The following is a 55,386-nucleotide window of genomic DNA, read 5'->3' as shown; positions in this document are numbered from 1 at the left end:
AAGCTTTAGCTCAGAGAATGAGTGGGACGATAACGATTCGGACGGCTGATTGTTATCAAATTAAGACAAAATAAGAACCTGAAAAAAAAGACCGCAAAAGCGGTCTTTTTATTATTGAATTTATTAGCCTGTATGGTCTAAACGAGTGCCTAGCGTTTCTAGGTGCGTTGGAAAAACTTGTTTTTTACGATCTTCAAAATAATGTTTGAGTGTGTGTTCGACACTCGGGAAAGCTAGCTCTCCCCATGGAATTTCATGCTCTTCAAACAGGCGACTTTCTATACTTTCTTCACCTGCACCAAAAACTCCATCTTTTAACTGCGCTTTAAAAAGTACATAAATTTGCCCAATACGAGGAATATTGTACATACAATAGAGTTGTTCTATTTCAATCTCCGCTTCTGCTTCTTCACGTGTTTCACGTGCCGCACCTTGTTCCATAGTTTCGAACAGTTCCATATAGCCAGCAGGCAATGTCCATAAACCATAACGAGGTTCGATAGCTCGACGACAGAGTAGTACTTTGTCTTCCCATAACGCTAAGGCACCGCAGATTACTTTGGGGTTTTCATAGTGAATATTGCCACAATGAGTACAAACACGGCGTACTTTATGATCACCTAAAGGAATTTTTTGTTCGGTTTTATGCCCACACGCTACACAGAAACTCATAATTATCATCGAGTATAGAGATGACTCAGCATAACTGAATTTTTAGACTTACGCATCAACTCTATTCCCTAAGTTTTATTTTCAGATATGATGAAAAGAGAGACAGAATAATAGGTGAAAGGTATGGAAGAGCACTTGCTAACACAAAAGTTACAGCAAAGATTGCGCTTTTCCACCCGCATACAAGAAGCACAAGCTGCAGTACTAATTGCGATTACAAATGAAAATAATCCTAAGGTACTGCTTACACGTCGTTCAATACATATGAACAACCATGCGGGGGAGGTTTCTTTTCCGGGTGGAAAGCGTGACCCCAGTGATACCAGTAATATTGTTGTAGCGCTAAGAGAAGCTCAAGAAGAGACAGCTTTAAACCCGTTTGATGTACAGTTGTTAGGTGATTTGCCAATGCAGCGCGCAAGAAGTGGTTTGTCTGTAAAGCCAATTGTTGGGCTTATTCCACCAGAGGTTCACTTAATACCTCAGCCTACTGAAATTGATCGAATTTTCTTTGTGCCATTACAGCAACTTATAGAGACGCGTCCGACACCCTATGAAGTTCGATATGCCCATCAGTCTTTGTATTTTCCAAGCTTACAGATTGATAATGAAATTATCTGGGGCTTAACTGCGCGTATGTTGGTAGCTCTATTTAAATATGGTTTAGGCTATCAAAAGGAATGGCCATTTTTACTCAACTCACCAACGTTTGGAATGCCAAAATTTTCTCATAAAAAATAAAGATCAGGATTGATAAATTATGATGTATAGCTATCAAGGACAGCACCCAAAAGCATTACATGAACCATGGGATGGCTGGGTTGCTCCAACAGCAACGCTCATTGGACAAGTGGAATTAGGTCGTCAGGTCAGTATTTGGTTTGGTGCGGTAGTACGTGCTGATAACTGTGTTGTTCGGATTGGTAATTTTTCTAATATTCAAGAAAACTCGGTATTACATACCGATGCAGGTCTTGAGTTGAACATTGGTGAATATGTCACAGTCGGTCATAAAGTCATGCTGCATGGTTGTACGATTGGTGATAATAGCCTGATTGGTATGAACGCTGTCATTTTAAATCGAGCTGTAATTGGTAAAAACTGTATTATTGGTGCTAATGCTTTAATTCCTGAAGGGAAGGTGATTCCAGATAATTCAGTGGTGATGGGCTCACCTGGTAAAATTGTCAAAACTCTAGATGAAGAAGGCGCTGCAAAAATACGCTTAAGTGCACTACATTATGCTGAGCACTTTAAAAGCTATACAGATTTAAAAGAATTTCACTTTTAAATTTTCAGTAAGATATTTTCAATGCCAAGCACTCGCTTGGCGTTTTTATTTAGATAGGAACAACTCGCCTATCAGGGCCGAGTGGGGTATCATAACTTCCGTTTTTAAACTAATTGAATACTAAGGTTGTGCATGAAACTGCTGGCGTTGGAAACTGCAAATGAGCAATGTTCCATTTCATTAATTGATGAAACCCAAGAACTCTTTTTCCAACTCGATACGCGAGCGAAAGCACAAACCCAGACTATTTTGCCAATGATTGAGCAGGGCTTACAGCAAACTGCACTAGAAATTGCTGGTTTAGATGCAATTGCCTTTAGCCGGGGGCCGGGTTCTTTTAGTGGTGTTCGAATTAATGCTGCTGTTGCTCAGGCTTTAGCGTGGTCACAAGATTTACCTGTGGTTCCTGTTTCTACCTTGCAAGCTCTCGCGCAAGCGGCTTATCGCCTTGAAGGCTTAGAGCAGGTGACTGCAGTACTCGATGCCCGTATGAATGAAGTTTACATTGCAAGTTTTGTTCTAAACGAACAAGGCATCATGCAGTGTATTGATGAAGAAAAATTAATGAGCTACGAGCAAGCCGCTGCTTATGCAAAGCATTGCTTAATCGGTTCAGGTGCTAAGCTTCTTCAAGCCGATGCAGAGCATCAAACTATCACTGCTACTGCACAAGACATTGCTTCGATTGCACGTGTCTATGCTGCTCAAAAACAGTGGGTTGATGCAGAACATGCTTTACCGGTTTACTTGCGTGATGATGCATGGAAAAAAATAGCGGATCAGGGTAAAGCAAAGTAAAGGCAGTACTCATGCATATATATTTTGAAGTAGATTTTCAAGAGCAAGCACAGCACTACCAAGCTGTGCTTTGTTCTAGAGGCGTGACTACCGACTTACAACCCATTGAAAAGCTCAATGCTCGTTTTTTACGTTTAAACCCGGACTTAGCACTTTGTGTAGATCAAAACGGACTTTGGTTATCTGCAAATGGCATGAAAATGCAGCCTGACTGGAAAGCGGAAATTCCGCGTTTAAAACGTGCCAGTCTTAAATCAGAAATGATTGCTCGAGCTTGTCAGCTGGGTGAAAAACCAATACTTGTAGACGCAACAGCAGGTTTAGGTCACGACAGCTTACTCATGGCGTATTTAGGTGCTCAAATTCAGCTTGTTGAACGCCATCCGATTTTATTTACTTTACTTGAAGATTCAAAAGCTCAAGCACAGCGTGATCCATTTTTAAATCAGTTTATAGATCGTATTCAACTGGTGTTTGCTGACTCTGCAAGCTATTTACAGCAATTAGATCAAGAAGCAAAAACGGTTGATGTGGTTTATTTAGACCCGATGTTTCCACAGCGTGACCAGAACCAACAAGCGATTAAAAAACAAGCCCAAGTCAAAAAGCAGATGCAGCTTTTGCATTTACTTTTACCAGAAGATGGTGAAATGGATTTAGGTGATAATTTGCTTGAGTTAGCCAAGAAAGTTGCCAAGCGTGTGATTGTGAAACGGCCACGACATGCGATTTTTTTAGCAAATCAAGAGCCAGCCCATCAGTGGCAGGGAGATGCTTGTCGTTTTGATGCTTACTTTCAGTAAGCTTATGTAAGGTTAAGTTTTATTGCTTGAATAATGCACAAATATATGTGATATAGTTCAAAAGCATGATTGCTAAAATTCTTAGCAGGCATACACTTATGGTGCCTGACAAAAACGAAATTTTTGAAACCTTTTTATGATTGATCTCAAACCTTCCATTAACTTTTGGCATGATTTTAAAAGTAACCAGCTTGCCGGAATGTGGTTATTTTTGGGGTCAAGACGTTCCTTACAGATTGTACATCCTTCTATTCTTCAACTTATTGTTTGGGGAATATTAGGTGGATGTACCAACTCACTTTATAGCTGGCTTGTTGCTGGTCAAACGGGTGATTTCAACTCGCAAGGTTTAATTGGGTACGCACTTTGGCCTTTTATCGCGCTTATTGTTGGTATTTTTCTATCACAGCGTATTAATCAGCCGCGTTTGATGTTAGTTCCAGCTTTGCTCTGGCTGGTTTTAGATACCAATATTTTATTAATTCAATGTTTAATTCAATATTTGGGTTCTAACGGTTATCTAAACTTTATTCCCGATGCCATTTATAACGGTATTCTACCAAGCCTATTTGTGGCACTTTTTGTGTGGCAAAGTTTAGCTGTCATTTGGGTTTTCTCACGTGAGTTGAAATGGCCTTGGTGGGAGCGGGCGTTGGTAATGGTTGCGACTATTGCGACCATGGTGGTCTGGCAACTTTCAGTAAAAGATCAGCCTATTTGGAAAGTAGAAGACTCCCCACCGACGTTTGCCGAAGATGCTTTTTATGCACAAAGTAAGTTACTTCATGATGCTTTAGAACAAGTCCAATATGGTGAGATAGCTAAAAGTCATTGGTATTTCTTGGGTGTTGCGGGCGATAGTTACCAAGACGTTTTTAAATCGGAAGTAGTTCGTATTAAAGAACAATTCGATACGCGTTTTGGTACAGTTGGGCGTTCAATGATGCTGGTCAATAACCCAGATACCCGAACCGAAATCCCGATTGCATCTAAAACCAGTATAGAGTTGGCTCTACGCCGTATGGGCCAACAAATGAACCGTGATAGTGATGTGCTGTTCTTATACATGACATCGCATGGTGAGCAAAACCATTTTGAAATTGAAAATGCTCCTCTAGATTTGGGACAGGTCGATCCGAAATGGTTACGTGAAACGCTCGATAAAGCTGGTATTCGTTGGCGCGTGATTGTCATTTCTGCTTGTTATTCAGGAAGTTTCATTCCCGCTTTGCAGTCACCAGATACTTTAATTATTACGGCATCTGCGGCAGACAAAACTTCTTTTGGTTGTAATAACGAAGCTGATTACACCTATTTTGGACGAGCTTTCTTTGACTTGGCGATGCGAGAGCAGTCTTCTATGAAAGATTCGTTTAATGCTGCCAAGCAAACCGTGACCAAATGGGAAGTGGCTCAAGGTGTAGACCCTTCAGAACCGCAATGGGTGATTGGTAAGAATATGGAACTTATGCTACCTCAGTTGGAAAAATATCTTTTCCCACAGCAAAGTACAGGTAGTGTAAATATTGCTCAAACACAAACAGAGGCTAAAAACGATGCAACTCCTGCAAAAAAACCGTTGCTTTGAGGGTGAGCAGCGCATTTACCAGTTTGATTCTCAATTATTAAAAGGCTCTACTAAGTTTGGTGTTTATTTACCACCAGCAGCTTTGGAAGGGAAAGCCTGTTCAACTTTGTTTTATCTCGCTGGGTTAACGTGTACTGAGGAAACCTTTGCCATTAAAGCACATGCGCAGCATATGGCAGCCCATCTTAGTCTGATATTGATTACGCCTGATACTTCACCTCGTGGCGAACAAGTCGCAGTAGGTGACAATTGGGATATAGGACAAGGTGCGGGCTTTTATATTAATGCCACACAAGCACCTTGGTCTGAACATTATCAGATGGAAAGTTATTTAATTGATGAGTTATATCCACTCATTTTGAAAAGTTTTCCAGTAAATGCTCAACAAGTTGGTATCTTTGGGCATTCTATGGGTGGCCACGGCGCATTAACTTTGGCTTTTAAATATCCTGAAAAGTTTAAGTCAGTTTCTGCTTTTGCACCGATCTGTGCACCAAGCGAATGTGCATGGGGCGAAAAAGCATTTAACCATTATTTAGGCGCAGATCGTGAGAGCTGGTTGGACCATGATGCCACAGCTTTAGTCTCAAAAAATGGTGCAGTTTTTAGCGAAATTTTGGTTGATCAGGGATTAGATGATCAATTTTATGAACAACTTCACCCTGAAAAATTTAAGCAAGCATGTTTAAAAGTAGGACAGCCTTTAACTTTAAGACAACATACTGGCTATGATCATGGTTATTACTTTATCCAGACCTTTATGGATGAGCACTTACAGTTCCATGCGATCCAATTAGAAAAGGTCGCTGGCTAATTAGTGTTGCCATTCTACCTCAAATTCTTGTTGAGCCATGCGGTTTAGATGATCAAGGACAACTTTTTCCAAGTGGTCATGGTCATCTAACTGACTATCAATAGCAACATTTAACTGCTCTGTTTGAGGTGCAAGTGTAATGGTTGCTGTAGGCATTAAGATTTTAAAGTCTTGCTCAGTTTCTTGTACTTCAAACTTATGTTTCCAATGGTTAACGAGACGTTTTGCAATGCGTTTTCCATCATTTGTTAATAGATGAGTCGTACTTTTCATTATCAATCCTCACATTGGTTTAATGTACCTTAACAAATTCGTATGGCACTTGGCATTCTATAATAGCAACGTTACGTTGCATGCTTGAAATGTTGTGATTTAGGCAAGGAAGAGCGGGTCAAGGAGGTTCTTTTTTGTTATAATTTTCAGCCTCTCCTTAAATTTCTAGCCAGGTCATCCACCTATGTCCAAGCCTTATTTGATTGCTCCTTCTATTTTATCTGCCGATTTTGCTCGTTTAGGCGAAGATGTAGACAAAGTGTTAGCTGCAGGTGCAGATGTAGTGCATTTTGACGTGATGGATAATCACTACGTTCCAAACTTAACTTTTGGTGCTGGTGTATGTAAGGCTCTAAAAAACTATGGTGTTAAAGCTCCAATTGATGTGCATTTAATGGTGTCTCCAGTTGACCGTATTATTGGTGATTTCCTAGAAGCTGGTGCAGATATCATTACGTTTCATCCAGAAGCATCTGACCATATTGATCGTTCATTACAACTGATTAAGTCTGGTGGTGCTAAAGCAGGTTTAGTCTTTAACCCAGCAACGTCGTTACACCATTTAGATTATGTGCTTGATAAAGTAGATCAAATTTTAATAATGAGTGTAAACCCTGGCTTTGGCGGACAAAAGTTCATTCCAATGACTTTAGAAAAATTACGTGCAGCGCGCAAAATTATCGATGCAAGTGGCCGTGATATCCGTTTAGAAGTAGATGGTGGTGTGGGCCCAGCAAATATTCGTGAAATTGCAGAAGCGGGTGCAGATATGTTTGTTGCTGGTTCAGCAATTTTTGGTCAACCAGATTATAAAGTCGTGATTGATCAAATGCGTGCAGAGCTTGCTAAAGTAGGTAGTGTAGACGCTTAAAGACAAGTGTTAGCTTATAGAGTTGGCTTGTGGATAACTTTGTTTATAACTGTATGGATAACTGTGTTGATAACCGTATGGATAAGATGTTGGTAAAATAAACAAAATTAGATCAACCGTTTATTCTCTAGACAAAAGCTATGAAAAAAGAACGTTTTGGCGTTCTTTTTTTACGCATATTGAATATTTTATTACCTGATTTTTTATTGAGCTTTACTAAAAAATAATCTGTGCAAAAAACGAGATAGAGCTGTGTAAAGCTTTTAAAACATAATAGATAGAAAACTGTAAAAGTGTCATGAAAAGTAAAGCTAAATTTGCTTTAATAAGTTTTTAGTAAGAGATCTTGATAATTAATGTCGGTAAAAATTTTAGCGGTAGATATGGATGGGACTTTTCTTAATTCTAAGAAGCAGTACAACAAAGCACGTTTTTTAAAACAGTATGAACAACTAAAACAAAATAATATTCATTTTGTGGTGGCCAGCGGTAACCAACTTGCAAAGCTTGTGACCTATTTTCCAGAAATTAATCATGAAATTGCTTTCATTGCAGAAAATGGGGCACATGTTGTCGATGCAGGGCAAGAAATTGCTTTTGCCCATTTAAGTAAAGAACAGTTTGGTAAGATTCTAAAAGCGATTGACTCTGTGTATACCTCGACTATGGTGATCTGTGGAAAACAGAGCGCTTATGTGCATAGCAGCATGAATGCAGAGGACTACGCTAAAGTCGCTCGATATTTTGAGAAGCTGACAGTTATCGATGACTTTTATACGTTAGATGATCTGGTGTGTAAAATTACTTTTACTGCTCAGGAAAACGAAAGTTTTGCAATTTTTGAACATTTTCAGAAGCAAAGTTTTGTGGCAGATAAAATATTGGTTCCTGTTTCAAGTGGTTTTGGTTTTATCGATTTGATACTTCCGGACCAACATAAAGCACATGGTTTGAAGCTATTATTGCAAAAATGGCAGATTGAAGCTAATCAAGTGGTTGCGATTGGCGATAACAATAATGATATTCAGATGATTAAAGCAGTTGGTTATGGGTTTGCGGTTGAAAATGCTATTGAAGCTTTAAAAGCAGTAGCACCTTATACAACGGTAAGTAATGAACGAGAAGGTGTATTAGAAGTGATTGATTTAATTCTTCAGCATCAAGCTCCGTTTGCTTAATGACCATAAAAACAATCAATTAAGATGTAAAATTGTATCTGTTTTAAAACTTGGTTATGCTTATATCCCATAGGTAAATGGATTGCTCAAGGCAATAAATGATGACGCTGCAACACTTACGCAAGTATGCTTGGTTTGTGTTCCTAATGACTTTGGTCATTGGGTGGAGTGGCGTGTCTGTTGCTCAGATGCCTATGCAGCATGATCTTCATACAATGCCATGCCATAGTCAACAAATGACACATCACACGATGCATGTTCAAGCTGATGATCAGGCGATATGTCATCAATCTATGGTTAAAGTTTCTCATCAACATGGTGAACACTGCCAAGACTGTAACCCAGTCCATTGCCAAATGGTGAATCTGGCTTTACAGCAAGCTGTACCAGATATTGAAACATCATTTATTCCTATTTCATCTCAATTTAGTAGTATTTATCAGGCTCAACATTTAGCCGGATACTGGCAAGAAATCTTACGTCCTCCAAAAGCTTAATCCTTTCTTACTTATTTTTTAGTTCAAAGGATTACAGCAATGTCTCATAAAACAATTAGCAGCCTCGTCGCTGTATTTGGTCTATTGGTTTCACCATGGACTCTCGCGGCAATTAAGGAATATCACCTTAATATTAATGAACAACAGGTCAATGTTACCGGTCAGCCGCTTAAACGAATTACCGTAAATGGCAAGTTTACAGCACCACTCCTTGAGTTTGAGGAAGGAGATGAGGCTGTTATTCATGTTCATAACCAATTAAAGAATCAAGATACGTCTTTGCATTGGCATGGGTTGTTACTACCAGGGTTAATGGATGGCGTACCGGGTTTCAATGGTTTTAAAGGAATCGCGCCAAACGGAGATTTTATTTACCGCTTTAAGGTGAAACAAAACGGCACTTATTGGTATCACGCCCATAGTAAAGGCCAAGAGCAGGATGGTTTATATGGCCCGCTCGTGATTTATCCAAAAGGGAAAATACCCGTAGCTGCACATGAAAAAACTGATCGTGATTATGTGGTGATGCTTTCAGATTTTCATAATTCTTCTAGCGATAGCATTATGAAGAATTTGAAGAAATCTGCTGAGTATTATCAAAATCGCCGTGAAACCGTATCTGATGTTTTGAAGCAAGTCAAAACACAAGGTTTAAAAGCAACTTGGCAAGATCGTTCGATGTGGAATCAGATGCGGATGTTAAAAACCGATATGTCTGATGTGACGGGTTATACGTTCTTAGTTAATGGCAAGACACCTCAGCAAAACTGGATAGGTAATTTTAAAGCTGGCGATAAGGTTCGATTACGATTTATTAACGCATCGGCAATGTCATTTTTTGATGTCAGAATTCCAAATTTGAAAATGACTGTTGTAAGTGCAGACGGGCAGCCAGTTAAGCCTGTAGCAATTGACGAGTTTCGTATTGGTACAGCTGAAACCTACGATGTCATTGTAGAGCCTAAACAGCCAAATTATCAGATTGAAGCAGAGTCTATTGACCGCAGTGGTTTTGCCATTGGGACTTTGCACAATGAAAATACGCAGGCTGTAGAGTCAATTCAAATGCCGCAGCCACGTCCACGTTCTTTGCTAACCATGGATGATATGGGCATGAGTCATGGCAATAGGGCAAGTGATGAACATGCTGGCCATCAAATGAACATGCAACACGATATGTCGGCTATGCCTGAAATGAAAAAAGAAGAGAGCCAGACTAATCATGATCATGCAATGATGAATATGAGCCATGGCATGAAAAATATGTCATCTGGCCAACATGATCATTCTATGATGCAAATGAAGCATGACATGTCGGCCATGCCTGAAATGAAAAAAGAAGAGGGGCAGACTAATCATGATCACACAATAATGAACATGAGCCATGACATGAAAAATATGTCATCTGACGAACATGATCACTCTATGATGCACATGAAGCACGATATGTCGGCCATGCCTGAAATGAAACATGATATGCAGGCAATTTCGTCTAGTGAACATGATCACGCCATGATGAATATGAAGCATGAGATGCCTGAGCAATCTGAGAATAATACTCAAAAGGATGAGCCCGTTTATGGCTGGGCAAATGCTTCGACACCAGAGGGTATGAAAGCGCTGCAATATAGTGATTTGCAATCTTTAACATCTCAGCCAGACACACGTGCGCCAGAACGAGAGCTTGTTATTCGTTTAGGCGGCAACATGGAGCGTTATATCTGGACCATTAATGGCAAGAAATTTAACGAAGCTGCGCCATTACAAGTTAAGTATGGCGAACGTATTCGCTTGAAGTTCGTGAATGACAGCATGATGGCCCATCCAATGCATTTACATGGCATGTTTATGCAATTAGAAAATGGTCAACAAGCTGAAAACTTACCAAATAAACATACCGTTATTGTTCCACCAGGAAAGACAGTTACTGCGTTATTGACAGCCGATGCTTTAGGAGAATGGGCGATTCATTGCCATCTGCTTTATCACATGAGTGCTGGAATGATGAATAAGTTGATTGTGGCTCAAGTAAATGACAGCCAACAACCAGTTCAATCACAGTCAATCGTTCAATCTGAAAATGAGAAAGGAGCTAGTCATGCGCATCACTAAGTTATTTTCTCAAATGATATGTTGCGGTGCTTTCTCGGGTATATCTATATTTGCTTTTGCTCAAGAACCTTTAACTCATGATCATTTACGTGAACATGGTGGACAGGTTTATCAAGCAACAAAAATTGATTCTGGTTGGACTCAAAATGAAGAAGGAGAAGGACGTTTTTCTTCTGAATTAGAAAGTTGGGTGGGAACTGATGAAAATAAACTGTTCATTAAAGCCCATGTTGAAAAAGCTGAGTCGGAAGATGCTAATTATGGTGGTTCAGTACTTTATAGCCGCAATGTTGCCGACTATTGGGATGTACAGGCTGGGGTAAACTACGAACGTTTACAGCGGGAAGATGAAAAGCAAGATCGCTGGGCTGGTGTAGTGGGCTTACACGGCATGGCACCTTACTTTTTTGAAACTGATACCTATCTTTATGCAGGTGAAGATCAGTTATGGAAGTTAAGTTTAGAAACGGAAAGAGACTTACTCTTTACCCAAAAGTTGATTGGTAAGCCCTATTTAAAAGCAAATGTTGTTTTGCAAGATGAATCTCGCTATGCCAGTAAAACGGGATTATCGAGTTTGCAGGCAGGTTTTCAAACCCGTTATGAAATCAATAAAAAGGTCATGCCATTTGTTGATGTCGGTTATGGTTATGAAAAAGGTCTAAAACAAACTGCTTGGCAAACTGGAACAGACTCTGAACATGGTTGGTATTATGGTGCAGGGTTAACACTTAAGTTTTAATTGCCGAACAAAAATTAAGCTTAATGACATGCCATTGGTTTATACTGATGGCATTGTTTTTTTGTGTCAGTTATGGTGCAAAGATGGCTTTAGAAAAACAAGAGAATCAAATAAATGTAAATAAAAGCTGTGGGTGCTCAAGCGTAGCAACTCAGGACTATTCTATGCCGAGTGAACCTATGGCGAATAAAATCCAATGGGTGAGTTATTACCATATTCCTCACATGGATTGCGCAGCAGAAGAGCAAATGGTGCGAATGGCTTTAGCACCTTATGCTGAACATATTCAAGAACTTGAATTTGATTTACCTACTCGTCATTTAGCGGTATATCACAGTACAGCAGCTGAAAAAATTACCCAAAGCCTGCAACGCCTAGGTTTAGGGGCTGAGTTACAGCAAACGCAGCCACACTATGAACCCGTTGAAAAGCCTAAAAAAGTGCGTACTACTTCTTCAAACCATGCAGCACAAAAACAGGTTTTACAATGGTTGTTACTCATTAATGCTGTGATGTTTTTCATCGAATTTATGGCGGGCATTATTGCGTCATCAACAGGGTTAATTGCTGACTCACTCGATATGTTTGCAGATGCGGCAATTTATGGAATTGCTTTATTTGTGGTAAGTAAAAACCTCAATGCTCAGTTAAAGGCTGCACATATTTCCGGATGGTTTCAGTTTGGCTTAGCCATGATTGTGTTAGTTGATGTACTACGTCGTTTTATATACGGCAGTGAACCTGTTTCAATTCTCATGATTTTAATTGGCGGATTAGCTCTTGCAGCCAATATTAGTTGCCTTTATTTAATGAGAGACCATAAGGAGAGTGGGGCACATATGAAGGCGAGTTATATATTTTCTGCAAATGATGTCATCGTAAACTTAGGTGTCATTATTGCGGGAATATTGGTTGCAATTACTGGCTCTCGTTATCCTGATCTCATAATTGGGTTAATTATTGTTTTGTTTGTTTTAAATGGTGCTCGGAAAATCTTACAACTCAAAAATGAATAAGATTTATAGATTAAAGGTGAACTTGAGTTCGGGTTTGCCTAGATTTTTTATTTTAAAGTAAACTGAGTCTTCACATAAGGAGGAACGACCTCCCCCATAATGGGTAATCATGTCAGGACGACCTGACACTATAAAAATTAGTGAATGTTATGGCTTGGGCTATTTTAATTTTAGCAGGTGTATTTGAAATCATTTGGGCATATTCTATGAAAATGTCTGAAGGTTTTACACGTTTAACCCCTAGTATTATTACCGTAGTTTTTATGATTTTGAGTGTAGTTCTGCTTTCAATATCAATGAAAACTCTACCCCTTGGTACTGCTTATACGGTTTGGACAGGCATAGGTGCAATTGGATCATTTTTAGTGGGTATATTTTTTCTTCATGAACCTATTGGTGCGATGAGAATGATTGCCGCTGTACTGATTGTATCGGGACTGGTTCTAATGAAAATTTCGTCTCCATCTTAAAAGGATAAAGTATGTTGCTGTCTTATAAGTATATCAATTCGCCTGTTGGGCAATTAAAGCTAGTTGCGAATGAAAATGCTTTGGTGGCAGTACTTTGGGACAATGAAAATCCAAAACGTGTTCGACTAGCAGAGCTGGTCGAACAAACTGAGCATCCAGTTTTATTAAAAACTGAGCAACAGTTAAAAGAATACTTTGACGGTACACGCCGCGAGTTTAGCTTGCCATTAGATTTTGAAGGTACAGCATTTCAAAAGCAGGTGTGGGCGACATTACTCAGTATTCCCTATGGTGAAACAAGAAGTTATAAAGAGATTGCTGTTCAAATTGGCAATGAAAAAGCCGTGCGTGCAGTAGGTGCTGCCAACGGTAAAAACCCGATTTCAATTATTGCACCTTGTCACCGAGTCATTGGGGCAGGCGGCGCCTTGGTCGGTTTTGCGGGTGGTCTTGATAAGAAAGATATTTTATTAAAATTAGAGCAACAATAAGCTATTTTTAGCGCTCGATTTTTTCAGGCTTTTCTAATAAGCTGTCAACACTGATATTTCATGTAAAGCATGTTTTGTTACATCGCTATTTTCTGAAATATTAATCTTTTCATAACAAACTCTGGATGTTCTAAAAATGGCTGTCGGCGACGTAACAATGCCACAAATGCATGTGGTAAAAGGTGTAAAAATTGGCTCAACTGAAGCATATGTACGTTACCAGAACCGACGAGATTTAGTCATTTTTGAGTTTGCAGAAGGTTCAAACGTTGCTGGGGTATTTACCCAAAATGCATTCTGTGCAGCACCTGTTCATGTATCGAAAGCTCATCTTGCACAAGGCAACCCTCGTTATTTAGTAATTAATACAGGTAATGCCAATGCGGGTACTGGACCTACAGGCTTAAAAAATGCCCAAGACACTTGCGCGAAGTTAGCTGAGCTTGCTGGTGTGAACAGTTTTGAAGTACTTCCGTTTTCTACAGGTGTGATTGGTGAGCAGCTTCCAATGGAGCGTTTACTTGCTGGTCTTCAGCCTGCATTAAATAGCGTACAAGAGGCTGCTTGGAATGATGCTGCAACTGGCATTATGACGACAGACACTGTGCCTAAAGGTGCATCTGAACAATTTGAACTTGATGGCATTACTTATACCATGACAGGTATTAGTAAAGGCGCAGGTATGATCCGTCCAAACATGGCAACCATGCTGAGCTTTGTTGCTACAGATGCGCCTATTAGCCGCGATTTAGTGCAAAAACTATTAAAGACCACAGTTGAGCATTCATTTAACCGTATTACTATTGATGGTGATACTTCAACAAATGACTCTTGTATTTTTGTGGCGACTGGTCAGGCAGGTGGTGCTGAAATTACATCAGACAGCGATGCACGCTACGCGAAAGTATTAGAAGTACTTGCTCGTGTTATGAACCGTTTAGCGCAGTTAATTATTCGTGATGGCGAAGGTGCAACTAAGTTTATTACTGTTGCGGTAGAGGGCGGTGGTAACATTCAGGAATGTTGTGACATTGCGTATAGCATTGCGCATTCTCCACTCGTTAAAACTGCACTTTTTGCATCTGACCCGAACTGGGGACGTATTTTAGCGGCAATTGGTTATGCTGGAGTGAAAGACTTAGACGTGTCTAAAATTCAGGTATGGCTAGACGACGTACAAATCTGTAAAGATGGTGGTGCAGCAGAGGACTATACCGAAGAAGCTGGTGCGCGCGTTATGGCACAAACCGAAATTACCATTCGTGTTGACTTAGGTCGCGGACAAGCCAAAGACACGGTCTACACATGCGACTTATCTTACGACTATGTCAAGATTAATGCAGATTACCGTTCGTAAATATTCAGTTATAATCAAGCCTCGACAAAGAGGCTTTTTTATTAGCCCCAACTTTTGATATTAAATGATTCAATCTATTAAATCATTTAAGCAGTAACGTTATATGCGAGCAGGTATGCCAGCATAAAGGATAGAGAAGACGTTTTATGAGTGATGCGACTTTAATTGCCAACGATGCAAAAAACATTGTACAAGCGCATTTAGACCGTTTAGGTGAGCCAAAAGACAATCGCTTAAGTGAAGAAGCAAAACAACAAAAGTTTGCACAGATCGAAGCAGAGCTCAAAAAACGTGATGCTGTCCTTGTTGCTCATTACTATTGCGACCCTGAAGTACAAGAGCTTGCTGAAAAAACAGGTGGATGTGTTTCTGATTCTTTAGAAATGGCCCGTTTTGGACGCGATCATGCTGCCTCAACATTAGTCGTTGCTGGGGTTAAATTTATGGGGGAGACAGCTAAAATTCTGTCTCCTGAAAAAACAATTTTAATGCCGACACTTGAAGCAACTTGTTCACTCGACTTGGGCTGTCCAGTTGATGAGTTCACAGCATTTTGTGATCAACATCCTGACCATACTGTAGTTGTTTATGCAAACACATCGGCTGCTGTTAAAGCACGTGCAGATTGGGTCGTAACTTCAAGCTGTGCTGTCGAAATTGTTGAGCATCTAGACAGCTTAGGTGAAAAAATTATTTGGGCACCAGATCAGCATTTAGGTCGCTATATCCAAAAGAAAACCGGTGCAGATATGTTGCTTTGGGATGGTGCATGTATTGTGCATGAAGAATTCCGTGCACGTGGTATTGCCAGCATGAAAGCACTGTATCCAGACGCTGCTGTATTGGTACATCCAGAGTCGCCAGAATCAGTTGTAGAAATTGCAGATGCGGTAGGTAGTACGTCTCAACTCATTAAAGCTGCGCAGACTTTGCCAAATGAAAGACTCATTGTGGCAACAGACCGCGGTATTTTCTATAAAATGCAGCAAGCGGTACCCAATAAGATTTTAGTTGAAGCACCAACAGCGGGTGAGGGGGCAACTTGTCGTTCATGTGCTCACTGTCCGTGGATGGCAATGAATGAACTTGACGGAATTTTAGAAGTTTTACAAAAAGGTGATCAGGAAATACACGTTGATCCAGCGCTGGCTGAACGTGCCAAAATGCCTTTAGATCGAATGTTAGCCTTTAGTGCATCTTTAAAACGTTAAAAAACCTCAAAATGCTTGTTAAATATACATTTGATAAGGATTTTTAACTTTTTTTTAGAATAGGTGTTGACGTCTGAGGGCGTCGCGCCTAGAATGCACACCGTACCGCACGATGTGCGATACAGCAAAAGCTGAGATAGATCGGAGCATAGCACAGCCTGGTAGTGCACCTGGTTTGGGACCAGGGGGTCGTAGGTTCGAATCCTACTGCTCCGACCACTTAAAATAATATTTTAAGATCGGCGAAGTATCGCATGATAAGCATCATCGGTTAAGCGCCTGTAGCTCAGTTGGATAGAGCATCCGCCTTCTAAGCGGATGGTCACAGGTTCGAATCCTGTCAGGCGCGCCATTTGGTAGCTTGGTACATAGAACTTATTTGATGGTGGATGTAGCTCAGTTGGTAGAGCCCTGGATTGTGATTCCAGTTGTCGCGGGTTCGAATCCCGTCATTCACCCCAATTTCGGAGCATAGCACAGCCTGGTAGTGCACCTGGTTTGGGACCAGGGGGTCGTAGGTTCGAATCCTACTGCTCCGACCATATTCTTGATTTTTAAAAGAAAATCATCCCTCTAGTTTCTCTAAAATTACTTACCAACGTAATATTACTCGCGCAATGCAATGTAATAGATATTGAGTAAATAAGAGGATCTCATTCCCATTTCATTCCCATCAAATTTTCTTGATAAGAATGAAAAATCATCAAAAATCCTAGTTTTGATATATTTAAAAAAATATCAGGGGTATCTAAATTTTGAAGTAATAAAGTAATATTTTACAAATACTCTATTATTTTCAATATCTTATATAGTTTTTAAAATGTAATATTTAAGTAATATGCTAGTAATAACTTACTGTATAAAAAAGTATTTTTTTAAAGATATTCAACTCAATTAAATCAATCACTTAAATTTTATTACTTCAAAAATTACAAAAAATTACTTAATTAAGTAATGAATTATATAATTATTTATCAATAACTTATACCTATATATTACTTTATTACTTCAAATTGATTAGCTGTTATAGAAAGAGACATATTTATGCCTTTTTTATTCAAAGTAGGTATAAATCATGTGCTATTAAAAATAAAAAAATTGATGCACTATTAAGTATATTAAGAAGTATTTATGATTGTTCTTATACTTCCAAATTAGGAATTGATTGAGGGATTCAAATTGTCATCTATACCGCTAAGTGAAATAGCTAAATTTACAAGTAATCCTGAACTTCAAAAGAATATTCAGCTAGCCAATCAGATATTGATAAAGGTCCAGCAAAATTTTGGTAATTTTTTAAGAAGCCCCGAAGTACAAAGTAATTTAATGGCAATTCAACAAGCCGCTCAAAAGTTACAGAAATACTTAAATGATCCTATCGTTAAAAAAAATATAGAAAATTATTTAAATACTATTGTAGAAATATCTAATAATGATGACTTTAGAAACGAGTATATACAAAGAAGAGAAGGGACACATTCTGTAGAGGAAGATACTGCTATCTTCAAAAGTATGATTGAAGAAAGGATTGAAACACCTCAGGTAGTTTTAGAAAATCCTATTCTAAATCAAAATTTTGATAGTAAAGCAACAAGCTATAAGTGGGTCTTTATCTGGCTTACATTGTTTTTTAATCATTATATTGGCCACTTAGATTCTTACAAAGATTTGAATGAAGCTTATGAGTATGCGATAAATAATGTGCAAGCAGAAGGTGTGACCAAATCTCGAATTAACTTAAGAGAAGCTCCTAATTTTGAAAGTGAGAAATTACTTGTACTACAAAGAGAAACTGTGCTGAAGATTTATAAAGATTCACATAATGGTTGGGTTAAAGTTTCTGTAATTAAAGATGGCATGGAAGTTGAGGGATTCGTAAACGAAGCTTATATCAAGAAACTGAAAAATAAGTATAACTTTGATGATTTTTTTTCAACTGCTACTATTCAAACATTCATAGATTCAATAGAAGATACGAACTAGTTTTATAAAAAATTTTAAGAATAGGCTTGTAGTGAAATGCAGTATTCTTTTTTCTAGTATTTCCCTATAAACCCCGTGTAATGGCGTATCTTGCAGCCCATTTTTGGCCTTATGCCTTATGCAGTAAATCAGCCCTGCATAGAGACCGCAGGTGGGGCGGGCAACTGCGCGGCGGCCAGTAAAGGTAGGGTAGTGTTTAGGATTTACTGATAAAAATTACAGACAATAAAAAAGCCAGCAAATGCTGGCTTTTTTTTGATTAAATCGCTTATGCGATCACTATATCGAGATCCTTGCCTAATGCTTGGAAGGCACTTTCAATCGATTCAAGTTTTGTTGAGTGTTTTAATGAAAGCAAACGATCCGCTTGTTTTTGTAACCAGCCAAGACGACGAGCTAGTTCAGCTTTAGTAACGTCTTGAGAGATCATCTCATTATATAAACGTACTTTAGCTGCAACACGTACTGGAAGATGAACTTCATATTCACCTTTCTTACCCTTCGTTGGTAATGGTATAGCCTCGCGGTCATCCATATAAATTTCGAAAGCAGTTTCTATACCATCTAAAGCTTCAGATAATGCTTCATCTAATGAGTAACCAACACTATTTAAAAGCGGAACGTCTCGAGAGCTGACTATAAAAGCCTCTCCCTCCCGTTCTATATTTACATAATATTTCATTGTGCGCCCTTTGGTTGATGATGATTGTGAAAAAAACTTCACTTGATATATGGGGTAGCTGAGCTTTAAGGATTTGAGGCTTAAAGCCCCAAATCCTTTTTAATTTTTAAACGAGTGCCTTCAGGTATCTCTTTCTTACCGTGGTTAGGGAAAACACTTTTCTTACCGTTAAGTTCAATAATCATGTGTGATCCTTTACCCTTTCGCACAAAGATAACTCCCTGTGCTAAAAGCCATCGTTTAAACTCGTTGAAGCTCATAAGCTACTCCTTGTTTAAACATGGGTTTATTATAGGACAAAATTGTCTTATTATCAATAAATAAATGAGACAATTTTGTCTTATTTTTTGGCTGAAAAAAAAGCCCCTTATTTATGGGGCTTTCTTTTATAGGCAGAGCTTTCACGCCAGATATACTCTTTACCTTCAATTACTATTCGATCACTACCAATAATTTTAAAGAGTTTACCATCAGCACTTGAAAGGGTTTGAAAGTAACCCTCTTTATCTAAAGTAACTAAAGCCAAGACAGGTAAACTATCTTTCTTCTCGACTTGATATAAGTATGTGAATTCAACAGCCATAGAGTAATTTTTAAGCGGACTTTTTCAAATCATATTCTTTAAAACGAATTAATTCTATGCCTGTTAATTCATTAATTTGTAATAAGCGAGATTGCAAAGGCATGACCTCATTGTGATAGAAAACGTCCGCTGCATCCATAACAGATCCAAAGCCGCCTGTGTTGTTTGGAACGATTCCCATGAGTTGAGGTGGGATTCGTAATGCAGCTAGAATGTCATCACGTGTAATGTTTTTGATATTTGCAAAATCATCTTTGGCCGCAATTTCAGAAACGGGAATGATTTGAACACCATCTTTTTTCCCATTCGGACTGTAATAAAACAAGTTACGGAAATTGCCCGGCCCTTTACTGTCTTTTAAAGCCTGACGCAGATTATCAATATCTTGAGGATCATTTGCGGGGTCGTTCACATACATAATGAAACCAGCATGACTACCATTGTTATAGTATTTGCGACGGAAAAGCGTAGCTGATTCATTGAGCCATAAACTTTGTAATGCAGCGATATATTCAGGTTTGCCGTAAATCTCTTGGTCAATGTCTGATTCGCGGATATGAGTAATTCGACCCATAGGGAATTCATATTCTGAATAGCCAAGATGATCATTCGTAATCATGAAATAATGACCATCCAGACCCACTCGCATGTATTTTGAGAGACTTGGTTTAAATTGCAGCGTCTTGTTAGTTATAGATTTGATTTCCTCAATATATGCATTCCCTGACCAAATATAATCGAATGCGATTTGTTCAAAGGCTGAACGGTTTAAAAGAGGGTGAGGAATAAACTGATTTACTAAAAAATTACGTTTGAAAATGATGCCGCTGCTCAGATAAGGCGTTGCACGGAATGATTTTGAGAGACCAGCGATACTCACCGCAGGTTCATACCAGCGGCCATTGAACCAGCATTCCATATATTCAGAAAGGTCGCCACCAGATAAAACTGGTATTGGATCACCAAAAGTAAAAGCCTCGGTACGGCCAACAGGTTTGACCGTTTGAACTTGAGTAGAAAGGGCATTGAAGGCACTTTTTAAAAGATTAATAGGTTTCAAGAGTAAATCTCCAAAATTGATGAATTTGAAATAGTTGTGCCTTCTAACGGTTCGTTATAAACGGCATGCATGAGTGCCCAAGCTAAATCCGCATGTCCGATTTCTTCAGAACGTCCTGCGGTAAACGTCATTTGCCTTTGACTTGCTGTAAGTGTTTTTTTGATGCTCATAAGGGACTGCGCGATGTCGGTATGACCAGCATCAAATTCGAGACGCCCATTGCGGATAACATCCAGTGTTTTTAATACGAGTTGAGTTTTAACTTCGGGGCTATAGCTGAATGTTGTTAATGCTGGAAAGAATTGGCGAACTAATTGGGCTACACCTGTACCCATACCAGTTGTATCCAAGCCGATATAAGTAACGTTGTAACGTAGGGTAATTTGGCGGATCTGTTCTGCTTGTGATTTAAAGTCCATGCCTCTGAATTGATGGCGCTCTAAAATTCTGAATTTGCCATTAGCCACTGAAGGTGGGGCAACAACAACAAGACCAGCGCTATCTCCTGTTTCAGCAGGGTCATAACCCACCCAAACTGGACGGCTTGCAAGTGGACGAATATGGAACGGTTTATAGTCTTCAGACCATGCTTCCCAGCTATCAACCATGCAGGCTTGCAGCATGTTAAGAGGGAAAATTGACGCACCATCATCGATGAATTGACACATCAATAAGTTTGCAAATTCCTCGGCTGAATATTCGAAACGAAGTTCATCAATATCAAATAAATCACAGCCGCCATTTTCAGCATCAAGAATTGTAACGATCTGACGCCAAAGCTTGTCTTCACAATATCGACCACGTTTTAACGCATCATGAGAGACATCAATATTTAAACGTTGGTCTTTAGGTCTGCCACGGTTATAGCGCTCACCAGTCCAAAATGCGTAGGCTTGGTGTGCCATCGTTGATGGTGTAGAGAAATAGGTTTTACGCCATTTCTTATGCATGGCCATACCTGATGCGACTTTGTTTAGTTCGTTAAAACCATAAGTCCAGAAAAATTCGTCGAAATAGAAATTACCGTGGTGGCCTTGAGCTGTTCGGGCATTTGTACCCAAGAAAGTGAGGTTTGCTTGGTTGTTACCTATGATGATTGGATCACCTTTAAGCTCCACCCCCGTATGTTCAAAAGCAAATTGTTGAATGTAGGTTTTGAAAATATGTGCTTGAGCTTTAGATGCAGATAAGAAAATCTGATTGCGGCCAGTTTTAAGCGCATCGATAAATGCCTCACGTGCAAAGTAGTAAGTTGCCCCGATTTGACGACTTTTTAGAATTGCACGTGTACGTTGATTGCCAGCTCGATACCAGTCCCACTGGTAGTCGTAGAGATTTTCCTCAAATGCAGTAATGAGGATCTCGACTTCTTGTTCGGTAAAGGTATTAGGTTTTTTCTGCTTTTTCGCAACCGCATTACGGTTCTGAATATTTGGATTTAGATCTGATTCTTTGCCTGTATCTCGGTAACGCTCAATTCGGGCCAGTCGTTCGAGTTCCCTCATTAGAAGGTCGACTTCCTTCATGTCGCCGCTAGATTTTTTATTTTTAAAAATGAGTGTAATTAGACGGGCTTCAATAGCTTGAGCCACTCGGTTTTCAGGTTTGGTTTTTTCCCACTCGTCTCTGGTTTTCCATGCCTGAATGGTTCTCTCTTTTTCATCGAGAACCTCGGCTATGTCGGTGATTTTCCACCCACACCAATAAAGAAATTTAGCTTTTAGTCGATTGTCGAGAAACAAATTGACGTTTGCTAATTGTGAAAATTCATTCATATCCAATGTCTGCAACTTATCTGCTGCAAACATTGGCAGTACAGGCTTTCAGATTCAGCCTTAGCGAGTTGTAAACCGTTGAATTACAACTGACGCTCGTTGCGACGACACAGTCACATTGCCCATTCTGCACCTATCGAAATTGCCCGAACTCCAATTTTTCATAGGTAAATGCAGCATGAGCAGCAAAGAGCAGAAACCAAAAAAATTTAAATCAAAGTGGTTCCGTATTGCGACGGCAGGGGATACCACTGATGGTCGTGAAATTCAGGAAAACTGGATTCAAGAAATCGTAGAAACCTACAACCCACAAACATATGGTGCGCGTATTAACGTTGAGCACATCCGTAGTGTTTCACCCGATAGCAGCTTCGGGGCTTATGGTGATGTGGTTGCAGTAAAAGCCGAAAAGGTCGATGTCAACGGTGAAAAGAAACTTACTTTATTTGCCCAAATTGAACCAAATGACAATTTGATTGCGCTCAATAAACGCAACCAAAAAATTTATACATCTATTGAAGTTAATCCTAATTTTGCCAATTCAGGCAAAGCCTATTTAGTTGGTTTAGCTGTTACTGATTACCCAGCTTCTTTGGGTACGGATATGTTGCAGTTCGCTGCAAATGCTGAAAAAAATCCTTTTGAAAGCAAAAAGCAGCATAAAGACAACTTGTTTACAGCGGCAGCTGAAGCAGAGCTGGAATTTGAAGAAGTCGAAGAACCAAAAGTTTTTGGTGCTGGTCTCGTTAGCACAATTCGAAATATTTTCAAAAAGCAAGAACAACAAGAACAAGCAACCACCGAGTCTTTTAGCAACACAGAGCAAGCCATCCTTGAGATTGCTCAACAGACGGCTGAGCAGGGTAGCGAAGTCACTAATCTCCAAGCTTCCTACAACGACCTGAAGCAAAAGCACGATCAGTTAGCCACTGACTTTTCACAGTTGCAAGCAAAGCTCGACATCACACCTGACCAATCACCACGACCAACAGCGTCTAGCACTTCCTTCTCAGAAATTGAAGCCGAAGTCGATTGTTAATTCCTGATTATTAGAAATTTATAGAGAAAAACATGCGTAACCTAACACGTCAAAAATACAATGCTGTAATGACTCAATTGGCCAAACTTAATGGCGTTGAAACAGTAGAAAAGAAATTTAATGTTGAACCTTCAGTCCAACAAAAATTGGAAGAAAAAATTCAGCAGTCATCTGAATTCCTTTCCCGCATTAATATTCACCTTGTTACTGAACAGTCAGCTGCTGCGGTTGGTTTAGGAGTTAATCGTCCGATTGCTTCGCGTACCAATACAAATACTGGTGAACGACAAGCGAATGATCCAACCTCAATGGATGATCGCGTATATTTGTGCCGTCAAACTAACTTTGATACTTCAATTAAGTATGCCAAGTTAGATCAATGGGCAAAATTTCCAGACTTTTATACTAAATTCCGAAGCGTAATTATTAAACGCCAAGCTCTTGACCGTATCATGATTGGCTTCAATGGTATTTCAGCAGCGCCAAATACTGATATTGTTGCTAATCCATTGCTTCAGGATGTCAATAAAGGCTGGTTACAAAAGCAACGTGAAGAAAATAAAAGCCGTGTCCTAAAAGAAGGTAAAACCGCTGGAAAATTAACAATCGGGGCAGGTGGCGACTACCAAAACCTTGATGCATTAGTCATGAATATTGTTGACGAAATGATTGATGAAGTACATCAAGGCAATCCAGATTTAGTGGTTATTTGTAGCCGTAAACTTCAGTCAGATAAATATTTCCCTCTGGTAAATAAAGAACAGCCTAACTCTGAAAAGTTAGCTGCGGACATCATTATCAGTCAAAAACGCATGGGCAATTTACCAGTCTATGCAGTTCCATTTTTCCCTGAAGATTGTTTGCTAGTAACTACCTTCGATAACCTTTCAATTTATGTTCAAGAAGGTGCTCGTCGTCGTACCGTTATTGATAATCCAAAACGTGACCAAATTGAAAACTATGAATCTTCAAATGAAGACTACTACATCGAAGATTTAGGGTTAGCTGCAATGGCTGAAAATATTGAAGTACTTGCGGGGTAATCACGCATGAACTTAGCCCGTCAACATTTTCGTAAACATCAAGCCAAATCTGCAGCCGAACAAGCTGCAGAGTTCGGCAGTATGAAAAATGCAACGGCATACGAGCTGCAACTTATGCAGCTCAACAATGACCGTGCTCGCTTAAAGCAGATCCAGTCGACTGAAAATAAGATCAAACTTAAATCAGAATTGCTACCAAATTATGCCCCTTATATCGATGGCATTCTTGAAGCGCAAAGTGGTGTACAGGATGAAATTCTTACTGAAATGATGATCTGGAATATTGATACATCTAACTTCAGTCAAGCGTTACAGATTGCTGAATATGTTCTCGTTCATAACTTGTCTTTACCTGACCGCTTTGAACGAACACCAGCATGCGTTATCACCGAAGAAATTTCTGCAACTTTCCTCAAGCAGCTTAAAACAAATGTTGAGATTGACATTGATGTGTTGAAGCAGCTCGAAAGCTTAATGACCAATCCTGATTTACCGCAGCCGACTTTAGACATGCCTGATCAGGTTAAGGCAAAAATGTATTTAGCCTTAGGTAAAGCGGAATTGCGATTGATTACTGATAAGGACGCGCCAGATCCTGTTCATACAAAAGCTGCTTTAGATTATCTACAAAAAGCCGTTGAACTGGATGATAAGTGTGGTGGACGCGGCGATTTGAATCTTGTGCAAAAACTTTACGATAAATTTGCACCAGATACGAATCTATCAACTGAAACAGAAACAAATAAGGGTGATGTAACAGCATCATCATAACGAGTGCCCACGCACCGCACTGGCGAACAATGGTAGTGATCTTACACAGTAAATCCTCACCGAGCCATTGTTCCCACCAGTGCATTAATGGGGGAGTAACATGGGATTTTCCGCAAACGGTAATACAACACCATCCAATATAACAATCAGCAGTACAGATTTTTTTCCAAGTATTTCTTTAGATGAAATTCGTAGCTTTGTTCGAATTGATGGGGCCGTATCTGATGCCCGGCTTAAACAGGTTACTTTAGAAGAAATTATCGATGTAAACCGCTTACTTAATAAATTAGTAAGTTCTGCTTCAAGTTTGGCCGAGTTAGCAACAGCAAAAGTTGATGGAAAACCAGATACAGAAATTTTGTATTTTTCAGCTATTTCAAATGGTGTGGCGGCAAAAGTTAATGAGCAATATCGAAGTTATGACACAAGTACTTCGGGCAATAAAAATGCAAAAGAATTAACACCTACGATTGATGAAAGTCGACGAAATAAACAGTGGGCTATCAAACAATTATTGGGTCAATCACACACTACGGTTGAATTGATATGAACACAGTTCGATCAATTCAAAACGACACGATTGACCTAATTTGTTGGCGTTATTACGGACGTTCTCTAGGTGTTGTCGAGAAAGTTTTAGAAGCAAATCCAAAACTGGCGAACATCGGCGCAATTCTCCCCATCGGTACAGAGGTCAATTTACCTGACTTATCTGCTCCCCAACAAATTACACAAACTATTCAGCTTTGGGACTAATTATGCCAGAACCAACTTCAACTACAGCTGCAACAACCACAGGTCTCGCAGCGGTTTCATTATTACCATTTATTAATGGTAATGCCTTGCTTGGTGCCGTATTGGGAGCAGCTTTTGTGGCTTATCTCGAAAAAGAACTTAGCGCAAAACAACGCATTGCATTCATGCTTTTATGCGTCGGCTTTGGTTATTTACTTGGGCCTGAAATTACTAGCCGAACTCAATACATCAGTAGTGATGCAACGGCTTCAATGCTTGCGGCCATTTTTTCAATTTACATCCTGATCAAATTGCTTGATTGGGTAAAAAACTCAACTCTTGCTCAGCTCTGGAAAACTTTTCGAGGGGGAGGTAACTCATGATCATTGTTCAAATCGTTGCTGTGCTTTGTTATTTGTTCTGTGGCTTCCGAATCCTAAGTTTTGAGCGCTCAGGGCATCATAAAGGCTTTGCATTCCTTGCGACTGTGCTAGTAGCAAGTTTTATTGGCCAAGCAGTCTATATCGTATTTTTTAAAGAACCTGTAACAGTGTGGGATGCCATTTTAGCCATGCTGCTCACACTTATTGTTTATCGAACAAAGGGTAATGTTGCGAAAATCTGGAGTACATCATGATCTTAAAATTCGGCTCGAAAGGTAATGCAGTAGTTACTTTACAAAGACAATTAGCGGGCTTTGGCTATAAAGGTAAAACAGGAAAAGTTTTAAGTATCGACGGTATTTTTGGTGAAAGCACTGAATATGCTGTGATCCAATTTCAACAAAAAGCTGGACTTGTGGCTGATGGTAAAGTCGGTGACAAAACCCGTGAAGCTTTGGCAGGGAACGGACTTGATAAATTCCTTAAAGACTCGGATTACGTTAATGCGGCCAAGCGCTTAGGGTTACCTGAATTGGTCATTCGTGTATTCGGTGCGGTTGAAGGTCAAGGTGTTGGCTTTTTAAAAAATGGGAAGGTCAAGATCCTGTTTGAACGTCATCGTATGTATGAATATTTAAAACGATTCAAAGGTGATGCATTTGCTAAAAACCAAATGAAATTGGTACCGAATTTAGTGAACACAAAGCCGGGTGGTTATCAGGGTAATGAAGCGGAACATGTACGTTTAGCATTAGCCAAACAGATCCATGAAGATTCGGCACTTATGTCTACGTCTTGGGGTCAATTTCAAATCATGGGTGAGAACTGGAAAGATTTGGGTTATGACTCAGTACAAGATTTTGTAGCACAAATGCAGGCCAGTGAATCGCTTCAGCTTGAAGCATTTATTCGCTTTATCGAATGGAAACCGGGTTTGCTCGAGGCATTAAAGAAACAGGACTGGGATGCTATTTTTACTCTTTACAATGGGCCGAATTATAAGAAATTAGGCTATCAAGCTAAATTCCAAAAAGAGTTTGATCACCTCGAGCCGATTTACGGAGTTAAAAAAGCAGCATGAAAAAATTAAATGACCTTCGTGCTCATTTGATGAATGCAGTGATTGAGTTACGACGAGATCCAGACCGGCTGCAAATCTTTGCCGACCAGGGTGCATTGAAATGCACCTTTGCGGCGGGGCTTTCTTATGAGTTTTCATATTTAGCAAATATCATTTTGACTGATTATGCTGGTGATCTTGATTCTGTGGCCATACCTTTATTCGATTGGCTCCGGGTAAATCAGTCTGAGCTTTTGTCGAATTTAGACCGGGTTAAAGAGGGAGTTCGTTTTGAGGCAGATTTGCTCGCTAACGACAAAGTCGATTTGGCCATTACTATTCCACTGACTGAACGTGTCATCGTTAAACGTGCACCAGACGGCACTATAACCGTCGATCATCCTCCGGAACCCCAAGCAACTCAAACAGAACAAGCGCAGGAAGTAAGTTTGATCGATCAAGCGACAGGCGACGTTTTAGCACAATGGATGTCCGTTGAAAGTCCAGATAGCTTCGCTTTAGCAATGCCGCTACCTGTGAGGAAGTAAACATGGCTGAGATGAAAACTTTACTTCATCATTTAGGGATTTTACTTAATCAACTGAGTGATAAAGAAAAACGTAAACTCAGCATGGATATTGGCCGTAAATTACGGCAAAGCCAAAGTGCCCGAATTACCAAACAACAAAATCCCGATGGCAGCTCATACGTCCCAAGAAAAAATCAGAAGATCCGGGATAAGAAAGGGCGTATTAAAAATAAAATGTTTAACCGGATTAAAATGGCTCGGTTCATGAAGGTTAAGCAAGAACCACAAGGTGTTTCAGTTGGTTTTTTGGGTAATGTTGCTTTTATTGCACAAGTTCATCAGATGGGCTTAAAAGACCGCGTTCGACGAACTAAGAATAGTCCAGTTGTAAAATATCCATCGCGTGAATTACTTGGCTTTACATCAGCAGAGGTCGAAATGATTGAAAATGATGTATTAAGTCATATCTCTAAGATCAATTAGTTTTTTTATAAATATCAGTAATTTTGTTGATTTGAATCTTGTAATTAATCATCATTTTAAATCCTAAACTTATCTAATGAGATTATGAAAATTTCAAGATTCTTTTTTGCAAAGAATACATTTGTTCCAGCCATTCATAGGCTCAATTTCCGTTTATCTAAAATAGTTAATAATCTAGATTCAAAGGTATTAGTAAACTCTGAAAAAATCACTTACCTTCAGATTAGGGACCTTAGAGATGAGACCGAAGATTTAGTTTATAGCCTAGCTAATGAAGATCATTTAGAAATCGTTTTGAAGAAAACAATCCCCTCTGACTAAGTTGTAATACCCTCAATTACAACTCCCACCACATGCATTTCTAATCATGCTGCAACACGATTGCAGCATGAACATTTCAGAAATTATCCGTCGTTTAGAAAACATTGTCAGATTCGGTTCAATCGATACGGTCGATCTTGAAAAGGCTTTGTGCACAGTCAATCTAGGCGATATTAAAACAGCCCAATTGAACTGGCTCAACATTAGAGCAGGGACTGACTCATCTTGGGATCCACCGACTTCGGGGGAGCGTTGCATTGTGTTTTCTCCATCTGGGGAATTAGCGCAAGGAGTAGTGCTGTTTGGAATTTACAGCGAAGACAATCCAGCCCCAGCTCAGTCTGAAAATATCAAATTGCGAAAGTTTTCAGATGGCACGGTCATTCAATATGACACCTCATCACATGTACTTAAAGCCACTTTAACGGATGGCGGTAAAGTCGAAATTAATGCATCAGGTGGAATCACATTAAACGGTAACACAACGATTAATGGTTCGTTATCTACGACTCAAGACATTACATCCAAAGCAGATGTAAAAGCAGGAAATATTAGCCTAAGCAATCACAAGCATATTGGAGTTAAGGGTGGTGGAGACACATCTGGAGGACCATTGCTATGACAATGAATCGAGTAGTTGGACTACGAATCACAGATGAGCTGGAGTCAATTCGCCAGTCTATAACCGACATTTTAACTACCCCAATTGGTAGCAGGCTTATGCGTCGTGAATATGGGTCATTGCTGTATGAACTAATCGATCAGCCTATAAACGACGTTCTTATTTTGAAATGTTACAGCGCAATCTATTCGGCACTTTTGCGCTGGGAACCCCGTATCAATATCAATCAGATCAATATCTTCAGCATTGAAGGCTCTCGTATGCAAATCAGCCTCGATGCGGATCTTGTTCAACAAAATCAGCCTGTGAATTTATCACTTGGATTGACATTAGGAGCAGCTGCATGAGCGTTGTTGATTTTTCTCAGTTGCCACCACCAGACCTTATCAAAGTTCTGGATTACGAACAGATTTTGGCAAAGCGGAAAGCCCGTTTTATTTCCTTATATCCACCTGAAGAACAGGCGTATTGGACTGAAGTTTTAGGACGTGAATCTGAGCCTGTGACCAAAATTTTGCAAGAAAATGCTTATCTTGAATTATTAACGTCTAATCAGAGAAATCAGGATGCCCGGGCATTGTTATTGGCTTTCAGTACCGGATCTGATCTGGACCATATTGCTGTAAGTTATTACGGGGTCACTCGTCTCGTTATTACTCCAGCAAATCCAAATACTGTACCGCCCACATCTGCTGTGATGGAAAGTGATGAAGATTTAAAAGAACGTTGTTTACTTTCTTTATCCGGGTTTAATACGGCTGGCGCATCAAATGCTTATAAATTCTTTTCTAAATCAGCCGATGGCCGTGTAGCTGATGCTTCGATTATTTCACATGAAGACAATCCTTGCTTTTTAGATGTTTATATCACTCAACATGACAGTGATGACTTTTCAGCATCGCAAGAGCTTATAGACAAAGTACAGAAAGCTTTAGATCCTGAAGACGTTCGCCCGGTTGGTGATCGTCCTACTGTACATAGCAGCACACCAGTCACGTATCAGATTCAAGCCCGGCTTTATATTTCACAAACTGCTGAAAACGTCATGTTGCTATCCGTAGCACAAGAACGTTTGCAGAAATACGTTAAGAATTCGAAAAAGATTGGTCAATCGATTCGATTGTCAGCCATTTATGCTGCATTACATGTGGATGGTGTTAGCCGGGTAGAAATTCTAAATCCAACTTCGGACATCGTTATTAGTAAGGCCCAACATGCATTTTGTACAGGCATCGACGTACAAATCGGGGGGACTGAATAATGAAATCTTTATTGCCCCCAAATGCAACAGATTTAGAAAAAAAGCTGGCTGAGGTTGGTACGGATGCTTTTAATTTGCCATCGATCAAACTTGCCAAAGATGTTGATCATGCACCATCTGATTTTCTCGCCTATCTAGCTTGGGAGCGACAAGTTAATTATTGGCGTGATGAGTGGCCAGATGCGTTAAAACGCCACATCATCAATCAAGCAATTCCACAGCACAAAATTAAAGGCACACCAGCGGCCATTAAAAGGGCATTAGAACCCTTTGGCTTTGAAGTTGAATTAATCGAATGGTTTCAAATGGAGCCGCCCGGTAAACCCGGAACATTCGCGCTCGAGTTAGATCTCGTCGGTAAAGAACTATCAGAAGAAACATATCACGAAGTGAACCGCTTAGTTGAAGACTCAAAAGCGGCAACCCGTCAGGTCTCTAACGTCCAAATTACATCGAATCCTGTCTTATACATCAATACAGCGATTGCACTGCAAGACGCAGTGACTATCGAATGCATGCCACAAGGTTATCAATAAATGAGCAGCCCATATTTTAATGTTACGACCAATGCTGGCGACGCAGCCATTGCAAATGCGATTGCCACTTCTACAAAGCTCAACATTACACATGTCGCATTTGGTGATGGTAATGGTTCTTCTCCGACTCCAGATAAGACCCGTACATCTTTGGTTAAAGAGGTTTATCGCCAAGGAGTAAATAAATACGAGAAGCATCCAACAATCAATAATTTCGTTATTGTTGAAGCAATCTTACCCCCGATTGTGGGTAGTTTTTATATCCGTGAAATTGGTTTAATTATTGACGGGAAGACTCTTCTTTCACATGGTGCAGTTGCCCCAGTGTATAAAGAGGCTAACTCAGTTCGAGAGTATCAACTTCGATTCACAATCAATATTCAGGATGCTGAAATTGTTAATGTCACACTTGATGACACGCTGATCTATGCGACACAGGGGTGGGTAAATGATAACTATGTCCCTCGTAAAGAGATCATTGATAATTTAGCAACCAATGATCCAGCTAAACCACTTTCAGCAAAACAGGGTAAATATTTACAAGATAATAAGCTTGATAAAAATGCCAACGCAGTTGGTCTTCAAATAAAAGACAATCGCACTTTAAAACCGTCTCAATTATCACAATCGATTCAGGCTTTTTTCGGCACTTTAAATTCGGATGGTAGTAGTTATTTCTGTGATTATTTGACATTGAACGGTTGGAATGATTATTCAGGTGGCCGTAAAAATGCACTTGTCTTTAATAAAACAGCTCAAACCTTGCATCATTATCAAGCTGATTATGATAGCGAAACATGGACTTTAAAAAAGCAAATTGCTTATACAGACTCAGATATTTCGGGTAATGCTGCTTCAGCCACAAAATTAAAAAATGCTCGCTTAATTAACGGTGTTACGTTTGATGGCAGTAATGATATTAGAGTGCCACCAGTAGCATTTTATATTCCCGCAGGTGCAGATTTAGACAACTATCAAAGTATTGGTTTTTATTATCAGGATACAGATTTAAATGCATCTCAAATCGCAAATGTTCCACAAGCAAACGCGTTTGGTTTACGTGTAGAGACCCATGCGGGCGTATCACAATGGTTTATGCCATACAATGGTGGTGGGATCAGGTATTACCGTCATTTTTATGTCGGTAAATGGACACCTTGGAAAAAGATTGATCCATCGAATATTGACGGAAATGCTGCAACAGCAAGCAAGCTGCAAAATGTGCGTCGTATCAATACCGTTGCTTTTGATGGTACCAGCGACATTACTATTTATGATGAGACGAAATTTAAAGCAGATGGTACGACATCAACTGTTTATGACGTTGCTTGGAATGCAAAATCAGGTGTCTATACGATTCAAGAAAGTGGCGGCACATCAACAGTAATGCATTTCTTAGGTTCTGGATCTGCCCCAGCAGTTCAAATCTTAGCAAAATATGCGAATGGTGGACTTTGGTATCGATCAGCAAGAGATGCAAAGGGCTTTGAAGTAGAGTTTGAAAAAATTCTGACTGAAAAAGGCGGCACAGTTAAAGGTGGTCTTGCAACAAATAGTATTTCAAATACTGGTGATATTTATACGACAGGGACTTTTGTTGCTGGAAATGCAGCAGGGGAGGCAAGATTACAACTAGCGGGTACAAATCGCTATTTTTATCTTAATGGCGGTTCTTGGGGCGTTTGGACCGAAAATGGATCTGAACCCTTATCTAAATTGTGCGGTGGTACAGGCCGAGCAGATGGGGCAGCCGAAAAGCTTGTTACACCTCGACAAGTTTCTTTCTCTGGCGCGGCTTCAGGTTCATTCACTTATGATGGTTCTGCAAACTCATCATGTGTATTAACACTTGCGAATAGTGGCGTCGTTGCTGGTACATATTCTTCAACAATTCAAATCCCATCAATTACTGTAAATGACAAGGGTTTAATTTCAGGCATCTCACAGCAAACAATTAGATCCGCTTCAGTAACACAAGCAGGTGTAGTGCAATTAGTTGATGATTTAGTCACGGATGATAGTTCGAAAGCTTTAACTGCGAAACAAGGTAGAGCTTTACAACTTCTGAAGTTAGACAAAAATGCAAATGCAGTCGGTCTACAAATGAGTGATGATCGAACGTTACTACCGACTGAACTTGCATCAAATTCCGTTCAAACTTTCTTTGGAACTTATAACTCTGACGGTATTTCAGCTTTTTGTGATTTCATCACTTTAAACGGATGGAATGATTCATCAGGTGGTCGAAAAAACGCGCTTGTATTTAATAAAGGGACTTCTGGACTGTACCATTTTCAAGCTGGTTATGCGGATAAAACTTGGACATTCAAAAGAGAAATTGCATATACCGATTCAAATATTTCTGGTAATGCAGCTTCAGCAACCCGACTACAAAATGGGCGGAATATTAACAGTGTTTATTTCGACGGAACTCAAGACCTAAATATTGAAGCCCCTCTATGCTGGAATGGCAGCGTTTCAACCCTTCAGCAACTTGATTTAGCATTAAAAGATGGTAAATACACCGTTACGGAATTAAATATTGCCGGGTTATATGGTTATGGTTTTCTTGTAGTCATTAGAAGCGGTGGCACCTGTCATCAAATCTATTACCCACATCAAGCTCAAGGGACAAACAATGGCACAATGGCAATGCGCCAAACTTGGAATGTGAATGGAGATGCAGCAACTTGGTCCAGCTGGCGAGTAATTGGTACACAAGATGATTCTAAACTTCCACTTGCTGGTGGTACCGTTACAGGGAATTTACGTGTAAATGGCATAATCTTTGCCAATAAGGTTTATGGCGATTCTGATTTATGGTTCACATCAGAAAACGAGCAAAAAGGACGTCGCGTATTAACAGGTGGTGTACTTGCTTCTGATACTTATTCAGAGGCTAGTCTTGTTCCTAATCTTGGGATTTATGCAAAAGGTGCAATTCAATCTCGCGCAGCTATTTATGCAGATAAATTCTATGGATATACAGGCACGGCCACTTATGTTGGTAATTTGGATGGCAAGCTATTAAATCCACGTTTGATAAATGGCGTTGCGTTTGATGCAAGTAATAATATTAATGTGCCTCCAGTTAGTTTCTACATCCCTGCAGGTGCGGATTTAAATAATTATCAAAAGACAGGCTTTTACTATCAAGATACTGATGCAGGCACAGCACAAATAGCAAACGTTCCTCAAGCAAATGCATTTGCTTTGCGTGTTGAAGGAAGCGCTGGGTGTGATCAATGGTTTATCCCATATAATGGTGGTGGGGTTATGTACTATCGCCATTTTTATAATGGCACTTGGTCTTCTTGGAAAAAAATTGATCCATCGAATATTGATGGAAATGCCGCAACAGCAACAAAATTGCAAAATGTGCGTCGCATCAATTCGGTTGCCTTTGATGGTACCAGCGACATTACTATTTATGATGAGACGAAATTTAAAGCAGATGGTACGACATCAACTGTTTATGACGTTGCTTGGAATGCAAAATCAGGTGTCTATACGATTCAAGAAAGTGGCGGCACATCAACAGTAATGCACTTTTTAGGCTCTGGATCTGCCCCAGCAGTTCAAATCTTAGCAAAGTATGCGAATAGTGGGCTTTGGTATCGTACAGCACGTGATGCAAAGGGCTTTGAAGTTGAGTTTGAAAAAATTCTTACGGAAAAAGGCGGTACAGTTAAAGGTGGTCTTGCAACTAATGGTTTATCAAATACTGGTAGCATAAATAATTCAGGTGACATCGCCACCAAAGGTGTATTTGTTGCTGGTGGGGGTATTGGTGAAGCAAGGCTACAGCTTGAAGGTTCAACTCGATATTTCTATTTGAATGGTGATTCATGGGGTGTTTGGTCTGCAAACGGATCTCAGCCGTTATCAAAGACTTGTGGGGGGACTGGACGCACTGATGGAGCAGCCGAAAAGCTAGTAACAGCACGTCAGATTTCTTTAGCTGGTGCTGTTTCAGGTTCGGCACTTTTTGATGGATCTGGAAACATCACAATATCGACAACAGCAAACAACGCTATTGGTATTGGTCAAACTTATCAAAATGTCCTTTCTAGCCGTGCCGTAGAAACAACTTACCTAAATTCAACCGGGCGTCCAATTGGTGTGATTATCTGTTTTCCTGATACGGGTGGTGGCACTGCAACGGTTGAATGCCTAGTTGATGGCCAGTCAATTTTTAAACATGTTTATGACTATTCAACGAATTATGGATCGGGATTTTATTCATTTATTGTACAGCCCGGCAGCACCTACAGACTCAATATGCCAACAGGCACAGTTAATCCGAACGTTTGGAGTGAATTACGATGAAATATTTTAGAAATCATACCACTGGTGAAGTCTTTTCCTTTGAAGACGATTTAATTGAAATGACTGCTGAAGAAGTAGATCGTCACATTAACCCTCAAAAGTATCTTTCTGATGAAGAAAAAGAGCAGCTGCGTCTTGCTGAGTTTAAACCTCTTACAAGACGCCAATTTAAGCTTGCACTTCTTCAGTATGAATTGTTAGAAAAGGTTGAACAATCAATAGCAGCTATTGAAGATTCAGCGCTAAAAACACGAGTCCAGATTGAATATAACGAATCTGAAAAGTTTGAACGAGCAAATGATTCGGTCAAATATATGCTTACTCTTTTAGATATTTCTAATGATGAAATCGATGAAATGTGGCGCTATGCGATGAGTCAATAAAGGGCTACGTTCAAGTTGTAATACTGCCGTTTACAACTGCCGCTGAATGAAATCAAACGTGCAATTTGAAAACCTGTGAGCTGACAAAAAACCAATCAGACCACAGGTTTATTTTATGGTAGATTCATATCACCACGGGGTCCGGGTTTTCGAAATTAATAACGGAAACCGGCCCATTCGTACAATTTCAACCGCTGTTATCGGTGTGGTATGTACTGCATCGGATGCAGATGAACAAACATTCCCACTCGATACTGCAGTTTTAATTACTGACATTCTTGCAGCCCTTGCCAAAGCAGGTACTAAAGGTACGCTAGCCCGTACATTACAGGCGATTCTTGATCAAACCAATGCCGTTGTAATCGTTGTTCGGGTTAAAGAAGAAAAAGACGAGGCTACTCAAACCAGCTCAATAATCGGCGGATCGGTCGACGGTAAATACACTGGTTTAAAACAATTGCTCACTTCAGGCGCTAAATTCGGGATGAAACCTCGAATTCTAGGTGTCCCGGGCTTAGATAATGCAGCTGTCAGTGCTGCTCTAATTTCAATTGCTCAGCAACTTCGTGGCTTTGCTTATATTTCTGCCTATGGCTGCAATACTAAAGAAGAAGTTATTGCTTACCGTCAAACATTTGGCGCACGTGAAGCGATGGTCATTTGGCCCGACTTTTTGGGGTGGGACACCGCGACAAATTCAACCACAACACTCTATGCGACAGCTCGTGCTTTAGGGCTACGTGCAAAAATCGATCAGGAAATTGGTTGGCATAAAACTTTGTCAAACATACCTGTCAATGGAGTTACAGGGATCAGTAAAGATGTGTTCTGGGATTTACAGTCTTCAGCAACAGATGCCAATTTCCTCAATGAAAATGATGTGACCACAATTATTCAGCGTGATGGGTTCCGTTATTGGGGTTCACGTACTTGTTCTGAAGATCCTAATTTTGCATTCGAAAGTTATACACGTACTGCTCAGGTCATCATGGACACAATGGGTGAATCTCACATGTGGGCGGTTGATAAGCCACTACATCCATCACTTGCGCGGGACATTATTGAAGGGATCAATGGAAAACTCCGTGATTGGAAGACAAATGGCTATCTCATTGGTGGTGAAGCTTGGTTTGACCCGGCATTTAACCCAGCCGATATTTTAAAAGCCGGCAAGCTTCGTATTTCTTACGACTACACACCAGTTCCACCTCTTGAAGATCTCAGTCTACGTCAGGAAATCACTGATAGTTATTTGGCTGACTTTGCTTCACGTATTGCGGCATAAGGAAATAGCACATGGCTTTACCAAAGAAATTAAAACTTATGGACCTCTTTAATGAGGGTATTAGCTATTTCGGTCAAACCGGAGAAGTAACTATTCCTAAGCTTGCGCGTAAGTTAGAAAACTGGCGTGGTGGTGGCATGGACGGCAGCGTTAAGGTCGATTTAGGTTTCGGAGATGACATCACTAACTTTCAATGGAAACTTGGCGGTGTAGATCCACTCATCCTTGAACAGTTCGGTGCTTCAACCGTTTCAGCGCATATGCTGCGTTTTGCCGGGTCGTATCAGCGTGATGATACTGGTGAAATCGATGCTTATGAGATTGTCGTACGTGGACGTCATGAGGAGCTTGATTTCGGTAATCAGAAAGCAGGTGATGACACTGAAACAACAATCAAAACTATCTGGAGCTATTACAAGCTCAGCATCAATGGTGTGGTTTATATCGAAATTGATATTCCATCGAACAAATTCATTGTTAAAGGTGTCGATCGCAACGCCGAGCACATGAAAGCCATTGGTCATTTAAGTTAATCCCTTTTCCTTACTCCGGTTGGTCTCAGCCGGAGTCTTTTTAATTCTTTTTAGGACAGATCATGAATACTCAAAACCAAAACACTGAGATTGAAACTCAACCAACAGAACTCGAAGTTCAACAAGCTGAAAATCAAAAGGCGATTAACCCGGATGTGGAAGTAATTTATTTAGATAAACCCCTAAAAATGGGTTCAATGGAAATTACCCAATTAGACATTCGTAAGCCAAACGTTATGGCCCTTCAGGGTGTGAAAATCACAGATTTGATTCAAGGTGACGTAACAGCAATTTGTACCGTTATCCCGCGTGTATCAAGTCCTACTTTAACCAAAGCACAGATTAATCAACTTGAACCTTCGGATCTGGCACAGATTGGAGCTGCGTTAATGCTTTTTTTGCAACCGAGTTCAGTACGTGTATCAATCTTACAGCAACAGTAGATGATGCCATTGCCAATATCGCGGTGATCTTTCACTGGCCACCGCAAACCTATACAAACATGTCCTTATCAGAACTGATGCAATGGCATCAAAAAGCCATTGAAAGAAATGGAAATGATGCTGAATGAAACAACTTAAACTCGAAGTCATCTTCGGTTCTCAAGACAAACTCAGTCCCGCCCTTAAAATCCTTTCTGGCAACAGCAATGCTGCTGCCAGAGTACTGAAGCAGACCAAAGATCAGGTTAAAAGCCTAGAATCACAATTAGCCAAAATCGATAGCTTTGAGAAACAAAAAGCAGCCGTTCAACAGAGCAGTCTTGCATTAAAAAATATGCAGGAACATGTGAAGCATTTGAAGGCTGAAATTGCTCAGAACCCGACTAACCACTTGGCTAGTTCACTAGAAAAAACTCAGCAACAACTGAAGGCGACTGAAGCTGCAAAAAAACAGCTAGATGCCCAGCTCAAGCGTATCGATGGGTTTAGACAACAAAAACAAGCGGCTTTGGAAACTACAAAAAGTTATCAGGCTGTACAAACCCGGATTGCTGATTTAAAGCGTCAAATGGACGCACAGCCAAGTAAGAAACTGACTCAAGATTTTAACCGGGCATCACGTGAAGCTGAACAACTGAAGAACCGTATTAATGAGCAGGGGATCGCTCTACAACGTACACGTGCTGAACTCAGTCAATATGGTATTAGTACCAAAAATCTAAGTAATGAACACATCCGGGTACGTCGTGAGATTGAGCACTCAAATCAAACTATAGATAAGCAAAAGCAGAGTCTTCGCGAACTTAAAGACGAGCATAAAAAAAGCCAAGCGTCTTTAAAAGGTCTAACTCAGCAGCTCTCCAGTAGCGAACGCGAAGTCGGAAAACTAACGGCTGAATATGACAAACAAAAACAGCATTTAAAGAATTTAACCCGGGAGTTAGATCAATCTGGTTTGTCGGTAAATCAACTCGGATCACATCAAAAAAAATTAAGAGAACGTTTATCCGGGACAACTTCCGAAATCGACAAGCAACAGCGCCAAATGGCCCAATTAAACCGGGTACAGCAAAATTATCAGAAGGTTCAGCAACACTCACGCACAGTCATGATTTATGGAGCCGGGATAACTGCAGCTGGAGCCACTACGCTGTACTCGATGAGAAAGCCTATTGAAGAAAATAAAAAGGTTGAGATTGAACAAAACAGAATTGGCGCACTTGGACTAGGGCAACACGCTACCAAAGAAGCAACCGATTACGCGAAAGCAATGAAAACGTTTGGTACAAGTACATTCGATAATTTGCAACTTGTTCGTGACGGTATTACAGCTTTTGCTGATGTTCATCATGCAAAATTTGCGGCTCCAATGCTTGCAAAAATGAAGTTTTCTAATGAAGCGATGTTTGGAAATGAACATGGCCAAGAGAACGAACGAAAGTTCATGGACATGCTTAAAGTCATTGAATTACGCAACGGCTTAAAGAGTGAAGCAGCATTTAAAGAACAAGCAAATATCATTCAACAGGTCATCACGGCCACGGGTGGACGAGTACAAGCTGGAGAATGGCTAAATGCTATTAAAACGGGTGGTGTAGCTGTAAAAGGCTTAACGAATGAAGCGTTCTACTACAAGATGGAACCCCTTGTTCAAGAGCTTGGTGGTCATCGTTTCGGTACGTCGGCCATGTCTGCATATCAAAATATTTATCAAGGCCGAACAACCAAACGAGCCGCAAATAATTTGATGGATTTGGGCCTAATCGCGGATCAAAGCAAAGTTTCACATGATAAAGCTGGCCAAGTTTCATTTTTAAACCCGGGAGCACTTAAAGGCGCTGATATATTCAAGAAAGACCAATTCGAATGGATGGAGAAAGTTTTATTACCAGCTTTTGCTCAAAAGGGCATTACGTCAAAAGATCAGGTCCACGATGCCATCGGAAGTATTTTTACAAACCGCAATGCATCAAACCTATTTACGACGATGTATGACCAGCGCGAACAGATCCATAAAAATGCGAAGCTCAACGCTGGGGCCGATAATATTGAGCAATTGAATGACAAAGCAAAAAACACCACAACAGGTAAAGAATTAGAAGCAAGAGCCAAGTTACACGACGCATATCTGAACTTTGGCCAAAGTATTTTGCCGATCTATACCAAGGCAATTGAAGTGGCCACCAGTGCCTTAAAAAACTTCAATATGTGGATGCAGCAGAATCCAACACTGGCAAAAATGCTTGGAGCCGGGTTACTTGTTATCGCAACCTCATTAGTGGCCATTGGCGGGGCATTAGTGGTGTTTTCACCGCTTATTTTAAGTATGTTGAGTCTAAGGCTCATGATGGCCACAGTGGGTGCAACAGGTAGTTCTCTCGGCTTCGTTTTTAAAATGCTTACTGGCCCCGTGGGTCTATTACAAAAAGGATTCGTAATTTTAGGAAGTTCGGTACTTTGGTTAGGACGTTTGTTTATGACCAATCCAATTTTATTGGCCGTGACTGCTATTGCAGCAGCTGCTTATCTGATTTATCAAAATTGGGGAGCAATTACTGGTTTCTTCAGCGGGGTATGGAATAGCGTAAAACAGATATTCAGTGATGGCTGGAATGCGATTATGTCTGTCTTTCAAAGCATAGACAGCGTTTTTGCAAATAATCCGATCTTAACCTTCATGATGCCGTTTATTGGGATTCCTCGTCTCATCATTGCAAACTGGTCAAGTATCGCGGAGTTCTTCAGTGGCCTATGGAGTGGAATCATTGCCGGGGCTAACGACCTATGGGTTGGTATTACGCAAATTTTCTCACCTATAAGCACTTGGTTTGTAAGCCAGTGGGAAGGGGTAAAAACCAATACGGCTGCTGCATGGTCTGCAATAAAAGCGTCGGTATCTAATGCATGGAATAGCTTAATTGCAAGCATACAAACCAATCCGATCCTTCAGAAGTTGATTAGCGGCTGGCAAAGCATTTTTGGCTATCTACAGTCGCTTAAAGATCAAATGATGAGTATTGGCCGCAATATCATTGATGGCCTCATTAGCGGTGTTAAATCGGGCTTTACTGGACTGAAATCGTTGTGGGGTCAGATCAATAGCTACATGCCGGATTTCATGCGTAAAAAAATGGATATTCATAGTCCATCAAGGGTTATGCGTGGAATTGGTCGATTTATTGTGGCTGGTCTTGAGGTTGGTTTAGGCCAGCAGCATGGTTCGCTTCAGAAAACATATCAACGCATTGTTGATACCTTTACAGCACTACCGCCAATAGAATTTTATCCTGGTGCGAATTCTCTCCCTGATCAGCAGCAAACAGTATGGCAGCGCTTAAATAAAGCAGCCATTCCAGCCATCCCAGATCAAACTCAAAACATACTTCAAAAGGTCACGGCCTATGTGAAACCTATGCTTGATGAAGTACCAATATTCAAGCTTTTTGACCAGATTAAAAGCGGCTGGAGTCAGTTATGGAACGGGTTAGAAAATATCTCAGATAAGTTTCCTGAACATTTGAAGACCTTGCTTGAAGTTCAGACATCAGTCCAGCAACCAGCATTAGCCACACCATCTTTCAGTGCTCCGGTGCAATTGCCGCCGATTGTGACAAAACCGCTTATTGCCGGGGTACCAAGTACACCAACGGCCCAAGCTTCAAAACCTCATCAAATTACAGTTGAGGGCGATTCTATTTCGATTTATGTCACAGCACAGCCGGGTCAGTCGACACAAGACATTGCAACTGAAGTACAGCGTCAACTTCGAAGCTATGAACGTGAGAAAGCTATGCGTGTACGTGATCAGTTTTGGGATAACCAATAAGGAATATAATTATGATGATGATTTTTGGCGTATTCGTTTTTTCGCTACCAACGGCCACTTATCAAACCCTAAAACGTCAAACGAACTGGAGACATGCCTCAAGCTCTCGCGTGGGGGATATGCCCGACTATAGTCAAACCGCTTAATTACCCATACACTCGTTAAAAAAACGACTAAAAAGCTTATCTATTGAGTTAACCAACCACTTTTTCCTTTTTGCTTTCACCCATGCCCACATTTTTTCAATAGGATTAAGGTCAGGACTATACGGTGGTAACCAAAGTATTTGATGCCCATGTTGGGCTAATAGATCTTGTATATCTTGTCGTTTATGGAAGGCTGCATTGTCCATGACAATTACACTATTCGAGGGTAATTCTGGTAATAAAAACTGATCTACCCAAAAATGAAATATATCCGAATTTACTTTGCTATCAAATAAACCAACTGCAAATAACTTACCCTCATGGATTGCTCCTATTGCATTGGTTTGATTTTTTAATTGCCAATTATATGTTCCATAACAAGGAGTTCCCTGTTTTGAATAACCCTGAGGTCTATGTTCATGAGATTTAAATCCACTTTCATCTAGATAGATGATCGGGTGTTTACACCTTAATCGGTTTAAATCTTTTAAATACTGCTCTCTGAGTTCTATTTTTGTTTCCGGGTGCCGTAAGGTCTTTTTTTAACTGTGATATTTAGACGCTTGAGCGCATCTCCAATTGTAGAATTACCACAACCAAAACGAGCAGCGCGTTCATATTGATAATCATCAGGATATTGCTCAACATCTGCACGTAAGGCATCATCATCAACTTTAGATGGTTTTCTTGGTCGAGTTCTTTTTATTTCGATTCGCTTTTTCCATTCGACAATTGTGTTTTTATTAATTTCGAAGTGCTGAGCAACCGCTCGGATAGATTGACCTTCTTCAAGCTTGGCTAATATTTTCTTTCTAAAATGTATTGGATAACTCATATCGGTATTGTATTGGTTTTTTGACGTGCGGACTATATCAGTTCGTGGGACGCGGAGATGATGTGATTACGCTTGATGGCAGCATCATGCCCGAGTTTATGGGGACTCCGCTTAGTCTTACTGCATTGCGCGTGATGGGAGACACCGGAAAATCATTCCCATTGATCAGTGGTACCGGGAAAATATTTGGTCTGTATTTTCTTGAAGATGTGGATGAAACACAGACATTTTTTTTCCCGAATGGAGCTGCTCGTAAAATTGAATTCAAAATGACCCTGAAGCAGAAGACGAAGCCGGGAACGTTGGCAAACAATATCATTAGCAGTGTGTTGGGTTAGGTCATGTTTAGTGTTAGCAATGTCAATGCACAGGCCATTTATAAACTTGTAGTGAATGGTACTGACATCACAACAAAGGTTAATTCACGATTGAACAATATGACCGTTACGGACAATCGGGGCATTGAAGCAGATTCGGTACTTATTGAATTACTTGATCATGATGGTTTACTCGAGATTCCACCAAAAGACGCGGAAATAGACGTCTGGATCGGCTGGAGTACAACCGGATTGATTTACAAAGGCAAGTATTTCATTAAAGAGCGTGAGCATTCCGGAGCACCGGACATTCTCTCTCTACGGGCTACCAGCGCTGATTTAAAAGCGAGTTTGAAGCGGAAAAGGGAAGAAAGTTATCACGACAAAACAATCGGTGAAATCATAAGTAGCATTGGGGCCAGAAATGGTCTAAATGTGATTGTTCAAGAAAAGCTAGGCAGTATCAAACTAGCACACATCGATCAAAATGAATCAGATGCAAATTTAATGACCCGCATTGCTGATGAACATGATGCGATAGCAACAGTTAAAAACGGTACGTTGTTATTTATGGCTAAAGGCAAGTCTGAGACAGCAAGTGGCCAAACTCTACCAGAAGTCGAAATTACCCGGAATCAGGGAGATAGGCATCGTTTTAGCGATACTTCGGAAGGCGATGATATTTCGGGGGTGACTTGTTATTACTACGATATTGCTTTGCCCCAAAAACAGAAAGTGACTGTAGGCAATAGCTCCCAAAATGTTAAGGAAATTCGACATGCGCTGCGTGATAGAGAAACGGCTCTACATAAAGCTTATGCCGAATACAATAATATCAAACGTAAAGCGACTAACTTCAGCTATTCGTTTTCGCGTGGACGACCTGAACTAATACCTGAAATGACATTCAAATTTTCAGGTCTAAAATCTCCGATCGATGACATCGTTTGGTTAGGTACAAGGGTAACGCATAAGCTCGATGGATCTGGTGGATTTACTACGGACGTTGTGCTTGAAGTGATGATGCCGGATGCTGATGACATTAGCCAACTGGTGGATAATGAAAGAGGGGATTACACTGGAATTATTGCTTATTATGGTTCAGCGAGTTCTCCAGAGAAAGTAACGCAAGGCGATCAGTCAAACCCAAAACGTTTAACGTATCTATATAAAAATCAGGCTACAGCAACCAGAGCCGCAGAACGAGAGTTCAAACGGCTTCAGGATGAAATGAGTACCACCTAAAAATTATAGATAATCAACTCATTGCCATTATGACTTTCCGCTGCGGCCTTTTGATTAACCGACCAGCGGATTTTTTTATCTTGAATGTTATAGTCTTTAAACAACACACGAACTTCAGGTACATCATTAAGACTTAGAATAAACTTGCCTTTTAACGAGTCTAAAATCTCCTTCAGTGCATAAAAATCATCTTTACTGAAAATATTTTTACCGTAGTCCTTTTCGCAATCCCAATATGGCGGATCCAGATAAAAAAGCGTATCAGATGCATCCATTTTTTTAATTACATAGTCATAACTGGCATTTTCAATTGTTGCTCGTTGCAAACGTTCATGAACAGAATGTAAATGTGTACGGAGTTCTTCACCTAGCTTTAGACCGGGTTTACGTGCAGTTGAATAGCTGAAGGATCCATCGAGCTGGCAACTGAAAGCGGCACGTAATAGATAATAAAATTTAGCTGCTCGTTGAATATCTGTTAAACCACGATCACTTTTTTTCATGTCATCAAAAATGGTGCGTGAAAATAACAACAAATCAAATTCAGCTAAGAACGCATCGAAATGGAATTTAAGGACTCGATATAAATTGATGAGATCATCATTCACATCGTTAATAACTTCAAAAGGGGAAGGGGTCTTTTTAAAGAGAACCCAGCCAGCGCCTCCAAACACTTCGACATAGGTTTTATGTTCTGGCATCAGCTCTACGATTGTTCTGGCCAGTTGAGATTTACCACCAAGCCAGCCACTGAAACTATGACCTTTTGGGTTGTATTGAATATTCATGGTTCTTACCTGTTTTTTGGTGCTCTAGGCTCTCAGGTAAGGCACTCGGGGTGCTCATATAGATATTAAGAGTTTTACAACGGGGGCATTTAATTTCGAGTGAATCAAAATGCCCAATTCGTGCCAGCAATTTAAAACAGTGCCGGCAATTAATATTCTGCATCATGATTTGGGCAGCGATCAGAAAAAACAGGGTAATCTTAGTCAAAAAAAGTTATTCGCACAAATATTTAGTCTTATAATTGATTTGGTATAAATATTTGTTCTGAGAGGTAAATGTGCGGGGAAAACACCAACTATATTGTCCACATTGCAGCGCAAAACTGACGATAAGAAGCAGTAAACAACAACATATTCTACTTAGATCAATATGGCTTCAGTGTAGCAATGTTCTATGTGGTTTTACTGGAGCGGGAATAATAGAAATCACACATCAAATTTCCCCAAGTTCACAGAAGAATCCAGACATCAATCTTAAGAAACTTAAAAGAAGACCTGACAAATACGTCAAGGAAATTGAACCTATTCCAAATCTCAATCTATTCCCTGAATTGGAGGAAAATTAATGGCTAAATGTGAAATTTGTAAAAAGAGCTGGTTGTTTTCAAAAACGGTCAAATGCGACTGTCATAAAAAGCAGACCGATAATCATACTTATATTGGATCGGCACGTCTGGCTTTATTGTCTGATCCACCCCAATATCCGCAACGTGATCCTGATCCTAACCTTCAATATTACTCAACCTATGCTTTGCAAGGTAAAGAAGCTAACTCTGACAATTATTTAGAAGAACGTTTCCAATCTTCATATAACTGTGAACATTCTCAAACCAATCATTCAAATCAAAGTAACCATAGTTCAAATGATTCTTCAGGTTGGAGTTCAAGTGAAAGCAATAGTTGTGATAGTGGAAGTTCTCCTAATTCAGATTCTTGGTAATAGTCAATATAAAAAAGCCGCTTTATGCGGCTTTTGGGGAAGTAAAGGGCATAAAAGCGTTAGGTTCATATAGAATTTGAAAAAGTAGAAACTGATGTTTAAATAAACTTGTATTAAAATGTTCTAATAACCCATATTTCTCAATATATTTATAAAATCTTTTATCTTTTAATCCTAGGACGGCAAGACAAACAAGCTCATCATGGCTAATATAAGATTTTAAAAATGCAATATCTGAATCTATATCATTAGGATGGGATTTTTGTTCTATAAAAATAAGAATATTTATTAAATGTTCAAAATATAAATTTCCTTCAAAAAGATTTTCAGATTGTGAGTGAGGTAAAAGATAAGATAATAATATAAAATCTTTTAAATCCTCTTTATACTCAAGAGGAGTCATTGATGTAGAATCAGGAGTATTGAAATTATTCATATTATGTAATATGTAATTAGAAAAGAATTTGAAACATTCATATTTTTCATGTACTTGCTTGTTAAAGGAATCTTTAAAATAAAATAAATTAATTTTATTGTTCTTCTCATCTAATAACTTGAATAAAAGTGAATAATAGCTTTGTTGAGCTAATAGTTCTGATTGTTGTTTTGTAATATTTCTTTGAGACTCAGCAATTTCATTTGATTTTGTTATCTCGTCTCTTTGTGCAGCTAATTCTTTTCGTTGTTCTTGCAATTCCTTTCTTTGCATAAATAATGAAATTAATAATAGAGCAAAAGCCCAGCCACTAAATAAAGTATTTAAAGAACCATATGTATCCCCATAAGTTCCGTATTTTTCACCAATTTTTTGTGCATACGATTTCTTTTCATCATAAGGTAAGTCATCACTATGTTTTTGATTAAATGGGACAGTGATAGGGGTATTTTGTTTATCAATTTTTTGTAATTCATCTGGGTAAATTGCCCAAATATAAAGAATTAAACCTAAAGCAAAAAATATAGAAAATAATTCAACAAGGGGCCAATAGTCCTTTTTTTTGTTTTCATGCTCCTTATTTTTTTGACGTTTTTCTTTAGATTTAGGCATATCCATCTCTAATAAATAGTAAATAATAGAATTAAACATTTGAAACTACCGTCATCCAATCATCCAAACACACCAGCCTACTGGCAAATCATCTTTAATTGGCTTAGATAGCTTTACTAAAAACTCTATATAGGTTTGTTCCCAATTTTTCATATATTGATCCGTTGATAAAAATTGTATTTTATTTATCATGATTGGCTAATCCAGTACTTGGTTTGCTTAATAAAGCGTTAATAGTTTTAATAGCTTCGGTTGTAGCTTTGGTCTGCTCACTTACATTGCTGCTATCACTTTTTTTGTCATTATAAAGTTCTTGTCCAAAAAACTTATCTGCCATTTTCATACGCATTTCATGTCGATCTTTCTCATTTAAATCAGCTAAGTAATATGGTAGTGCTGATAATTCGGAGCTAATAATTTTTGCTTTATATGCAACTTGACGATGTTTTGATGATTCTCGAGTAAAATACCAACCCGGAGCAGTTAATAAAAGTAAAAATACAGTTTTAACAAAGAAGTAAATGTCGACTGGTGTAGTTTGAAATTTTCCAATTTTTAAAAAATTTATTATTCCTTCAAGTGTAGGTAAAAGAAAATTGAAACATGCAATGCCAGCAATAATAATAAAAGAACAAATAGCATAATCTCTAAATGCATTTGCTAACCTATACTCTGCAATATAAATATTATCATAAATCTTTTTAGTCTCATCATTGAATTGCTTTTCTTCAAATACTTTGAAACTAGTATGGCTTTTTTCAAAATCATCAATTAAATTATCTAATGCTGTTGATTTATTAAGAACATTTGTTAAGTCACTAGAAATTCTGTTTAGTTCATCTTTGACTTTAATTGTGTCTAAAAAAGAATCATATGTCGCTTTTATACTTTCAAATTGAGGTTTAGTCTTAAAAAAATAGTTTGTGCTTTCTGTACTTTTCGAGTAATTACTCTTATTACTTAGATAGATTTCCTTGATTTCATTTGTAACTCTCCAAATTATATCGAAATCATCATAATGATTAAAAACAGATGTATTGAAAATACTATTGTACGGGTTTATTATTTCTTTAATTTCAAAATAAAGTCTTTCAACACTATCCTTTAAGTTGCTTTCAGGTTTATAAAATAAAGTAAAATCACTAATTCTACTTGCCGTTTGCTCAAATTCTTTGAATAGTTCACTAGAATTTATGCCATCGAATTGAATTTCTGTATTTAAGTTATAAGATAAATTTCTAAGAATTAAGAAAATTCTATATAACTCCAAAACATTTGATGTAAAATTTCTTTCACTTGAATTTTCAGTAGAATAAGTTTCATCTGACATTATTGTGGTTTCCTAGTTCTAAATATTTATAAATTTAGAATGTATTAAAAATATGCTTATATTATCTTGACATAATGGCACACTAACGGCAATATGAATAAGCACAGCAAAATCTGTGCGCAGGCGTGAGAACCTGTTTATTTCAAAAGAGAGCAGAAAATATCCGCTCATAGCGGCTTTTTTTTGCCTAAAATGTCTAATCGGCTATACTCGTTATGGTAGATCGGGCAGGGCAGCCTTTTGGCTGGCCGTTGTACTCTTTTGGACGGTATTCTCACCCCTGTTCGGTCTACCACCATTATTGTGAGAAGTAATGGCGGTAGGTTTGCAATGAACTTACAAAAGAGTATTAATCATGAAAAAAGCCATTAATATCATTGAACACACACCAATCTATGATTTAGAAGCGTTTTTAAAACGCCAAAAACAAATTAAACGTTCTAATTTCCTCAAAAAACTCTATGAAGGTTGTGCATTTATTTGCATGGTCGTGTTTACATTCTCTTTTCTTTTTTTAGGGAAGTAATCTCATGCAAACTAATGACAATATTATTCCCTACGTGCCAATTGCGCCTCGCGTTCAAGCAAGTAATGAAAAAAGCCTTTTGTTATGTCAGACATTTTTTTCGCTCATAGACAAAGTAACCAGCAGTCAAATTTTGTTTAACCACCAAACGGATAAAGGTTATTTATCTATTAGCCCTGATCAAATTAATGATTTAATTGCAGAGCTTTCAAAAAATGATCATTCGATTAATGAAATCGATATTAATTTATTAAAGTTATCGATAAAGGACCTTATTTACCCTAAATTTAATGGTGAACATATCATTATAAGCCCGATATGGAATAATACTGAGGTACGGGTTTGGCAATTTCAATTAAATCAAATTGCCAATGGGGTTGATATGGAACTTTTAACGAATGATGCAGAAATGAACTTAGATATGGCATTAAGTACATTAAGAGTTTGGAGAAATTCATTAGAAACGGCAGTTGGAGATAAACAGGTTGTTTATAATAATAATGACCTGATTTATAAATTGATGGATTTAGAGCAGCGACTCGAAGTAGTACAGAGAAAATTTGAGGAATAAAATAAAAGCCCACATAATTTATGTGGGCTTTTTTCTTATTATCTATTTCTTTTTTTCAGTTTCTTTAGCATATACAGAACTTAAATTTAATAATGCTTCTTGAGCTTCTGGACTTAATTGTCGATATGCCTTTAATAATAAACTTTCCTCACTTGTAAGGCCGCTAAAGTCTGGATCAATCCCTAAAAGCACATAACGAATATCTATTCCTTGCCGTTGTAGTTTGGCCAAGTAAACCCACTGGTCGGGTACTTTATTGCGCACATAATTTCCTAACGTATTTTCATGAGCATCTATGCTTCTTGAGAGTGGTTTTGCTCTTAAATTCTTGCGTTCTAGTTCTTCTACAAATCTATGCGTTATTTCCATCGCTATATTATCGGACATATATTTCACCTTTAGGTGTTGAAAGAATATAAATATGTGCTAAAGTGTGCCTTAGCATACCACTATGTGCTAAGGATAATGCATGAGTACATTAAATTCACCTGTAAATAGTTCTCGTTTGAAAAAAACGAAAGGTGGCCGGGTCCGATGTGTCGTTTACCTTCCTAAGAGTGAAGCTGACGACATCGAAAAACAGGCTGAAGAACAAGACACCAGTCAATCAAGCATCATTGCTAATTTTTATTACAAGGGCAAAAACATAAAACCGGAGGGTCAAAACGAATGAGTATTAAGAAACAAAAGCGTGACAACCGATACAACGTCAACCTTACTGATGATGAATCAAAACTTTTCGAAATTGTCTCAAAACTCACAGGTGTTAATCCTGGTGTGATTCTTCGTCAACTTGTAATGAAACAAGCACTTGCTTTGCTCATTGCAGAAGATGTTCAAGAAAACTTTAGTTTAGAGAGTTATCTAAGAAAAGGCGCATCAGACCACCTAACTAGGAGCTGAAGATGCCCAAACAGGAAATTACTCTTTCGGATCAAGAGAAGGAAATTGTACAGGAAGTACAAGAGTCGCTCGGTTTCGAGACGATAGAAGAAACCATCGAATACCTTGCTAGACAACGCATTCAAGAGCTTCTTGGAAAGTTAGCAGGACAAGAACTTAGAAAGAACCATCGGCATTTATTGTAAGGCAGTTTATTTAAATGATGTTTCCAGAAACCCGAACTTTAGTTGTAGACAAGTTAAAAGATATCTACGGATTTAAAGAAAAGGGCAATAATAAATTGCGAGGTAGATGCCCAGACTGCAACCACAAGGAAGCATCAGCTTGGGTATATCCTGAAGAACCGTGGGTGGTGTTCTGCCCACGTAAAAACGAATGTGGTAGCGAAAACCACATTCGTGATTTATTCCCGGAACTTTTTGAGAAATGGGAAAAACGTTTTGAACCAACTCCAGAAGATCCAAACAAAACAGTTAATGCTTATTTAGTAGAGGGACGTGGCTTTCCATTGGAACAGCTAAAAGGTCTTTATACTCAAGAAAGCATTACTCGCTATAAACCTAAGAAAACCACCTCTATTACTGTACGTTTCCCTATTACCGACGAGGAAGGTAATGAAGGTTGGTGGCAACGTGTGCTCGATGAGCAAGGCGTTCTTCCTAAAACAACATTTAAAGAAGAGTGGACTTCGGCTGGCCATGCATGGCTGACACCAAATACTAATTACTTTGAATCTAAAGAGATCTGGATTACTGAAGGCATATTCGACACGATTGCTTTATGGTTATCAGGAGTGACCAGTTTTTCTGCTTTATCTGCAGGTAATTTCCCTTCAATCTTTTTAAATAAGATTCTTAGTAAATGTGCTGAGAAAAGCTTACCGTTACCAAAACTTGTATGGGCCTATGACAATGACAAAGCTGGCCATACTGGAGTACTAAAAAATATAGAACTAGCCACAGAGCTAGGCTTTGATTGTGAAGCAGCATTACCGCCTAGCGGTCGTAAAAAAACGGATTGGAATGATCTTTATAAACAAGACCGACTTAAATTTTCTGATTTAGAAACTTATAAATATTACGGTTCATTATTAACCGCCGAAAAACCTGTGGATAAAGGAATACTTATCTACAAGAGATATGGAACGAAGTCTTTCCCATTCGATTTTGATAACTGTGTTTATTGGTTCAAATTGAATATGGATAAGTACGATGACTATATGAAAGGCATCAATTTTGAACCGAATGATAATGAAGATTGGGCACAAGAAGAAAAAGACAGAGCCATAGAACAACGCCGGGAAGCAGCTATAGAACATGCTGCTGATACTGAAATCATGATGGAATGTCGTCCACGTGGTCTCTACTATCAATATCAAAAGGAAATTGATGAAGCAGATTATTACTTCCAGATTGATTTCCCGCGTGGTGCTAAAACTATTAAAAATACCTTTAGCCCGTCTCATATCTCGTCAGCTCCAGAGTTTGGAAAAAGACTATTACACGTTGCACCGGGTGTGTTTTATGAGGGCAACAGTAAACAATTACTTACCTTTTTAAAACGTGAGTTGAAGGATATTAAACGTGTCCAACTTATTGACTATGTGGGCTATCACGCTGAGCAAAAAACCTATGTTTTGGGTGAATTAGCCTATCAGTCTGGTAAGCAATACGTCATCAATAAAGAAGACTATTTCGAGCTACCAAAGCATACAAACTTAAAGTGTAATACTCCTTTTTCATTAGAAATTAATAACAAGCAAGAAGATTACCAAGCAAGATGGGTAACTGATTTAATCGATGCGTATGGAGTGAAAGGCTTAATTTCACTAACAGCTTTTTTTGGAAGTCTCTACGCTCAGCAAATTCGAAAAACACATAAATCATTTCCATTTTTGGAAGTAGTTGGTGAACCGGGTACAGGTAAATCAACTTTGATTCAATTCTTATGGAAATTATTTGGCCGTGTGAATTACGAGGGGCTAGATCCGACTAAAACATCCAAAGCTGGTTTAATTCGTACCCTTCGCCAAGTCTCTAACCTTCCAGTCGTATTTATCGAGTCCGATCGACAAGGAGAGAACGCATCAAAACAGTTTAACTGGGATATGTGCAAAACCATGTATGACGGTGGCTCGTTGGGTGCTATGGGTGTAAAAGCTGGCGGAAATATGACTTATGAACCTTTATTCATGGGGACTTTAATCATAAGCCAGAATGCTGAAGTACTTGCTTCAGAAGCGATTATGGGGCGTATTGTTCATGTTCACTTTTATAAAGACCAACTTAGTAAAGCAAGTCTTTATGCTTCACGTAATCTTTCTAAATATGAACCTGAGAATGTCAGCCAATTCATATTACAGTGCTTAAACAAAGAAAAAGATATTTTAGAAGCGTTCAGCATAGGTTTTGAGAAATACGATGCCTTGCTACATCAAGAAAAATACAACATTCAAAGCTCACGTATTGTGCATAACCATGCACAGCTTATGTCGTTATTTGATGCGATGTGTAGGCACGTAATAGAGGTGCCTATCCAAGTACAAAAACAAGTAATTGAAGAACTTATAAAGATGGCACAGGACCGCGATAAAGTCCTTAAATCCGATCCGGTTATTGTTCAGAACTTCTGGAACACCATTGAAGAAATGGAAGATTCAATCAAGAAATTGGAACACCACGAGAGTGTTATTAACCATTCAGCTAAATCAGACGTTATGGCCATCAATTTTGCTCATTTATATAACGTAGCGGCAAATTATCGTTATGCGTTACCAGAAATTAACGAATTACAAAATGCGTTGCGTCATAGCTTGCATTACCGCTTTATCGAAGCGAATAAGGCCATTCAAAGCAAAATTACCAATTCAACAAAACGATGCTGGATTTTTGAAAAGCCAACATCACAACGGGACTAATCCCATTTCAACCGGAGAGTAACTATGTATCAATTAACTGTTAAAGAAACTCGTGGCTTACAAACATGGAAACTTAATATTGGGGAGAAGGCTCCTCGTTGTCCTTCATCTTTCCAATCGGAAAGAAATGAGCTGAAATTAGCCGCGATTTTTTTCCCTGATAACAGCTTAAAGGAATTATTTAAAACAATTCTACTTGAAAGCACTCACAACTATTTTTCGTTCCAAGTTGAAAAGATAGATGCAGAAAATCTCAAGGAAGAAGAAACCCAAACGATCACAATTTTTAAAGGTATGGATGTAGTCCCTGACTCAGGTCGTGAACTCGTTTTACACATGGTAACTGGCCAGTTCTTAGCTCCAGCAGTTTACAAAAAAGGATGTGGCCACTTTCATACACCGGGTGGGGAAGCTCGACCATACATGATTAAAGAATGGGCTTATCAAGATGAGTTAAACAATGTTTTGGGCCTTAAAGCAGTAGATCCAGAGAAATTGAAAGAACTCAATAAACGCGCAGATAAAGATAAAGGGGAAAACGGAATAAACCCAGAGAAATTATTTGAAATGATTCTTGAGGGTATTACACAAATTTTTCCAGAAGCAAAAGTGACAGTTCGTAAGTCATAAGTTTTAAGAAGCACACATACAAAAGCGGCAACTTTTGTATGTGTCACACAATCACCGGAGAGCAATTATGCAAAGCGATTCTAACGCACAAATCAAATCAAACAACAAGTTTCCTTCTGCCTTATCAGAGGAAATGTTTAATTACAGTATCTTATTTAGCAAAATCCTTCATGTGCCAACACTTAATGTTGGGGAAAAGGTTAGCGATGATTTTGAAGAATTTTTATGGGCTTTAGATTGTCAAAATGCGGACGATTTAATTGAACAGCACCCAAGACTAGAAGGTTTTATTAAAAACGTTCAAAGGAATATGAGTAGAGGATGGTTTGAAGATCATGCAAATGATTTAGTTAATGATCATAGTGACTTTGAGTTTCTGATAAATCTTGAAATTGCTATTCCATATAATTTTCGTTTTACCGAAGAAGGTAAATATCTCTCTAATTCAGTTGGGGGCTATTCTCGTCTTCAATGGATCTTTGCAACTGATATGAAACATGCAGCAGAACAAGCGATTAAATTAGCCGAAGAAATTCATGCTGAAGAAGAACTAAAAGCCCGTAAAGAACAGGGATTCGAGGGATAAACCATGGGTGATAAATATCATTGTAAATGTGGTGGTCTTGTCTTACCAGATTTTGAAGCTTATCAAGTTGGCGACGTAGTTAATTTTAACGTCCAAAAGCGTGAAAACACTTATCAAGGAAAGATCCAAGTAAGCCAGAAACCTTATATCGGCGAAATTACCGAGATTGACGGTGATCAAATCACGGTTAAAGCAAATGTAAGAACCTATGTACTGGATCGGTATGAAATCACTCCGAAAGATGCACCGGGACCAATGGACTATTTGCGTTTTGGTAAATGTCACATTAGTTAGTTTTCTAAAGCCAAGCCCTTATTGAGTTTTAATGAGGAATTTAATATGAATAGAAATAATAACCTGACCTATGGCCAATGGTGGAAATGTGAGGAAAATGTTTTGATCACCATGCTTGAAGACAAAAAATCTATTAATTACATTGCTGAAGTCCTTACGAGGGACTATCACGGTGTACGTTCTAAGATTGAAGTACTTCTCCGCAACGGTCGACTACCAGAAAGTTTAGTAAAAAAGCCTAAAAAGTAATTCTCCTAAAAGCACCTTTAGCACACCTCGCTAAGGTGCTTTTATTATAGAGTTATTAAATATAAGAAAATGAATAATTTCTTACTTTTTGCCTCTAATTTCTGCTAAATGCTTTGGAAAAAGGATACCAGTCTTACCTCTTTTAGCGTCATAACCAAGTCTTATATTTATCATTAATGCTTCGATAGTATTTCTTTTGTCTTTTTTTAATT

Annotated in this window: 69 protein-coding genes and 4 tRNA genes (2 of these 73 only partly in view); 58 read left to right on the top strand and 15 right to left on the bottom strand. The window is 39.1% G+C overall.

What is annotated here, in order from left to right:
• Window positions 1-74, top strand: partial view of a putative pilus system protein FilF gene (gene filF / locus F985_RS19185; protein ID WP_004703783.1) — the 3' end only. The gene continues 1,852 nt to the left of window position 1, outside the view; the window shows 74 of its 1,926 coding nt (coding positions 1,853-1,926); the start codon falls outside the window, past its left edge; it ends in the stop codon at window positions 72-74.
• Window positions 75-123: 49 nt separating this feature from the next.
• Here filF and F985_RS19180 read toward each other — a convergent pair whose 3' ends face one another.
• Window positions 124-672, bottom strand: a complete 549-nt coding sequence (locus F985_RS19180; RefSeq protein ID WP_019456691.1) for an NUDIX hydrolase — start codon at window positions 670-672, stop codon at window positions 124-126.
• 114 nt (window positions 673-786) lie between these two features.
• Here F985_RS19180 and F985_RS19175 point away from each other — a divergent pair, with 114 nt between their 5' ends.
• From F985_RS19175 to fghA, 6 genes are all read left to right on the top strand, one after another.
• Entirely contained in the window at window positions 787-1,413 is a 627-nt protein-coding gene (locus tag F985_RS19175) for a CoA pyrophosphatase (protein WP_081400259.1), read from the top strand.
• Between the two features lie 22 nt (window positions 1,414-1,435).
• A complete protein-coding gene (locus F985_RS19170) occupies window positions 1,436-1,963 on the top strand; it encodes a gamma carbonic anhydrase family protein (RefSeq protein ID WP_002000137.1) in 528 nt (175 codons plus the stop codon).
• Window positions 1,964-2,095: 132 nt separating this feature from the next.
• Window positions 2,096-2,761: a tRNA (adenosine(37)-N6)-threonylcarbamoyltransferase complex dimerization subunit type 1 TsaB gene (gene tsaB / locus F985_RS19165; RefSeq protein ID WP_004703780.1), complete on the top strand. Its 666-nt coding sequence runs from the start codon at window positions 2,096-2,098 to the stop codon at window positions 2,759-2,761.
• 11 nt (window positions 2,762-2,772) lie between these two features.
• Window positions 2,773-3,564, top strand: coding sequence for a class I SAM-dependent methyltransferase (locus F985_RS19160; RefSeq protein ID WP_004703779.1), 792 nt, complete (start codon window positions 2,773-2,775; stop codon window positions 3,562-3,564).
• Window positions 3,565-3,700: 136 nt separating this feature from the next.
• Complete coding sequence (locus F985_RS19155; protein ID WP_004703777.1) at window positions 3,701-5,152, top strand: C13 family peptidase; 1,452 nt, start codon at window positions 3,701-3,703, stop codon at window positions 5,150-5,152.
• Window positions 5,121-5,966, top strand: a complete 846-nt coding sequence (gene fghA, locus F985_RS19150) for an S-formylglutathione hydrolase (RefSeq protein ID WP_004703776.1) — start codon at window positions 5,121-5,123, stop codon at window positions 5,964-5,966. Before F985_RS19155 ends, fghA begins: the two co-directional genes overlap by 32 nt.
• Here fghA and F985_RS19145 read toward each other — a convergent pair whose 3' ends face one another.
• Window positions 5,967-6,239, bottom strand: a complete 273-nt coding sequence (locus F985_RS19145) for a DUF2218 domain-containing protein (RefSeq protein ID WP_004703774.1) — start codon at window positions 6,237-6,239, stop codon at window positions 5,967-5,969.
• A 184-nt stretch (window positions 6,240-6,423) separates the two neighbouring features.
• Between F985_RS19145 and rpe the strand changes: the two genes are divergently transcribed.
• The 15 genes from rpe (at window position 6,424) to F985_RS19070 (ending at window position 18,167) form a co-directional block, all read left to right on the top strand.
• Window positions 6,424-7,110, top strand: coding sequence for a ribulose-phosphate 3-epimerase (gene rpe / locus F985_RS19140; protein WP_004703772.1), 687 nt, complete (start codon window positions 6,424-6,426; stop codon window positions 7,108-7,110).
• A 356-nt stretch (window positions 7,111-7,466) separates the two neighbouring features.
• Window positions 7,467-8,288 (top strand): Cof-type HAD-IIB family hydrolase, encoded by an 822-nt coding sequence (locus F985_RS19135; protein ID WP_004703770.1) that lies wholly within the window; start codon window positions 7,467-7,469, stop codon window positions 8,286-8,288.
• Between the two features lie 101 nt (window positions 8,289-8,389).
• Window positions 8,390-8,785, top strand: coding sequence for a hypothetical protein (locus F985_RS19130; RefSeq protein WP_025469204.1), 396 nt, complete (start codon window positions 8,390-8,392; stop codon window positions 8,783-8,785).
• Window positions 8,786-8,824: 39 nt separating this feature from the next.
• Window positions 8,825-10,897, top strand: a complete 2,073-nt coding sequence (locus tag F985_RS19125) for a multicopper oxidase domain-containing protein (protein ID WP_004703765.1) — start codon at window positions 8,825-8,827, stop codon at window positions 10,895-10,897.
• Complete coding sequence (locus F985_RS19120; RefSeq protein ID WP_004703764.1) at window positions 10,884-11,639, top strand: copper resistance protein B; 756 nt, start codon at window positions 10,884-10,886, stop codon at window positions 11,637-11,639. Before F985_RS19125 ends, F985_RS19120 begins: the two co-directional genes overlap by 14 nt.
• A gap of 83 nt (window positions 11,640-11,722) precedes the next feature.
• Window positions 11,723-12,655, top strand: a complete 933-nt coding sequence (locus F985_RS19115; protein ID WP_031944549.1) for a cation efflux transmembrane domain-containing protein — start codon at window positions 11,723-11,725, stop codon at window positions 12,653-12,655.
• A gap of 149 nt (window positions 12,656-12,804) precedes the next feature.
• Window positions 12,805-13,125 (top strand): DMT family transporter, encoded by a 321-nt coding sequence (locus tag F985_RS19110; RefSeq protein ID WP_004703760.1) that lies wholly within the window; start codon window positions 12,805-12,807, stop codon window positions 13,123-13,125.
• Between the two features lie 11 nt (window positions 13,126-13,136).
• Window positions 13,137-13,616, top strand: coding sequence for a methylated-DNA--[protein]-cysteine S-methyltransferase (locus F985_RS19105; protein ID WP_004703757.1), 480 nt, complete (start codon window positions 13,137-13,139; stop codon window positions 13,614-13,616).
• 136 nt (window positions 13,617-13,752) lie between these two features.
• Window positions 13,753-14,973, top strand: coding sequence for a bifunctional glutamate N-acetyltransferase/amino-acid acetyltransferase ArgJ (gene argJ / locus F985_RS19100; protein ID WP_004703756.1), 1,221 nt, complete (start codon window positions 13,753-13,755; stop codon window positions 14,971-14,973).
• 146 nt (window positions 14,974-15,119) lie between these two features.
• Complete coding sequence (nadA, locus tag F985_RS19095; protein ID WP_004703754.1) at window positions 15,120-16,184, top strand: quinolinate synthase NadA; 1,065 nt, start codon at window positions 15,120-15,122, stop codon at window positions 16,182-16,184.
• A 142-nt stretch (window positions 16,185-16,326) separates the two neighbouring features.
• Window positions 16,327-16,403: transfer RNA gene (locus F985_RS19090), tRNA-Pro, on the top strand.
• Window positions 16,404-16,459: 56 nt separating this feature from the next.
• Window positions 16,460-16,536: transfer RNA gene (locus tag F985_RS19085), tRNA-Arg, on the top strand.
• Window positions 16,537-16,569: 33 nt separating this feature from the next.
• Window positions 16,570-16,645, top strand: a tRNA-His gene (locus tag F985_RS19080).
• A 4-nt stretch (window positions 16,646-16,649) separates the two neighbouring features.
• Window positions 16,650-16,726, top strand: a tRNA-Pro gene (locus F985_RS19075).
• A gap of 637 nt (window positions 16,727-17,363) precedes the next feature.
• Complete coding sequence (locus tag F985_RS19070) at window positions 17,364-18,167, top strand: SH3 domain-containing protein (RefSeq protein ID WP_004703751.1); 804 nt, start codon at window positions 17,364-17,366, stop codon at window positions 18,165-18,167.
• Window positions 18,168-18,435: 268 nt separating this feature from the next.
• Here the strand turns inward: F985_RS19070 and F985_RS19065 are convergent, their stop codons facing one another.
• The 5 genes from F985_RS19065 to F985_RS19045 form a co-directional block, all read right to left on the bottom strand.
• On the bottom strand, window positions 18,436-18,849 hold the full coding sequence (locus F985_RS19065; protein WP_004703748.1) for a type II toxin-antitoxin system HicB family antitoxin: 414 nt from the start codon (window positions 18,847-18,849) through the stop codon (window positions 18,436-18,438).
• A gap of 80 nt (window positions 18,850-18,929) precedes the next feature.
• On the bottom strand, window positions 18,930-19,109 hold the full coding sequence (locus tag F985_RS19060) for a type II toxin-antitoxin system HicA family toxin (protein WP_004703746.1): 180 nt from the start codon (window positions 19,107-19,109) through the stop codon (window positions 18,930-18,932).
• A 107-nt stretch (window positions 19,110-19,216) separates the two neighbouring features.
• Window positions 19,217-19,432, bottom strand: a complete 216-nt coding sequence (locus F985_RS19055) for a hypothetical protein (protein WP_004703744.1) — start codon at window positions 19,430-19,432, stop codon at window positions 19,217-19,219.
• Between the two features lie 10 nt (window positions 19,433-19,442).
• Complete coding sequence (locus F985_RS19050; RefSeq protein ID WP_004703743.1) at window positions 19,443-20,492, bottom strand: phage portal protein; 1,050 nt, start codon at window positions 20,490-20,492, stop codon at window positions 19,443-19,445.
• Window positions 20,489-22,267: a terminase large subunit domain-containing protein gene (locus tag F985_RS19045; protein WP_025469202.1), complete on the bottom strand. Its 1,779-nt coding sequence runs from the start codon at window positions 22,265-22,267 to the stop codon at window positions 20,489-20,491. Before F985_RS19045 ends, F985_RS19050 begins: the two co-directional genes overlap by 4 nt.
• A gap of 178 nt (window positions 22,268-22,445) precedes the next feature.
• On the opposite strand from F985_RS19045, the gene F985_RS19040 reads away from it, so the two are divergent.
• From F985_RS19040 to F985_RS25375, 22 genes are all read left to right on the top strand, one after another.
• Window positions 22,446-23,306 (top strand): GPO family capsid scaffolding protein, encoded by an 861-nt coding sequence (locus F985_RS19040; protein WP_004703738.1) that lies wholly within the window; start codon window positions 22,446-22,448, stop codon window positions 23,304-23,306.
• Window positions 23,307-23,338: 32 nt separating this feature from the next.
• Window positions 23,339-24,349 (top strand): phage major capsid protein, P2 family, encoded by a 1,011-nt coding sequence (locus F985_RS19035; RefSeq protein ID WP_004703735.1) that lies wholly within the window; start codon window positions 23,339-23,341, stop codon window positions 24,347-24,349.
• Between the two features lie 6 nt (window positions 24,350-24,355).
• On the top strand, window positions 24,356-25,120 hold the full coding sequence (gene gpM / locus F985_RS19030; RefSeq protein ID WP_004703733.1) for a phage terminase small subunit: 765 nt from the start codon (window positions 24,356-24,358) through the stop codon (window positions 25,118-25,120).
• Window positions 25,121-25,220: 100 nt separating this feature from the next.
• Window positions 25,221-25,670, top strand: coding sequence for a head completion/stabilization protein (locus F985_RS19025; protein ID WP_004703731.1), 450 nt, complete (start codon window positions 25,221-25,223; stop codon window positions 25,668-25,670).
• Window positions 25,667-25,876: a tail protein X gene (locus F985_RS19020; protein ID WP_004703729.1), complete on the top strand. Its 210-nt coding sequence runs from the start codon at window positions 25,667-25,669 to the stop codon at window positions 25,874-25,876. The genes F985_RS19025 and F985_RS19020 overlap by 4 nt, the downstream gene beginning before the upstream one ends.
• Before the next feature lie 2 nt (window positions 25,877-25,878).
• Window positions 25,879-26,238 carry a putative holin gene (locus F985_RS19015; RefSeq protein ID WP_004703727.1) on the top strand — a complete coding sequence of 120 codons (360 nt, stop codon included), beginning with the start codon at window positions 25,879-25,881 and terminating at the stop codon, window positions 26,236-26,238.
• Entirely contained in the window at window positions 26,235-26,492 is a 258-nt protein-coding gene (locus F985_RS19010; protein ID WP_004703724.1) for a phage holin family protein, read from the top strand. Before F985_RS19015 ends, F985_RS19010 begins: the two co-directional genes overlap by 4 nt.
• The gene (locus F985_RS19005) at window positions 26,489-27,319 is read left to right on the top strand and encodes an N-acetylmuramidase domain-containing protein (protein ID WP_004703723.1); all 831 of its coding nucleotides are present in this window, start codon (window positions 26,489-26,491) and stop codon (window positions 27,317-27,319) included. Before F985_RS19010 ends, F985_RS19005 begins: the two co-directional genes overlap by 4 nt.
• Window positions 27,316-27,846, top strand: coding sequence for a phage tail protein (locus F985_RS19000; RefSeq protein WP_004703721.1), 531 nt, complete (start codon window positions 27,316-27,318; stop codon window positions 27,844-27,846). Before F985_RS19005 ends, F985_RS19000 begins: the two co-directional genes overlap by 4 nt.
• Window positions 27,847-27,848: 2 nt before the next feature.
• On the top strand, window positions 27,849-28,310 hold the full coding sequence (locus F985_RS18995; RefSeq protein ID WP_004703719.1) for a phage virion morphogenesis protein: 462 nt from the start codon (window positions 27,849-27,851) through the stop codon (window positions 28,308-28,310).
• A gap of 388 nt (window positions 28,311-28,698) precedes the next feature.
• A complete protein-coding gene (locus F985_RS18985) occupies window positions 28,699-29,253 on the top strand; it encodes a phage baseplate assembly protein V (RefSeq protein ID WP_004703715.1) in 555 nt (184 codons plus the stop codon).
• Complete coding sequence (locus tag F985_RS18980) at window positions 29,250-29,600, top strand: GPW/gp25 family protein (protein WP_004703713.1); 351 nt, start codon at window positions 29,250-29,252, stop codon at window positions 29,598-29,600. Before F985_RS18985 ends, F985_RS18980 begins: the two co-directional genes overlap by 4 nt.
• Window positions 29,597-30,514 carry a baseplate assembly protein gene (locus F985_RS18975; protein ID WP_004703712.1) on the top strand — a complete coding sequence of 306 codons (918 nt, stop codon included), beginning with the start codon at window positions 29,597-29,599 and terminating at the stop codon, window positions 30,512-30,514. The genes F985_RS18980 and F985_RS18975 overlap by 4 nt, the downstream gene beginning before the upstream one ends.
• Window positions 30,515-30,525: 11 nt before the next feature.
• Window positions 30,526-31,050, top strand: coding sequence for a phage tail protein I (locus F985_RS18970; RefSeq protein ID WP_228128578.1), 525 nt, complete (start codon window positions 30,526-30,528; stop codon window positions 31,048-31,050).
• Entirely contained in the window at window positions 31,051-35,379 is a 4,329-nt protein-coding gene (locus tag F985_RS26205; protein ID WP_004703708.1) for a phage tail-collar fiber domain-containing protein, read from the top strand. It begins immediately after the preceding gene.
• Window positions 35,376-35,762 carry a hypothetical protein gene (locus tag F985_RS18960; protein ID WP_004703705.1) on the top strand — a complete coding sequence of 129 codons (387 nt, stop codon included), beginning with the start codon at window positions 35,376-35,378 and terminating at the stop codon, window positions 35,760-35,762. The genes F985_RS26205 and F985_RS18960 overlap by 4 nt, the downstream gene beginning before the upstream one ends.
• A gap of 115 nt (window positions 35,763-35,877) precedes the next feature.
• The gene (locus F985_RS18955; RefSeq protein WP_004703704.1) at window positions 35,878-37,047 is read left to right on the top strand and encodes a phage tail sheath protein; all 1,170 of its coding nucleotides are present in this window, start codon (window positions 35,878-35,880) and stop codon (window positions 37,045-37,047) included.
• An 11-nt stretch (window positions 37,048-37,058) separates the two neighbouring features.
• On the top strand, window positions 37,059-37,580 hold the full coding sequence (locus F985_RS18950; protein WP_004703701.1) for a phage major tail tube protein: 522 nt from the start codon (window positions 37,059-37,061) through the stop codon (window positions 37,578-37,580).
• Window positions 37,581-37,642: 62 nt separating this feature from the next.
• On the top strand, window positions 37,643-38,023 hold the full coding sequence (locus tag F985_RS18945; protein ID WP_004703700.1) for a phage tail assembly protein: 381 nt from the start codon (window positions 37,643-37,645) through the stop codon (window positions 38,021-38,023).
• Window positions 38,002-38,151 (top strand): GpE family phage tail protein, encoded by a 150-nt coding sequence (locus F985_RS25380; RefSeq protein WP_109104290.1) that lies wholly within the window; start codon window positions 38,002-38,004, stop codon window positions 38,149-38,151. The genes F985_RS18945 and F985_RS25380 overlap by 22 nt, the downstream gene beginning before the upstream one ends.
• On the top strand, window positions 38,148-41,849 hold the full coding sequence (locus F985_RS18940; RefSeq protein ID WP_004703697.1) for a hypothetical protein: 3,702 nt from the start codon (window positions 38,148-38,150) through the stop codon (window positions 41,847-41,849). The genes F985_RS25380 and F985_RS18940 overlap by 4 nt, the downstream gene beginning before the upstream one ends.
• Window positions 41,850-41,860: 11 nt before the next feature.
• Window positions 41,861-41,995, top strand: coding sequence for a phage tail protein (locus tag F985_RS25375; RefSeq protein WP_004703696.1), 135 nt, complete (start codon window positions 41,861-41,863; stop codon window positions 41,993-41,995).
• Here the strand turns inward: F985_RS25375 and F985_RS0104620 are convergent.
• Both F985_RS0104620 and F985_RS18935 read right to left on the bottom strand, forming a co-directional pair.
• Window positions 41,992-42,507: an IS630 family transposase gene (locus tag F985_RS0104620; protein WP_050559959.1), complete on the bottom strand. Its 516-nt coding sequence runs from the start codon at window positions 42,505-42,507 to the stop codon at window positions 41,992-41,994. The genes F985_RS25375 and F985_RS0104620 overlap by 4 nt on opposite strands.
• Window positions 42,504-42,830 (bottom strand): IS630 transposase-related protein, encoded by a 327-nt coding sequence (locus tag F985_RS18935; RefSeq protein ID WP_004703692.1) that lies wholly within the window; start codon window positions 42,828-42,830, stop codon window positions 42,504-42,506. Before F985_RS18935 ends, F985_RS0104620 begins: the two co-directional genes overlap by 4 nt.
• A gap of 44 nt (window positions 42,831-42,874) precedes the next feature.
• On the opposite strand from F985_RS18935, the gene F985_RS18930 reads away from it, so the two are divergent.
• Together F985_RS18930 and F985_RS18925 are read left to right on the top strand one after the other, a co-directional pair.
• Window positions 42,875-43,168, top strand: coding sequence for a phage tail protein (locus tag F985_RS18930; protein WP_228128577.1), 294 nt, complete (start codon window positions 42,875-42,877; stop codon window positions 43,166-43,168).
• 3 nt (window positions 43,169-43,171) lie between these two features.
• Complete coding sequence (locus F985_RS18925) at window positions 43,172-44,392, top strand: contractile injection system protein, VgrG/Pvc8 family (protein ID WP_004703688.1); 1,221 nt, start codon at window positions 43,172-43,174, stop codon at window positions 44,390-44,392.
• On the opposite strand, the gene F985_RS18920 is transcribed toward F985_RS18925, so the two are convergent.
• Window positions 44,389-45,180, bottom strand: a complete 792-nt coding sequence (locus tag F985_RS18920) for a DNA adenine methylase (protein ID WP_004703686.1) — start codon at window positions 45,178-45,180, stop codon at window positions 44,389-44,391. The genes F985_RS18925 and F985_RS18920 overlap by 4 nt on opposite strands.
• On the bottom strand, window positions 45,149-45,343 hold the full coding sequence (locus F985_RS26345) for a Com family DNA-binding transcriptional regulator (RefSeq protein WP_228128585.1): 195 nt from the start codon (window positions 45,341-45,343) through the stop codon (window positions 45,149-45,151). Before F985_RS26345 ends, F985_RS18920 begins: the two co-directional genes overlap by 32 nt.
• Window positions 45,344-45,458: 115 nt before the next feature.
• Here F985_RS26345 and F985_RS0104615 point away from each other — a divergent pair, with 115 nt between their 5' ends.
• The gene (locus F985_RS0104615) at window positions 45,459-45,746 is read left to right on the top strand and encodes an Ogr/Delta-like zinc finger protein (RefSeq protein WP_025469200.1); all 288 of its coding nucleotides are present in this window, start codon (window positions 45,459-45,461) and stop codon (window positions 45,744-45,746) included.
• Window positions 45,746-46,120, top strand: coding sequence for a hypothetical protein (locus F985_RS18915; protein WP_004703684.1), 375 nt, complete (start codon window positions 45,746-45,748; stop codon window positions 46,118-46,120). The genes F985_RS0104615 and F985_RS18915 overlap by 1 nt, the downstream gene beginning before the upstream one ends.
• A 22-nt stretch (window positions 46,121-46,142) precedes the next feature.
• Here the strand turns inward: F985_RS18915 and F985_RS18910 are convergent, their stop codons facing one another.
• Together F985_RS18910 and F985_RS18905 are read right to left on the bottom strand one after the other, a co-directional pair.
• Window positions 46,143-47,168 carry a putative phage abortive infection protein gene (locus F985_RS18910; protein WP_004703682.1) on the bottom strand — a complete coding sequence of 342 codons (1,026 nt, stop codon included), beginning with the start codon at window positions 47,166-47,168 and terminating at the stop codon, window positions 46,143-46,145.
• A 181-nt stretch (window positions 47,169-47,349) separates the two neighbouring features.
• Complete coding sequence (locus F985_RS18905; RefSeq protein WP_004703679.1) at window positions 47,350-48,498, bottom strand: hypothetical protein; 1,149 nt, start codon at window positions 48,496-48,498, stop codon at window positions 47,350-47,352.
• A gap of 355 nt (window positions 48,499-48,853) precedes the next feature.
• Here F985_RS18905 and F985_RS25930 point away from each other — a divergent pair, with 355 nt between their 5' ends.
• Together F985_RS25930 and F985_RS18900 are read left to right on the top strand one after the other, a co-directional pair.
• Window positions 48,854-49,024 (top strand): hypothetical protein, encoded by a 171-nt coding sequence (locus F985_RS25930; protein ID WP_004703677.1) that lies wholly within the window; start codon window positions 48,854-48,856, stop codon window positions 49,022-49,024.
• Between the two features lie 4 nt (window positions 49,025-49,028).
• The gene (locus F985_RS18900) at window positions 49,029-49,595 is read left to right on the top strand and encodes a hypothetical protein (RefSeq protein WP_004703675.1); all 567 of its coding nucleotides are present in this window, start codon (window positions 49,029-49,031) and stop codon (window positions 49,593-49,595) included.
• Window positions 49,596-49,637: 42 nt separating this feature from the next.
• Here the strand turns inward: F985_RS18900 and F985_RS18895 are convergent, their stop codons facing one another.
• On the bottom strand, window positions 49,638-49,982 hold the full coding sequence (locus tag F985_RS18895) for a hypothetical protein (RefSeq protein ID WP_001282464.1): 345 nt from the start codon (window positions 49,980-49,982) through the stop codon (window positions 49,638-49,640).
• Window positions 49,983-50,064: 82 nt separating this feature from the next.
• On the opposite strand from F985_RS18895, the gene F985_RS18890 reads away from it, so the two are divergent.
• From F985_RS18890 to F985_RS18855, 8 genes are all read left to right on the top strand, one after another.
• Window positions 50,065-50,268, top strand: coding sequence for a hypothetical protein (locus F985_RS18890; RefSeq protein WP_004703674.1), 204 nt, complete (start codon window positions 50,065-50,067; stop codon window positions 50,266-50,268).
• The gene (locus tag F985_RS18885) at window positions 50,265-50,498 is read left to right on the top strand and encodes a hypothetical protein (RefSeq protein ID WP_004703671.1); all 234 of its coding nucleotides are present in this window, start codon (window positions 50,265-50,267) and stop codon (window positions 50,496-50,498) included. Before F985_RS18890 ends, F985_RS18885 begins: the two co-directional genes overlap by 4 nt.
• A gap of 2 nt (window positions 50,499-50,500) precedes the next feature.
• Window positions 50,501-50,683: a hypothetical protein gene (locus tag F985_RS18880; protein WP_004703668.1), complete on the top strand. Its 183-nt coding sequence runs from the start codon at window positions 50,501-50,503 to the stop codon at window positions 50,681-50,683.
• Between the two features lie 14 nt (window positions 50,684-50,697).
• A complete protein-coding gene (locus tag F985_RS18875) occupies window positions 50,698-53,415 on the top strand; it encodes a toprim domain-containing protein (protein WP_004703667.1) in 2,718 nt (905 codons plus the stop codon).
• Between the two features lie 24 nt (window positions 53,416-53,439).
• On the top strand, window positions 53,440-54,045 hold the full coding sequence (locus tag F985_RS18870) for a hypothetical protein (protein ID WP_004703664.1): 606 nt from the start codon (window positions 53,440-53,442) through the stop codon (window positions 54,043-54,045).
• A 67-nt stretch (window positions 54,046-54,112) separates the two neighbouring features.
• Window positions 54,113-54,631, top strand: a complete 519-nt coding sequence (locus F985_RS18865) for a hypothetical protein (RefSeq protein WP_004703663.1) — start codon at window positions 54,113-54,115, stop codon at window positions 54,629-54,631.
• Window positions 54,632-54,634: 3 nt separating this feature from the next.
• Window positions 54,635-54,925 carry a hypothetical protein gene (locus tag F985_RS18860; RefSeq protein ID WP_004703661.1) on the top strand — a complete coding sequence of 97 codons (291 nt, stop codon included), beginning with the start codon at window positions 54,635-54,637 and terminating at the stop codon, window positions 54,923-54,925.
• A 45-nt stretch (window positions 54,926-54,970) separates the two neighbouring features.
• Complete coding sequence (locus F985_RS18855) at window positions 54,971-55,174, top strand: hypothetical protein (RefSeq protein WP_004703660.1); 204 nt, start codon at window positions 54,971-54,973, stop codon at window positions 55,172-55,174.
• Window positions 55,175-55,255: 81 nt separating this feature from the next.
• Here F985_RS18855 and F985_RS18850 read toward each other — a convergent pair whose 3' ends face one another.
• A protein-coding gene (locus F985_RS18850; RefSeq protein ID WP_004703657.1) for a hypothetical protein crosses the window boundary here: on the bottom strand, window positions 55,256-55,386 show its end. It continues 1,027 nt past the right edge of the window; only the last 131 of its 1,158 coding nucleotides appear in the window; its start codon lies off the right edge, out of view; it ends in the stop codon at window positions 55,256-55,258.

This window comes from Acinetobacter seifertii, assembly GCF_000368065.1.
GTDB lineage: Bacteria > Pseudomonadota > Gammaproteobacteria > Pseudomonadales > Moraxellaceae > Acinetobacter > Acinetobacter seifertii.
Note: the sequence above shows the minus strand (reverse complement) of the source record. Positions and strands in the feature narration are given on the sequence as shown.

What these genes read in the sequence shown, in the direction of transcription:
- F985_RS19180 (WP_019456691.1), bottom strand. Translation starts at nt 672, where the DNA reads ATGAGTTTCTGTGTAGCGTGTGGGCATAAAACCGAACAAAAAATTCCT.
- F985_RS19170 (WP_002000137.1), top strand. Translation starts at nt 1,436, where the DNA reads ATGTATAGCTATCAAGGACAGCACCCAAAAGCATTACATGAACCATGG.
- tsaB (WP_004703780.1), top strand. Translation starts at nt 2,096, where the DNA reads ATGAAACTGCTGGCGTTGGAAACTGCAAATGAGCAATGTTCCATTTCA.
- F985_RS19160 (WP_004703779.1), top strand. Translation starts at nt 2,773, where the DNA reads ATGCATATATATTTTGAAGTAGATTTTCAAGAGCAAGCACAGCACTAC.
- F985_RS19155 (WP_004703777.1), top strand. Translation starts at nt 3,701, where the DNA reads ATGATTGATCTCAAACCTTCCATTAACTTTTGGCATGATTTTAAAAGT.
- fghA (WP_004703776.1), top strand. Translation starts at nt 5,121, where the DNA reads ATGCAACTCCTGCAAAAAAACCGTTGCTTTGAGGGTGAGCAGCGCATT.
- F985_RS19145 (WP_004703774.1), bottom strand. Translation starts at nt 6,239, where the DNA reads ATGAAAAGTACGACTCATCTATTAACAAATGATGGAAAACGCATTGCA.
- rpe (WP_004703772.1), top strand. Translation starts at nt 6,424, where the DNA reads ATGTCCAAGCCTTATTTGATTGCTCCTTCTATTTTATCTGCCGATTTT.
- F985_RS19135 (WP_004703770.1), top strand. Translation starts at nt 7,467, where the DNA reads ATGTCGGTAAAAATTTTAGCGGTAGATATGGATGGGACTTTTCTTAAT.
- F985_RS19130 (WP_025469204.1), top strand. Translation starts at nt 8,390, where the DNA reads ATGACGCTGCAACACTTACGCAAGTATGCTTGGTTTGTGTTCCTAATG.
- F985_RS19125 (WP_004703765.1), top strand. Translation starts at nt 8,825, where the DNA reads ATGTCTCATAAAACAATTAGCAGCCTCGTCGCTGTATTTGGTCTATTG.
- F985_RS19120 (WP_004703764.1), top strand. Translation starts at nt 10,884, where the DNA reads ATGCGCATCACTAAGTTATTTTCTCAAATGATATGTTGCGGTGCTTTC.
- F985_RS19115 (WP_031944549.1), top strand. Translation starts at nt 11,723, where the DNA reads ATGGCTTTAGAAAAACAAGAGAATCAAATAAATGTAAATAAAAGCTGT.
- F985_RS19110 (WP_004703760.1), top strand. Translation starts at nt 12,805, where the DNA reads ATGGCTTGGGCTATTTTAATTTTAGCAGGTGTATTTGAAATCATTTGG.
- F985_RS19105 (WP_004703757.1), top strand. Translation starts at nt 13,137, where the DNA reads ATGTTGCTGTCTTATAAGTATATCAATTCGCCTGTTGGGCAATTAAAG.
- argJ (WP_004703756.1), top strand. Translation starts at nt 13,753, where the DNA reads ATGGCTGTCGGCGACGTAACAATGCCACAAATGCATGTGGTAAAAGGT.
- nadA (WP_004703754.1), top strand. Translation starts at nt 15,120, where the DNA reads ATGAGTGATGCGACTTTAATTGCCAACGATGCAAAAAACATTGTACAA.
- F985_RS19065 (WP_004703748.1), bottom strand. Translation starts at nt 18,849, where the DNA reads ATGAAATATTATGTAAATATAGAACGGGAGGGAGAGGCTTTTATAGTC.
- F985_RS19060 (WP_004703746.1), bottom strand. Translation starts at nt 19,109, where the DNA reads ATGAGCTTCAACGAGTTTAAACGATGGCTTTTAGCACAGGGAGTTATC.
- F985_RS19055 (WP_004703744.1), bottom strand. Translation starts at nt 19,432, where the DNA reads ATGGCTGTTGAATTCACATACTTATATCAAGTCGAGAAGAAAGATAGT.
- F985_RS19045 (WP_025469202.1), bottom strand. Translation starts at nt 22,267, where the DNA reads ATGAATGAATTTTCACAATTAGCAAACGTCAATTTGTTTCTCGACAAT.
- F985_RS19040 (WP_004703738.1), top strand. Translation starts at nt 22,446, where the DNA reads ATGAGCAGCAAAGAGCAGAAACCAAAAAAATTTAAATCAAAGTGGTTC.
- F985_RS19035 (WP_004703735.1), top strand. Translation starts at nt 23,339, where the DNA reads ATGCGTAACCTAACACGTCAAAAATACAATGCTGTAATGACTCAATTG.
- gpM (WP_004703733.1), top strand. Translation starts at nt 24,356, where the DNA reads ATGAACTTAGCCCGTCAACATTTTCGTAAACATCAAGCCAAATCTGCA.
- F985_RS19025 (WP_004703731.1), top strand. Translation starts at nt 25,221, where the DNA reads ATGGGATTTTCCGCAAACGGTAATACAACACCATCCAATATAACAATC.
- F985_RS19020 (WP_004703729.1), top strand. Translation starts at nt 25,667, where the DNA reads ATGAACACAGTTCGATCAATTCAAAACGACACGATTGACCTAATTTGT.
- F985_RS19015 (WP_004703727.1), top strand. Translation starts at nt 25,879, where the DNA reads ATGCCAGAACCAACTTCAACTACAGCTGCAACAACCACAGGTCTCGCA.
- F985_RS19010 (WP_004703724.1), top strand. Translation starts at nt 26,235, where the DNA reads ATGATCATTGTTCAAATCGTTGCTGTGCTTTGTTATTTGTTCTGTGGC.
- F985_RS19005 (WP_004703723.1), top strand. Translation starts at nt 26,489, where the DNA reads ATGATCTTAAAATTCGGCTCGAAAGGTAATGCAGTAGTTACTTTACAA.
- F985_RS19000 (WP_004703721.1), top strand. Translation starts at nt 27,316, where the DNA reads ATGAAAAAATTAAATGACCTTCGTGCTCATTTGATGAATGCAGTGATT.
- F985_RS18995 (WP_004703719.1), top strand. Translation starts at nt 27,849, where the DNA reads ATGGCTGAGATGAAAACTTTACTTCATCATTTAGGGATTTTACTTAAT.
- F985_RS18985 (WP_004703715.1), top strand. Translation starts at nt 28,699, where the DNA reads ATGAACATTTCAGAAATTATCCGTCGTTTAGAAAACATTGTCAGATTC.
- F985_RS18980 (WP_004703713.1), top strand. Translation starts at nt 29,250, where the DNA reads ATGACAATGAATCGAGTAGTTGGACTACGAATCACAGATGAGCTGGAG.
- F985_RS18975 (WP_004703712.1), top strand. Translation starts at nt 29,597, where the DNA reads ATGAGCGTTGTTGATTTTTCTCAGTTGCCACCACCAGACCTTATCAAA.
- F985_RS26205 (WP_004703708.1), top strand. Translation starts at nt 31,051, where the DNA reads ATGAGCAGCCCATATTTTAATGTTACGACCAATGCTGGCGACGCAGCC.
- F985_RS18960 (WP_004703705.1), top strand. Translation starts at nt 35,376, where the DNA reads ATGAAATATTTTAGAAATCATACCACTGGTGAAGTCTTTTCCTTTGAA.
- F985_RS18955 (WP_004703704.1), top strand. Translation starts at nt 35,878, where the DNA reads ATGGTAGATTCATATCACCACGGGGTCCGGGTTTTCGAAATTAATAAC.
- F985_RS18950 (WP_004703701.1), top strand. Translation starts at nt 37,059, where the DNA reads ATGGCTTTACCAAAGAAATTAAAACTTATGGACCTCTTTAATGAGGGT.
- F985_RS18945 (WP_004703700.1), top strand. Translation starts at nt 37,643, where the DNA reads ATGAATACTCAAAACCAAAACACTGAGATTGAAACTCAACCAACAGAA.
- F985_RS18940 (WP_004703697.1), top strand. Translation starts at nt 38,148, where the DNA reads ATGAAACAACTTAAACTCGAAGTCATCTTCGGTTCTCAAGACAAACTC.
- F985_RS25375 (WP_004703696.1), top strand. Translation starts at nt 41,861, where the DNA reads ATGATGATGATTTTTGGCGTATTCGTTTTTTCGCTACCAACGGCCACT.
- F985_RS18935 (WP_004703692.1), bottom strand. Translation starts at nt 42,830, where the DNA reads ATGAGTTATCCAATACATTTTAGAAAGAAAATATTAGCCAAGCTTGAA.
- F985_RS18925 (WP_004703688.1), top strand. Translation starts at nt 43,172, where the DNA reads ATGTTTAGTGTTAGCAATGTCAATGCACAGGCCATTTATAAACTTGTA.
- F985_RS18920 (WP_004703686.1), bottom strand. Translation starts at nt 45,180, where the DNA reads ATGAATATTCAATACAACCCAAAAGGTCATAGTTTCAGTGGCTGGCTT.
- F985_RS26345 (WP_228128585.1), bottom strand. Translation starts at nt 45,343, where the DNA reads ATGCAGAATATTAATTGCCGGCACTGTTTTAAATTGCTGGCACGAATT.
- F985_RS18915 (WP_004703684.1), top strand. Translation starts at nt 45,746, where the DNA reads ATGGCTAAATGTGAAATTTGTAAAAAGAGCTGGTTGTTTTCAAAAACG.
- F985_RS18910 (WP_004703682.1), bottom strand. Translation starts at nt 47,168, where the DNA reads ATGCCTAAATCTAAAGAAAAACGTCAAAAAAATAAGGAGCATGAAAAC.
- F985_RS18905 (WP_004703679.1), bottom strand. Translation starts at nt 48,498, where the DNA reads ATGTCAGATGAAACTTATTCTACTGAAAATTCAAGTGAAAGAAATTTT.
- F985_RS25930 (WP_004703677.1), top strand. Translation starts at nt 48,854, where the DNA reads ATGAAAAAAGCCATTAATATCATTGAACACACACCAATCTATGATTTA.
- F985_RS18900 (WP_004703675.1), top strand. Translation starts at nt 49,029, where the DNA reads ATGCAAACTAATGACAATATTATTCCCTACGTGCCAATTGCGCCTCGC.
- F985_RS18895 (WP_001282464.1), bottom strand. Translation starts at nt 49,982, where the DNA reads ATGTCCGATAATATAGCGATGGAAATAACGCATAGATTTGTAGAAGAA.
- F985_RS18890 (WP_004703674.1), top strand. Translation starts at nt 50,065, where the DNA reads ATGAGTACATTAAATTCACCTGTAAATAGTTCTCGTTTGAAAAAAACG.
- F985_RS18885 (WP_004703671.1), top strand. Translation starts at nt 50,265, where the DNA reads ATGAGTATTAAGAAACAAAAGCGTGACAACCGATACAACGTCAACCTT.
- F985_RS18880 (WP_004703668.1), top strand. Translation starts at nt 50,501, where the DNA reads ATGCCCAAACAGGAAATTACTCTTTCGGATCAAGAGAAGGAAATTGTA.
- F985_RS18875 (WP_004703667.1), top strand. Translation starts at nt 50,698, where the DNA reads ATGATGTTTCCAGAAACCCGAACTTTAGTTGTAGACAAGTTAAAAGAT.
- F985_RS18870 (WP_004703664.1), top strand. Translation starts at nt 53,440, where the DNA reads ATGTATCAATTAACTGTTAAAGAAACTCGTGGCTTACAAACATGGAAA.
- F985_RS18865 (WP_004703663.1), top strand. Translation starts at nt 54,113, where the DNA reads ATGCAAAGCGATTCTAACGCACAAATCAAATCAAACAACAAGTTTCCT.
- F985_RS18860 (WP_004703661.1), top strand. Translation starts at nt 54,635, where the DNA reads ATGGGTGATAAATATCATTGTAAATGTGGTGGTCTTGTCTTACCAGAT.
- F985_RS18855 (WP_004703660.1), top strand. Translation starts at nt 54,971, where the DNA reads ATGAATAGAAATAATAACCTGACCTATGGCCAATGGTGGAAATGTGAG.